General features: G+C 69.9%; 43 protein-coding genes, 3 tRNA genes, 1 other RNA gene and 4 pseudogenes. 25 read left to right on the top strand and 26 right to left on the bottom strand.

What is annotated here, in order from left to right; translation table 11 throughout:
• A partial coding sequence (locus tag M4D54_RS06765; RefSeq protein WP_259890765.1) for a hypothetical protein occupies positions 1–1,312 on the bottom strand: 1,312 nt, incomplete at its 3' end.
• Positions 1,313–1,393: 81 nt separating this feature from the next.
• Between M4D54_RS06765 and lipB the strand changes: the two genes are divergently transcribed.
• Genes lipB through M4D54_RS06750 form a run of 3 tightly spaced genes read left to right on the top strand, consistent with a single transcriptional unit; the run spans position 1,394 to position 3,965 of the window.
• On the top strand, positions 1,394–2,155 hold the full coding sequence (gene lipB / locus M4D54_RS06760) for a lipoyl(octanoyl) transferase LipB (RefSeq protein ID WP_193865872.1): 762 nt from the start codon (positions 1,394–1,396) through the stop codon (positions 2,153–2,155).
• Positions 2,152–3,171, top strand: a complete 1,020-nt coding sequence (lipA, locus tag M4D54_RS06755; RefSeq protein WP_259789130.1) for a lipoyl synthase — start codon at positions 2,152–2,154, stop codon at positions 3,169–3,171. Before lipB ends, lipA begins: the two co-directional genes overlap by 4 nt.
• A 32-nt stretch (positions 3,172–3,203) precedes the next feature.
• Positions 3,204–3,965: a DUF4191 domain-containing protein gene (locus M4D54_RS06750; protein ID WP_259890764.1), complete on the top strand. Its 762-nt coding sequence runs from the start codon at positions 3,204–3,206 to the stop codon at positions 3,963–3,965.
• A 310-nt stretch (positions 3,966–4,275) separates the two neighbouring features.
• Here M4D54_RS06750 and M4D54_RS06745 read toward each other — a convergent pair whose 3' ends face one another.
• Entirely contained in the window at positions 4,276–4,710 is a 435-nt protein-coding gene (locus M4D54_RS06745) for an RDD family protein (protein WP_259890763.1), read from the bottom strand.
• A 211-nt stretch (positions 4,711–4,921) separates the two neighbouring features.
• On the opposite strand from M4D54_RS06745, the gene glnA reads away from it, so the two are divergent.
• The 5 genes and pseudogenes from glnA to M4D54_RS06720 all read left to right on the top strand — a co-directional run.
• Positions 4,922–6,352 (top strand): type I glutamate--ammonia ligase, encoded by a 1,431-nt coding sequence (gene glnA, locus M4D54_RS06740; RefSeq protein ID WP_259890762.1) that lies wholly within the window; start codon positions 4,922–4,924, stop codon positions 6,350–6,352.
• A gap of 486 nt (positions 6,353–6,838) precedes the next feature.
• Positions 6,839–7,117, top strand: a pseudogene (locus tag M4D54_RS06735) (transposase); the annotation flags it as partial.
• A gap of 238 nt (positions 7,118–7,355) precedes the next feature.
• Positions 7,356–8,426, top strand: coding sequence for an IS110 family transposase (locus M4D54_RS06730; RefSeq protein ID WP_259890760.1), 1,071 nt, complete (start codon positions 7,356–7,358; stop codon positions 8,424–8,426).
• Between the two features lie 35 nt (positions 8,427–8,461).
• Positions 8,462–9,466, top strand: a pseudogene (locus M4D54_RS06725) (IS3 family transposase); the annotation flags it as partial.
• A 23-nt stretch (positions 9,467–9,489) separates the two neighbouring features.
• Positions 9,490–9,942: pseudogene (locus tag M4D54_RS06720) on the top strand (transposase); the annotation flags it as partial.
• A 208-nt stretch (positions 9,943–10,150) separates the two neighbouring features.
• Here M4D54_RS06720 and M4D54_RS06715 read toward each other — a convergent pair.
• From M4D54_RS06715 to M4D54_RS06700, 4 genes are all read right to left on the bottom strand, one after another.
• Positions 10,151–10,339 carry a hypothetical protein gene (locus M4D54_RS06715; RefSeq protein WP_259890759.1) on the bottom strand — a complete coding sequence of 63 codons (189 nt, stop codon included), beginning with the start codon at positions 10,337–10,339 and terminating at the stop codon, positions 10,151–10,153.
• 335 nt (positions 10,340–10,674) lie between these two features.
• Positions 10,675–11,568, bottom strand: a complete 894-nt coding sequence (locus tag M4D54_RS06710) for an arginase family protein (protein WP_259890758.1) — start codon at positions 11,566–11,568, stop codon at positions 10,675–10,677.
• The gene (locus M4D54_RS06705) at positions 11,565–12,116 is read right to left on the bottom strand and encodes an ABATE domain-containing protein (RefSeq protein ID WP_221844866.1); all 552 of its coding nucleotides are present in this window, start codon (positions 12,114–12,116) and stop codon (positions 11,565–11,567) included. Before M4D54_RS06705 ends, M4D54_RS06710 begins: the two co-directional genes overlap by 4 nt.
• A 187-nt stretch (positions 12,117–12,303) precedes the next feature.
• A complete protein-coding gene (locus M4D54_RS06700) occupies positions 12,304–12,855 on the bottom strand; it encodes a hypothetical protein (RefSeq protein WP_259890766.1) in 552 nt (183 codons plus the stop codon).
• On the opposite strand from M4D54_RS06700, the pseudogene M4D54_RS06695 reads away from it, so the two are divergent.
• From M4D54_RS06695 to M4D54_RS06685, 3 genes and pseudogenes are all read left to right on the top strand, one after another.
• Positions 12,824–13,165, top strand: a pseudogene (locus M4D54_RS06695) (integrase core domain-containing protein); the annotation flags it as partial. The gene M4D54_RS06700 and the pseudogene M4D54_RS06695 sit on opposite strands and share 32 nt — an antisense overlap.
• 395 nt (positions 13,166–13,560) lie before the next feature.
• Positions 13,561–14,346 (top strand): helix-turn-helix transcriptional regulator, encoded by a 786-nt coding sequence (locus tag M4D54_RS06690; protein ID WP_259890757.1) that lies wholly within the window; start codon positions 13,561–13,563, stop codon positions 14,344–14,346.
• Positions 14,347–14,499: 153 nt separating this feature from the next.
• Positions 14,500–15,300 (top strand): VOC family protein, encoded by an 801-nt coding sequence (locus M4D54_RS06685; RefSeq protein ID WP_259890756.1) that lies wholly within the window; start codon positions 14,500–14,502, stop codon positions 15,298–15,300.
• A 33-nt stretch (positions 15,301–15,333) separates the two neighbouring features.
• On the opposite strand, the gene M4D54_RS06680 is transcribed toward M4D54_RS06685, so the two are convergent.
• The 7 genes from M4D54_RS06680 to M4D54_RS06650 form a co-directional block, all read right to left on the bottom strand.
• The gene (locus M4D54_RS06680; RefSeq protein WP_259890755.1) at positions 15,334–16,923 is read right to left on the bottom strand and encodes an ABC transporter permease; all 1,590 of its coding nucleotides are present in this window, start codon (positions 16,921–16,923) and stop codon (positions 15,334–15,336) included.
• The gene (locus M4D54_RS06675) at positions 16,920–17,837 is read right to left on the bottom strand and encodes an ABC transporter ATP-binding protein (protein WP_259890754.1); all 918 of its coding nucleotides are present in this window, start codon (positions 17,835–17,837) and stop codon (positions 16,920–16,922) included. Before M4D54_RS06675 ends, M4D54_RS06680 begins: the two co-directional genes overlap by 4 nt.
• Positions 17,834–18,478, bottom strand: a complete 645-nt coding sequence (locus M4D54_RS06670; protein ID WP_259890753.1) for a TetR/AcrR family transcriptional regulator — start codon at positions 18,476–18,478, stop codon at positions 17,834–17,836. The genes M4D54_RS06675 and M4D54_RS06670 overlap by 4 nt, the downstream gene beginning before the upstream one ends.
• Positions 18,479–18,604: 126 nt before the next feature.
• Positions 18,605–19,522, bottom strand: coding sequence for a PD-(D/E)XK nuclease family protein (locus M4D54_RS06665; RefSeq protein ID WP_259890752.1), 918 nt, complete (start codon positions 19,520–19,522; stop codon positions 18,605–18,607).
• 99 nt (positions 19,523–19,621) lie between these two features.
• Positions 19,622–22,738, bottom strand: a complete 3,117-nt coding sequence (locus tag M4D54_RS06660) for a bifunctional [glutamine synthetase] adenylyltransferase/[glutamine synthetase]-adenylyl-L-tyrosine phosphorylase (protein ID WP_259890751.1) — start codon at positions 22,736–22,738, stop codon at positions 19,622–19,624.
• A 12-nt stretch (positions 22,739–22,750) separates the two neighbouring features.
• Positions 22,751–24,088 carry a glutamine synthetase family protein gene (locus M4D54_RS06655; protein WP_259789060.1) on the bottom strand — a complete coding sequence of 446 codons (1,338 nt, stop codon included), beginning with the start codon at positions 24,086–24,088 and terminating at the stop codon, positions 22,751–22,753.
• 113 nt (positions 24,089–24,201) lie between these two features.
• Positions 24,202–24,783, bottom strand: coding sequence for a hypothetical protein (locus M4D54_RS06650; protein WP_193865881.1), 582 nt, complete (start codon positions 24,781–24,783; stop codon positions 24,202–24,204).
• Positions 24,784–25,008: 225 nt separating this feature from the next.
• On the opposite strand from M4D54_RS06650, the gene panB reads away from it, so the two are divergent.
• Positions 25,009–25,836 carry a 3-methyl-2-oxobutanoate hydroxymethyltransferase gene (gene panB / locus M4D54_RS06645; protein ID WP_193865882.1) on the top strand — a complete coding sequence of 276 codons (828 nt, stop codon included), beginning with the start codon at positions 25,009–25,011 and terminating at the stop codon, positions 25,834–25,836.
• Between the two features lie 28 nt (positions 25,837–25,864).
• On the opposite strand, the gene M4D54_RS06640 is transcribed toward panB, so the two are convergent.
• Positions 25,865–26,089, bottom strand: a complete 225-nt coding sequence (locus tag M4D54_RS06640; protein ID WP_193865883.1) for an SPOR domain-containing protein — start codon at positions 26,087–26,089, stop codon at positions 25,865–25,867.
• 38 nt (positions 26,090–26,127) lie between these two features.
• Here M4D54_RS06640 and map point away from each other — a divergent pair, with 38 nt between their 5' ends.
• A complete protein-coding gene (map, locus tag M4D54_RS06635; RefSeq protein WP_193865884.1) occupies positions 26,128–27,015 on the top strand; it encodes a type I methionyl aminopeptidase in 888 nt (295 codons plus the stop codon).
• An 80-nt stretch (positions 27,016–27,095) separates the two neighbouring features.
• Positions 27,096–28,040 carry a polyphosphate--glucose phosphotransferase gene (gene ppgK / locus M4D54_RS06630; protein WP_311199683.1) on the top strand — a complete coding sequence of 315 codons (945 nt, stop codon included), beginning with the start codon at positions 27,096–27,098 and terminating at the stop codon, positions 28,038–28,040.
• A 144-nt stretch (positions 28,041–28,184) separates the two neighbouring features.
• On the opposite strand, the gene rnpB is transcribed toward ppgK, so the two are convergent.
• Positions 28,185–28,542: RNase P RNA component class A (gene rnpB / locus M4D54_RS06625), an RNA gene on the bottom strand.
• 107 nt (positions 28,543–28,649) lie between these two features.
• Between rnpB and M4D54_RS06620 the strand changes: the two genes are divergently transcribed.
• The gene (locus M4D54_RS06620; RefSeq protein WP_193865886.1) at positions 28,650–29,432 is read left to right on the top strand and encodes a YaaA family protein; all 783 of its coding nucleotides are present in this window, start codon (positions 28,650–28,652) and stop codon (positions 29,430–29,432) included.
• On the opposite strand, the gene M4D54_RS06615 is transcribed toward M4D54_RS06620, so the two are convergent.
• The 3 genes from M4D54_RS06615 to M4D54_RS06605 are packed head-to-tail and all read right to left on the bottom strand — an operon-like array spanning position 29,410 to position 32,065.
• Positions 29,410–30,309: a Nif3-like dinuclear metal center hexameric protein gene (locus M4D54_RS06615; RefSeq protein ID WP_259890750.1), complete on the bottom strand. Its 900-nt coding sequence runs from the start codon at positions 30,307–30,309 to the stop codon at positions 29,410–29,412. The two genes, M4D54_RS06620 and M4D54_RS06615, sit on opposite strands and share 23 nt — an antisense overlap.
• Complete coding sequence (gene sufU, locus M4D54_RS06610) at positions 30,306–30,779, bottom strand: Fe-S cluster assembly sulfur transfer protein SufU (RefSeq protein WP_193865887.1); 474 nt, start codon at positions 30,777–30,779, stop codon at positions 30,306–30,308. The genes M4D54_RS06615 and sufU overlap by 4 nt, the downstream gene beginning before the upstream one ends.
• Complete coding sequence (locus M4D54_RS06605) at positions 30,776–32,065, bottom strand: aminotransferase class V-fold PLP-dependent enzyme (protein WP_259890749.1); 1,290 nt, start codon at positions 32,063–32,065, stop codon at positions 30,776–30,778. The genes sufU and M4D54_RS06605 overlap by 4 nt, the downstream gene beginning before the upstream one ends.
• Positions 32,066–32,210: 145 nt before the next feature.
• Here M4D54_RS06605 and M4D54_RS06600 point away from each other — a divergent pair, with 145 nt between their 5' ends.
• Both M4D54_RS06600 and M4D54_RS06595 read left to right on the top strand, forming a co-directional pair.
• Positions 32,211–33,362 carry an MFS transporter gene (locus M4D54_RS06600; RefSeq protein ID WP_259890748.1) on the top strand — a complete coding sequence of 384 codons (1,152 nt, stop codon included), beginning with the start codon at positions 32,211–32,213 and terminating at the stop codon, positions 33,360–33,362.
• 52 nt (positions 33,363–33,414) lie between these two features.
• On the top strand, positions 33,415–33,642 hold the full coding sequence (locus M4D54_RS06595; RefSeq protein ID WP_193865890.1) for a hypothetical protein: 228 nt from the start codon (positions 33,415–33,417) through the stop codon (positions 33,640–33,642).
• Between the two features lie 130 nt (positions 33,643–33,772).
• On the opposite strand, the gene M4D54_RS06590 is transcribed toward M4D54_RS06595, so the two are convergent.
• Positions 33,773–33,849, bottom strand: a tRNA-Val gene (locus tag M4D54_RS06590).
• An 85-nt stretch (positions 33,850–33,934) separates the two neighbouring features.
• On the bottom strand, positions 33,935–34,351 hold the full coding sequence (locus M4D54_RS06585; protein ID WP_193865891.1) for a DUF3052 domain-containing protein: 417 nt from the start codon (positions 34,349–34,351) through the stop codon (positions 33,935–33,937).
• A 247-nt stretch (positions 34,352–34,598) separates the two neighbouring features.
• On the opposite strand from M4D54_RS06585, the gene aceE reads away from it, so the two are divergent.
• The 5 genes from aceE (at position 34,599) to M4D54_RS06560 (ending at position 41,120) form a co-directional block, all read left to right on the top strand.
• A complete protein-coding gene (gene aceE, locus M4D54_RS06580; protein WP_259890747.1) occupies positions 34,599–37,343 on the top strand; it encodes a pyruvate dehydrogenase (acetyl-transferring), homodimeric type in 2,745 nt (914 codons plus the stop codon).
• Positions 37,344–37,460: 117 nt separating this feature from the next.
• Positions 37,461–38,441 (top strand): ACP S-malonyltransferase, encoded by a 981-nt coding sequence (locus M4D54_RS06575; RefSeq protein ID WP_259890746.1) that lies wholly within the window; start codon positions 37,461–37,463, stop codon positions 38,439–38,441.
• A 1-nt stretch (position 38,442) separates the two neighbouring features.
• Positions 38,443–39,444, top strand: coding sequence for a beta-ketoacyl-ACP synthase III (locus M4D54_RS06570; protein WP_259789072.1), 1,002 nt, complete (start codon positions 38,443–38,445; stop codon positions 39,442–39,444).
• A 91-nt stretch (positions 39,445–39,535) separates the two neighbouring features.
• Positions 39,536–39,784 carry an acyl carrier protein gene (locus M4D54_RS06565; protein WP_017822459.1) on the top strand — a complete coding sequence of 83 codons (249 nt, stop codon included), beginning with the start codon at positions 39,536–39,538 and terminating at the stop codon, positions 39,782–39,784.
• A gap of 94 nt (positions 39,785–39,878) precedes the next feature.
• On the top strand, positions 39,879–41,120 hold the full coding sequence (locus tag M4D54_RS06560; RefSeq protein ID WP_193865895.1) for a beta-ketoacyl synthase: 1,242 nt from the start codon (positions 39,879–39,881) through the stop codon (positions 41,118–41,120).
• 9 nt (positions 41,121–41,129) lie between these two features.
• Here the strand turns inward: M4D54_RS06560 and M4D54_RS06555 are convergent, their stop codons facing one another.
• The 5 genes from M4D54_RS06555 to M4D54_RS06535 form a co-directional block, all read right to left on the bottom strand.
• Positions 41,130–41,621, bottom strand: coding sequence for a DUF3145 domain-containing protein (locus M4D54_RS06555; RefSeq protein ID WP_193865896.1), 492 nt, complete (start codon positions 41,619–41,621; stop codon positions 41,130–41,132).
• 83 nt (positions 41,622–41,704) lie between these two features.
• Positions 41,705–42,193: a peptide deformylase gene (locus tag M4D54_RS06550; RefSeq protein ID WP_193865897.1), complete on the bottom strand. Its 489-nt coding sequence runs from the start codon at positions 42,191–42,193 to the stop codon at positions 41,705–41,707.
• Positions 42,190–42,678, bottom strand: coding sequence for an OsmC family protein (locus M4D54_RS06545; RefSeq protein ID WP_193865898.1), 489 nt, complete (start codon positions 42,676–42,678; stop codon positions 42,190–42,192). Before M4D54_RS06545 ends, M4D54_RS06550 begins: the two co-directional genes overlap by 4 nt.
• A gap of 66 nt (positions 42,679–42,744) precedes the next feature.
• A tRNA-Asn gene (locus tag M4D54_RS06540) sits at positions 42,745–42,820 on the bottom strand.
• Positions 42,821–42,886: 66 nt separating this feature from the next.
• Positions 42,887–44,020: a LacI family DNA-binding transcriptional regulator gene (locus tag M4D54_RS06535; RefSeq protein WP_193865899.1), complete on the bottom strand. Its 1,134-nt coding sequence runs from the start codon at positions 44,018–44,020 to the stop codon at positions 42,887–42,889.
• A 207-nt stretch (positions 44,021–44,227) separates the two neighbouring features.
• On the opposite strand from M4D54_RS06535, the gene M4D54_RS06530 reads away from it, so the two are divergent.
• The gene (locus M4D54_RS06530) at positions 44,228–45,490 is read left to right on the top strand and encodes a glycosyl hydrolase (RefSeq protein ID WP_193865900.1); all 1,263 of its coding nucleotides are present in this window, start codon (positions 44,228–44,230) and stop codon (positions 45,488–45,490) included.
• Between the two features lie 46 nt (positions 45,491–45,536).
• A tRNA-Ile gene (locus M4D54_RS06525) sits at positions 45,537–45,610 on the top strand.
• 79 nt (positions 45,611–45,689) lie between these two features.
• On the opposite strand, the gene M4D54_RS06520 is transcribed toward M4D54_RS06525, so the two are convergent.
• A complete protein-coding gene (locus tag M4D54_RS06520) occupies positions 45,690–46,448 on the bottom strand; it encodes a thioredoxin domain-containing protein (RefSeq protein WP_193865901.1) in 759 nt (252 codons plus the stop codon).
• 356 nt (positions 46,449–46,804) lie between these two features.
• Between M4D54_RS06520 and M4D54_RS06515 the strand changes: the two genes are divergently transcribed.
• Entirely contained in the window at positions 46,805–47,026 is a 222-nt protein-coding gene (locus M4D54_RS06515) for a hypothetical protein (protein ID WP_193865902.1), read from the top strand.
• Positions 47,027–47,071: the final 45 nt, after the last annotated feature.

Below are 47,071 nucleotides of genomic sequence, written 5' to 3'. Positions count from 1 at the left end.
CGGGCACGGGGGTGGCCGCTTCGATCCACCAGGTGCTGCCGTCCCAGCGCAGCTGCAGGTGCACGGTGGCGCGCTCGGTGGCAGGGATGCTACGGGTGGTGCCGTCCTGGCCGACGGTGGTGAGCTCAGCGGTGGAGGTCTCGAGGCTGAGCACAGCGGTACCCTCCGAGGCGGAGTGCTCGACCAGGCCGGCGCCGTGGATGCGAGGCTCGCCCCCGCTGACGGTGACGGGCGCATACGCGGCGCGCACCGCGTCGTCCTGCTCCTGGGCGGGACTGCCCTGCGCAGCCACCGGCGTCTCGCTCTCGCCGGTGACGTAGAGGTGCCGCGCAGCCGCGAGCTCAGCGGCCAGGGCGCCCGGATCCTCGATTACCGGCCCGTTCCTGCGCGCGGGCGCATCCGGCGACCCGGGGGGAACGTTGTCGTCCTGCGACACCGGTGCTTCCGGATCGGGTGCGGCCGCGGCCGGCCCCCGATGCGCGCTCGGCGGCGGGGCCCCCGCATCGGGCCGCTGCAGAGCCCAGCCGCCGATGCCCAGCACCAGGCCCGCCAGGACCACGGTGGCCGTGGTGAGCAGCAGCTCGCCCCGCGGCCGGATCCGCATGCCGCCCTGGCGCCGGCGCGCCTGGATCCGGCGGGGAGCCGGCAGCGGATCGGGGGCGGGCGCTGCGCCCCCGGCCCCCTCAGCGAGGTCCGGTGGGTCCTGCGGATCGCGGACCGGTTGCGCGGAAATCAGCTGCGGTCCTGGACCGTGCTGGTCGATGCGGCGACGCAGGGTGCGGTCCTGGTCATGGAGCACGGAATCCACCCACATCCGGTCATCCAGCCGGGCCATGGAGGTGGGCTCCTCCCTCAGCCCGCTCAGGTCCCGCACGGTCACGCTGCCGTCCGCACGCGCAGCCAGGCCATCCCCCGGGCTCGCCCCCAGCACCCACCCCCGATCGTGCAGGGCAGTGACCAGCGCGTCGAGGTCCTCACGGGCCCGGGCCAGGTACTGGCGCTCCTGCGTTCCGGGGGCCGTCTCCAGGGCCCTGCGACGGCCCTGCGCTGCCCGCGGACCATCCGTGCTCCCGGGCCCGACGGGATTGCCGGCTTCGCGCAGATAGCCGTCGTCCTCGATCTCCAGCACCGCCGGCGCCGCGCGCACCCCGGCCACCTCGAGCGAGGCCAGCAGCTGCAGTTCGGCACGCACCAGCTGCGCCCCCAATCCGGTGAGCGCCCGCACCCGCACCACCTCGGCACCCCCCGCTGCGAGGAGCAGGTCCTCACGGTCCGCGGTGGCCACCAGGATGGTTCCCTCCGTCATGTCCATGCCCGCAGTGAAGCGCACAACGGCGGGTCCCGGCGCCGGTCATCCACAACGCGCAGGTAGCACCGGGCGTACCCTTGGCCTGTGCTCGATGTGATCCGTCTCGGCTTCAGCGAACCTCTTCCCGGCGGGGACCGCCACGAGGAGTTCTCCCTTCCTCCGGGCCCCGTGGAGTACATGGCCGCCTGGGACCTCCAGCGGCGCATCCACGCCCAGGTGGTCGCCGGCGATCGTCCGAACACGCTCCTGCTGCTCGAGCACCAGCCGGTGTACACCGCGGGCAAGCTCACCGCCCTGCACGAGCGCCCCAGGGACGGGGCGCCGGTGGTGGACATCGACCGGGGAGGGAAGATCACCTGGCACGGACCCCAGCAGCTCGTCGGGTACCCGATCGTGGCTCTGCCCGCGCCGATCGACGTGGTGGGCTTCGTGCGCGCCCTTGAGCGTTCACTGATCGAGGTGTGCGCGAGCGTCGGCGTCCAGGGCACCACGGTGGACGGGCGCAGCGGTGTCTGGATGCGGGACGGGGCCGGGGAGCGCAAGCTCGCCGCCATCGGCCTGCGCGTCTCGAAACGCGCCACGATGCACGGCTTCGCGCTGAACTGCGACAACGATCTCACCTGGTCGCGCAACGTGATCCCCTGCGGGATCGACGACGCGGGCGTGAGCACGCTCAGCCGGGAGGCGGGGCGGCGAATCCCCGTGGCCGCGGTGATCGACGCCGCCGAGGAGGCCATGCGCGCACTGGTGGCGCACCGCACCCTCGGCACCCCCGTCGCGGCCACTCGGACGCCGCCCCACCTCGATAGACTGCCAGGACTGTCGAGCAAGGAGGCATGCGCGTGACACTCGCTCCCGAAGGCCGTCGTCTTCTCCGTGTCGAAGCCCGCAACGCCGAGGTCCCGATCGAGCGCAAGCCGGGCTGGATCAAGACCCGCGCCGTGATGGGCCCGGAGTACAGCGCGATGAAGAAGCGCGTGCACGGCAAGGGCCTGCACACCGTGTGCGAGGAGGCAGGCTGTCCCAACATCTTCGAGTGCTGGGAGGACAGGGAGGCCACGTTCCTGATCGGCGGGGACACCTGCACGCGCCGCTGCGACTTCTGCGACATCGCCACCGGCAAGCCCAACCCCGTGGACCCGATGGAGCCGATGAAGGTGGCCCAGTCCGTCAAGGAGATGGGCCTGCGCTACTCCACCATCACCGGCGTGGCGCGCGATGACCTGCCCGACGGCGCCGCCGGGCTGTTCGCCGAGACCTGCCGCCAGATCCACGCGGTGAACCCCGGCACCGGGGTGGAGCTGCTGATCGATGACATCAAGGGCGATCCCGGCGCCCTGCAGCAGGTGTTCGACTCCCGGCCGGAGGTGTTCGCCCACAACCTGGAGACCGTGCCGCGGATCTTCAAGCGGATCCGCCCCGCATTCCGCTACGAGCGCTCCCTGGACGTGATCACCCAGGCCAAGGACGCCGGCATGATCACCAAGTCCAACCTGATCCTGGGCATGGGCGAGACCAGTGAGGAGATCCTCGACGCCCTGCACGCCCTGCACGAATCCGGCTGCGACATCATCACCATCACCCAGTACCTGCGGCCCTCCAAGCTTCACCACCCGATCGACCGCTGGGTCAAGCCCGAGGAGTTCCTCGAGCTTTCCGAGGCCGCCTACGAGATGGGCTTCCTGGGCGTGATGGCCGGCCCCATGGTGCGCTCCTCGTACCGCGCCGGCCGGCTGTGGGCCCAGGCCATGAAGAAGCTGGGCCGGCCCATCCCCGAGCAGCTCCAGCACCTCGACCAGCAGACCCCCGCCCATCAGGAGGCCGCGAGCGTCGTGGCCCGCAGCCAGGCAGCCGCGAGCTGACCACACGCACCCGGAAGGACCCCCAGACCCCCATGGCCCGCAAGAGCGAGACCACCTCGACCCGCGCGAAGGACGCCCCCGCGCGCGACAAGCGAAACCCCGACGGCACCAAGAAGCCCGGCCGGATCAAGCAGATGGTCGAGGTGTACAAGTACACCCAGGAGATCGACCGCACCACCGCCCCGCTGATGCTGGGCGCCCTGGCGATCGCGATCCTCCTGGGCGTGCTGATCAGCTGGCTGGTGTTCAACAGCCCGTGGTACGGCATCTTCATCGGCGTCGGCTTCGGTGTGCTGGCCGCGATGCTGATCCTGGCGCGCAAGGCGGAGCGCGCCGCCTTCGCCCGCATCAAGGGCCAGCCCGGTGCGGCGCTGGCGGCGATGCAGTCGATCCGACGCGGCTGGAACGTGTACGAGGAGCCCGTTCAGGTTGATCCGCGCAGCCAGAAGATGGTGTTCCGGGCGGCCGGTCGTGCCGGCATCGCCCTGGTGGCAGAGGACGAGACCGGCCCGTCGATGAAGCTGCTGGAGAAGGAGCGCCGCAGCATCCGCCGGGTGCTTCAGCACGAGGGCGTGCCGATCCACCAGATCATCGTGGGCGACGGCGAGGGCCAGGTGCCCCTGCACAAGCTCCCCACCCACATGACCCGCATGAAGCGCGTGCTCACCAAGGAGGAGTCCTCGCAGGTGAACAAGCGCCTGGCGGCGCTGCACCGCTCCATCCGCCAGTCCGTGCCCAAGGGTGTGGACCCGATGCGGGCCCGCCCCAACCGCAAGGCCATGCGCGGGCGCTGATCCTCTCTGCCACGGCCCCGTCGGCGCGTATCGCACGCGCTCGGCGGGGCCGTCGTCGTACCAGCGGCCGATGGGGGCGTCGTCGTGCCAGCGGTCGATGGGGCCTTGGTCGTGCCAGCGATCGAGGGGACTGTCGTCGTACCAGCAGCCCATGGCGCCCTCGTGCTGTCGGGGACGCCGGCCCACTGGCCCTGATGCCCCTCGACCTGGGCGGCGTTATGCGCTCGTTATCTTCGTGACCCAACCGTTATCGGCGGTCCGAGCGCTCCGGAGACGCCCCGTGGGGGCCGGCCGCTGGAGGCTCGTCGTCTCAGGCGCGCACCACTGCGGTGCCGGCCAGCACGTCGTGGAGCGGCTGCCGGTCGCGGTTCCACACCACCGCGGTGACGACGGTGAGCATCGCCAGGGTGCGGGCCAGCGCCCGCACCACCATCGGCCAGCGACGCGCCACCGGCAGCACCCTCAGTCCCAGCGCGAACTGCGCCGGGGTGGCCCCGAAAACGCTCAGGAACAGCACGTTCATCCCGGCGAACAGCAGCAGTGTGGCCAGCGGGTCGTACTGGAAGAAGACCATCGAGGTGACCACGCACAGGCCCCAGTCGATCAGCAGGGAGACGAACCGACGCCCCGTGCCGGCCACCGAGCCAGGGCCGGTCGCAGGCAGCCCCAGGGATGAGCCGGGCACATAGTCGGGATCCTGGGGGGTGCCCTCGATCCAGGCGCCGAGGTCGTTGCGGTCGATCACGGGATCACCCTATCGGGGGGCCCTGAACGCGCCCGTCGCGCTGCTGCCGGCCGTCGGGTGTCTGTTCCCGGGGGTTCCGCCGTCACCGCCCCTAGACTTGACGCACCCGGGCGAGGACCCGGGAGCGGCCCGTGCCACAGCGGGGCGCGGCGACCGCCCCACGGGGTTCGAGACACCAGAGGACGCACCGCACGGTGCAGATGGAGGAGATGTGTTCAGCAATCCCAGCGAGGTCGTGAAGTACATCGAGGAGGAGGACGTCGAGTTCCTCGACATCCGCTTCTGCGACCTTCCCGGCGTCATGCAGCACTTCAACATCCCGGCCAGCACCTTCACGGAGGAGGCGATCGCGCAGGGGCAGCTCTTCGACGGCTCCTCGATCCGGGGCTTCCAGGCGATCCACGAGTCCGACATGAAGCTCATCCCGGACCTGGAGACGGCCTACCTGGACCCGTACCGGGAGCGCAAGACGCTCATCATGAACTTCTCGATCGTGGATCCGTTCACGGACGAGCCCTACTCCCGCGACCCCCGCACCGTCGCGGCGAAGGCCGAGGAGTACCTGAAGTCCACCGGCATCGCTGACACCGCCTTCTTCGCCGCCGAGGCCGAGTTCTACATCTTCGACGACGTCCGATTCAAGACCGGCGTCAACTCCGGCTTCTACTCGATCGACTCCGACGAGGCGGTGTGGAACACCGATCGCGACGAGTCCGAGTACGGCGGCAACCAGGGCTACAAGACCCGTCTCAAGGGCGGCTACTTCCCGGTCCCGCCGAACGACCAGATGGCCGATCTGCGCGATGAGATCTGCACCGTGCTCGACGAGGTGGGTCTCTCGGTGGAGCGCGCGCACCACGAGGTGGGCACCGCCGGCCAGCAGGAGATCAACTACCGGTTCAACACGCTCCTGCAGGCCGCCGACGACGTCATGAAGTTCAAGTACATCGTGAAGAACACGGTGTGGGAGGCGGGGAAGACCGCCACCTTCATGCCCAAGCCCCTGTTCGGCGACAACGGTTCGGGCATGCACACCCACCAGTCCCTGTGGAAGGACGGCGAGCCGCTGTTCTACGACGAGCGCGGCTACGGCGGGCTCTCGGACATCGCCCGCTGGTACATCGGCGGCATCATCGAGCACGCACCCTCGCTGGTGGCGTTCACCAACCCCACCGTGAACTCGTTCAAGCGCCTGGTGCCCGGCTTCGAGGCTCCGGTGAACATGGTGTACTCGGCCCGCAATCGTTCGGCGGCGATCCGGATCCCCGTCACCGGCACCTCCCCCAAGGCCAAGCGCATCGAGTTCCGTGCTCCGGACCCCTCGGCCAACCCGTACCTCTCCTTCGCGGCGCAGCTGATGGCCGGGATCGACGGCATCCGCAACCGCATCGAGCCGCCGGAGCCGATCGACAAGGACCTGTACGAGCTGCCGCCGGAGGAGCACAAGCTCATCAAGCAGCTGCCGGAGTCCCTGGGTGCTGCGCTGGACGCCCTGGAGGCGGATCACGACTACCTCACCGAGGGCGATGTGTTCCCGGAGGACCTGATCGAGACCTGGATCGAGCTCAAGCGCACCACCGAGATCGATCCGTTCCGCTTCCGTCCCCACCCGCACGAGTTCGAGCTGTACTACGACATCTGAGTGATACTAGGCTAGTTTCTGCCTCTGACCTGGACTTTCATGGGTTATGAATCCTTGTCGGTTGCACGCGTGCAGTAGGCTCAAGTCATACGGAGTACGACCGAACTAGCGCACGGTTGTCGCATGACTTGGAGGGTCAGAGAGTAGCGGCAGCTCGACGTCGCGGACGTCGCTCCTTCGGGGCGGTACGGAAGCTTCCCAGCGGCAGGTACCAGGCGAGCTACCTGGACCCGTCAGGGACGCGCCGTACCGCCCCGGAGACGTTCACGGCGAAGATGGATGCCGACGCGTGGCTGGCGATGCAGCGAGCCGCATCGAGAGCGGGTCGTGGCGGGGCAGGGACGACCGCACAACGGTTGGAGAATTCGCAGACGAATGGGCCCAGGCGCTCCAGGTGCGGGACCGCACTCGTTACCACTACAAGGTGAATCTTGAATCGGCCCAGGTTTGATGCCGCTGCTGTTTGAGTCCGAGAGGATGGACAGCATGCCGAAGAAGATCGATCCCCAGCTGCGCGCGAGGTGCGTGCGGCTCGTCAGGGAGCACCTCCAGGAGTACCCCACCTTGACCGCCGCCGTCACCGCAGTGGCACGGCGGGAGGGCGTTTCGCGCGAGTCCGTGCGGCGCTGGCTGGCGCAGGCCGAGGTCGACGACGGGACCCGCCCCGGCATCACGAGCGAGGAGTCTGCCGAGGTCAAACGTCTGAAGGCCGAGAATAAGCGGTTGCGGGAGGACAATGAGATCCTGCGCCGCGCCTCGATTTTCTTCGCGTCAATGTCAAAGTGATCGTGCCCGATCGGGGTTCGCTCGTTTCTTCGCTGCCCCGGGTTACGAACGGCACTCGGTGGCTTCTCTCCGATGTGCGGCCTCGGTCGGGCGCCCTGTCGGCAGCGGGTGCGTGGCTTGATAGGAGCCTGCCTGCGAGTTTCGCGCTGAATTGAGGCGTGCCCGCCTCGCTGCCGACAGGGCGCCCGAATAGCCCGTCGACGTAGGAGGTCCCTGGATGGTCATGATCGGCACCGACTCGCACAAGCGCACCCACACGGTCGTGGCGCTCGACGAAGTCGGCAGAAGACTCGGCACCAAGACGGTCCGGACCAACGCCGAGGGCCACCTCGCGCTGGTCGAGTGGGCCACACAGTTCGCCGACCACGACGAGCACGGCGTCAGGTTCGCCTTGGAGGACTGCCGCCACCTCACCCGCCGGCTGGAATCCGACCTCTTGGCTGCGGGTCAACGCGTGCTGCGGGCGCCGACTCGGCTCATGGCCGGTGCTCGCCGCAGCAGCCGCGAACCTGGTAAGTCCGACCCGATCGACGCCGAGGCCGTAGCCCTGGCTGCGCTACGTCACCCCGACCTTCCCGTCGCTGAGCTGGACGGACCTGCGCGTGAGGTCAAGCTTCTGTCTGATCACCGTCATGACCTGGTGGTTCAGCGGTCCCGCATCGCTCAACAGGTTCGCTGGCACCTCCACGAGCTGGACCCGGACCTGATGATCCCCAGCCGCGGCCTGCGACGCCAGAAGGTCGTACGCGAGCTGCTGGCGGAACTGGAACGCTTCGACGACGTCGTGGCCAGGCTTGCCCGGCGACACCTGCTGCGCTGCCAGGAGCTGACTACACAGATCAACGACCTCGAGCGAGAGTTGCGGGACCTGGTTCGTCGGCTCGCTCCCTCGCTGCTTGAGATCCCCGGCTGCGGCGTGCTGTCCGCAGCCGTGATCGTCGGCGAGACAGCCGGAGTGCACCGCTTCCGCGACAAGGACGCCTACGCCCGCTTCACAGGCACAGCGCCGGTGCCGGGCTGGTCGGGATCCAGCGCGGGCAAGGTTCGGCTCAACCGAGGCGGCAATCGGTCCGTCAACTGCGCCCTGCACATGATCGCCGTGACCCAGACCCGCGGCGTCGGGCCGGGCCGGCCCTACCTCGACAAGCAGTTGGCCCGCGGCAAGGACCGCGTAGCCGCCCTGAGGCTGTTGCGCCGGCGCCTCTCCGATGTCGTCTTTGCGGCTCTTCGCGCCGACCTACGTGCAGCCCAGCAGCCCGCCGCGTCGCCTGTTCAACTCGCGGCTTGACATAGGAGCATCGGGGAGCTCGTCCCCCGCAAGCGGGAGGTGCCCCCACCCCGCAACCGCTGATCTGCGCGTTCATCGACGAGATGAGAGCCGAGGGCTATGCAGTCGAGCCGATCCTCCGCGTCCTGCGTCAGCAGGGCCTGACGATCGCTGCACGCACCTACCGGGCCTGGAAGAATCCGGCCAGCATCGCGGCCCGCACCGTCACAGACGCCCTGGTCGAGGACAAGATCCGCGACCTCGCCTGGACCATCAACCCCGCCACCGGGAACGTCCAGATGACGCCCGAGGGACTCTACGGACGTAGGAAGTGGGTCGCGCTGCTCCGCCGCCAGGAAGACCTGGCCGGCACCTCTCGCGGCGCGGTGGATCGCGCGATGCGGACCCTCGGACTCGAGGGCGTCCGGCGCGTCAAGAAGGTCCGCACCACGATCCCCGGCCCGGACGGGAAACGGGCCGGTGACCTGCTGAATCGGGACTTCACCGCCCCTGCTCCGAACCGGGTCTGGGTCACCGACTTCACCTACGTCCGCACCTGGGCAGGGTTCGTCTACGTCGCGTTCGTCGTCGACGTCTTCGCCCAGCGAATCGTGGGCTGGCACGCCTCCACCTCGAAGCAGGTCGACCTGGTCATGACCCCGCTGCGCATCGCGCTGTGGCACCGCGAGAGGGAAGGAAACCCGGTCTCACCAGGGAACTTGATCCATCACAGCGACGCTGGGACTCAGTACACCGCCATTCGACTGACCGAGCACCTCGCCCTCGAGGGCATCGCCCCGTCGATCGGGACCGTCGGCGACGCCTTGGACAACGCGCTGATGGAGACGATCAACGGGCTCTACAAGACCGAGTGCATCCGCACCACCGTCTTCCACACCGGCCCCTACCGGACCCTCGCGGACGTCGAGTTCGCGACCGCCGGCTGGGTCGACTGGTACAACAACCACCGCGTCCACGGCTCCCTCGGGATGCTCACCCCGATAGAGTTCGAGACGCTGCACAACGAGGCCCTCACCCGGGAACCCGAACCCGCAAAGTAGCGGCAGAGAACCTGGGCCGATTCAAGGACGTGTTCTCCGGCCGGATCGCCGGCTACTCGATCAGCGACCGGATGAAGGCCCGCCTCGCCGTGAACGCCCTGGAAAACGCAGTATCCCGGCGTGGCGACGTGGCTGGTTGCATCGTGCATTCGGACCGAGGATCCCAGTTTCAAGCGCGGAGCTTCGTGCACGCCCTGAACCGTCATCACCTCATCGGATCGATGGGGAAAGTCGGTGCTGCCGGGGACAACGCCGCGATGGAGTCCTTCTTCGCACTGCTCCAGAAGAACGTCCTGGACCGCAAGCGCTGGCGGACTCGAGAAGAGCTGCGGATCGCGATCATTCCCCCGCAAGCGGGAGGTGCCCCCACCTGGATCGAACGCACCTACCACCGACGCCGGAGGCAGGCCCGCCTGGGCCGATTGACCCCCATCGAATACGAGACCATCATGAACCCGGTCGCTCTCGCGGCCTGACACCCGAACTGTCACCTGAACGTGCGGCAGTCCCATCAGCACTCCACCGCGGAGAACGGTCGCCAGGTCTGTTGCGTCTCAGGTGCGGGTCCTCTGTCGACTGTGAATCGGAAGCACTGCGTCACCATCGTGGTTGCTCCGACGTGGGTGGCGTCGGGTGCTATCGCCTCGATGCGTACCCGTCCATAGACGCTCGTGGCGTCCTCAGCTATCGAGTCAACGGTGACGACGGCACGATCAGTCCCACGCGCCACGACGCGGCCTCCTTGTCGACAGCCCTGGCCACGTCCTCGGCACCCCGCTGTTCCACCTCGGTACGCCGACGCGTGCCGTCACTGTTGTGGGCCATCACCCACCAGGTCTCGAAGCCCAGCCCGTCCACGACCATCGCGACCACGTGCCGGGACTCTGCGTCGCGGCGCTCCCGACCTGTGTTGCGACGTGACTCGAGGCCGCCTGGTCGAACGCCTCACCGAGATCAGCGAACGCCGCCGACAACTACAAGCAACCGAGAACGCCCTGGCGGCCTGGCTCGGCAGCGAGTCCGCGACATCATGACGAGCCCAAGGGAACGCACGCAGGCGCCCCAATCGATCAACGTCTCCGGTCAGTACACCTGGCGGTCCCGCTCATGACGATCACCGTGCTCGACTCGGTCCGCCTCATGACCGGGATCCATCCTCGATACCCCTCCGCCCGACCACTGAGACCGTCCCTGTCCGCGATCACCGCTCACCCCGGCGTCACCGCCGTTGCGACCAGATCCACGACCCGTCCCAGTTGCGCGGGCAGGTCCCGGGCATGGCTGGGATTGATCTCACACACCGTGAGGGCGGCGAACGCGGGCAGGCGCCCGAAGCCGGCCACCAGTGCGGCGAGCGTGTCGATCCCGAGGCCCGAGCGCTGTCGCGTGTTCTCCGCGATCGGGAAGGCACGCTGGTCCAGAACGTCGGTGTCGACGTGGACGAGGACGCGGTCAAACGGCTCCGCCCACGCGGCCACGCGCTCGATGACCGCCGCCGGGTCTGCGACACAGTCGGCGAGCGGCGCAACGGCCAGGCCGAGATCGTCGAGCGTACGCCGCTCCGCCGGGGTCGCGTTGTCGGCGGCCACGTAGAAGAGCTGGTCGGGCTCCAGGAAGGGTGCACCCCCTCCGATCTCGACGAGCTCGGGGACGCAGCCCGGAAGGCCCAGCAGGTGGGCGGTGCCCATCCAGTCCAGGGCACCCTCGGCGCTCGCCGGCGTGTTGAGGTCGTGGTCGAGGTCGATGTACACAAGCCCGACCCGCCCCGCGGCCCGGGCCCCTGCGACGGTGCCGAGTTCGACGGTGCAGTCGCCGCCGAGGACCAGTGCGACGTCGCCGGGTTCGGCCACGGCCGTGGCCACCTCGGCGGCCACCGCACGGGCGACGCGCGCGACCACCCCGGGGTTGCGCGCCTCGGGGCTGTCGGGGTCCTCACCGAACACCTCGTGGACGACGTCACCGCGATCCTCCACGGCCACACCGGCGCGGCGAAGGGTGTCGACGAGTCCGGCTTCTCGGAGGGCACGTGGGGCCTCTTCCTGACCGGGGCCGTAGGCCGCCGCGCTGGACGCGGCGCCGATGATCGTGACGGTTCGGGTCATGTCGTGCTCCTTCGGCGATGGCGATGTCGGTCGACGCGGGCGCGGTTGCCGCAGCCGGGGCTGCACCACCGCTGGTTGGGACGTGAACGGTGGAAGAGCTGGCCGCAGCCCGGCGCGACGCACTCGGCGAGGTTCGCGAGGTCTTCGCGCGCCAGCAGGTCGACGACGGCGGCGGCCAGTACGCCGGCGAGCGCCGGCACCCCTGACCCCGCGTCCAAGCGACTGGCACCGATGTCGCCGGTCAGCAGGCGCGTCACGCCGCCCACGCGGACGGCTTCGTTGATCCGGCGTACGTCCGGCTCGGGGAGCGACTCGGCCCGCGCCGCCGCGCGCAGCAGGCGGCCCGCCGCGTCGCGCAGGGCGACGAGGCCGGTGAGATCGTCCGCATCGACACGCGCCTCCGGCAGCTCCACGGGCTCGGCGTCACGCCAGGCCTGAAGGGCGTCGACGTCGGTCAGCAGTTCCACCACCTCTCCGTCGACCACGAACACCGTGTTCGCGAAGTCGACGGCCAGGTGGTCGCCCAGCCAGCTCCACGTCGTCTTCACGCCCGCATCGTAACGCGCTAATGCATAGAGGGTCAAAACCCATTACACAGAGGGAGGTCGACCACATCACTTCGGCGGATCAACGCGTACGCGGGTCGCCGCCGAACTCATCACCCAGGTGGCCGCCGCCCTCGACCTCCGACGAGACGCCGGTTGCCTCTCGCCCAGTCGACTGCCGCCCCAGGCGTCAGTCGGCCACCGTGGTCACGTGGAACACGCCTTCACTCACCGTGCACGCCCGCGGAGTCCGTGCAGCAATCGAGACCGGCGCTGCGGTGGCCACGCGGTCGCGCGTGGGCAGCCATGGACGCCCTTCCGCGACCAGGATCAGCAGACCGTGATCGTCGCCCACGGCGGCGAATCCTTCCGCCGGCGGTTCGCCGAACCAGTCGACACCGGCCTCGCGCTGGAACCGTTCCCGGAACGCCGCCACGTCCGGCAGCGCCAGGCCGACCTCGCTGACGCAGGTGATCGGCCAGGTCGGGCATTCACCATCCCCACGGGCTCGTTCGACGAGGCGGTCGTCTGGCTGCGGGAGCGGGGAGCCCGGATCCTCGACCGCGACGGTCAGACGGAGTTCACCTTCGCGGCCAGCTGGGACGCGCATTCGGTCTACTTCGACGGGCCATCGGGTGCCGTGCTCGAGCTCATCGAGCGCCGCCGCCTCGCGCCCATGCCGAAGGAGGAACTTGGAACTGCGAGGTCGCGCACATCTACGGCGTCCGGCGGACCGCCGCACGCGGGGAGACCGCGGGTCGCAGTTTCGATCCCGGAAGTTCGTCCACGCCCTGAACCAGCATCACCTCATCGGATCCATGGGCCAAGTCGGTGCTGCCGGTGATAACGCGGCAATGGAATCCTTCTTCGCGCTACTCCAGAAGAACGTCCTGGACCGGCGCCGTTGGCGCACCCGTGAGGAACTCCGGATCGCGATCATTACCTGGATCGAACGGACCTACCACCGCCGCCCGCGTCAGGCCCGCCTGGGCCGATTGACCCCCATCGAATACGAGACCATCATGAACCCGACCGTCACCCTGGCGGCCTAAACCAAGCTGACACCTGATCGTGCATCAGTCCCAACTCTGGTGAAGCCAATAGAAGGCGCCGACTCCCCGGAGCCCGCCGCACCAATGCTATTGCACGTTAGTTGCACGGCTCGACCTTAAGCCTCTCCGACCTCGCAGTATGCGCTACTCAAGCAGACCTACGACATCTGAGCCGCTCGCACCCGGTGAGCGCCTGACCCGACCGGTCGCGCGCACTTCACGAGGGCCCGCCCCGCTCGTACGGCACGTCCGTCCACGAGCGCGGCGGGCCCTCGACGTGCAGCACGGCTGCAGCCATGTACAAGCCGGGCAGTGTGCGGCATGCTGTCCAGCGCAGACCGCGGAGGGCGAGGAGCACCCCGGAGGCAACGATGACGAGGGACCAGCAGGCTGCCATGGATCGACCTCCGCCCATGCACCGAGTGGCGGCCGCGCATCTGCCAGGGGCAACGGGTCCTCTGGACGGCCCGGCCCTGGCCTCCGTCCTCGAGCTGGCGCGGTCCGCGGCCCCCACCCTCACCGCGACGGATCTGGCCGATCAGGCGGGCTACAGCCCCTTCCACTTCTCGCGCCTGTTCACGGCACGGCTGGGGATCGGCCCGGGCCAGTACCTCACGGCGCTGCGGATCGATGCGGCCAAGCGGTTGCTGCTCGGCGACTCGGAGCCCGTCGTGGACGTGGCCACGGCGGTGGGGTTCGACTCCCTGTCCAGTTTCAGCAGGCGCTTCAGGGAGACGGTGGGCGTGCCCCCGGGCCAGCTGCGCCGACTCGCCGATCGGGTGGCCGACCGTGAGCCCGCGCCCTTCGCGCTTCCCGGTGCGGATGCGCGGGCCGTCCGGGTGCACCTGGACCTGCCGGCAGCGGTGGAGGAGCGTGGCGATGCCTTGGTGTGGGTGGGCTGGTACCCGCAGCCTGCTCCCATCGGTCTGCCGGCCGCCGGGATCCTGGTGCGCGGCGAGAGGAGGCTGAGTGTTCCTCTGTGCCCGGCAGCACCGTGGCTGCTCGGCTTCGCGATCCCCTCCCGTGCCGACGTCCTCTATCACCTCGCCCCCGAGCGTCCCGTCGTCGCCGCGCACCCGCTGCCGCTGCACGCCCCCGGCGACCTCACCCTGCACTTCAGCGACCGGGGTGGCCTCGGGGTGCCGCTGCTCTCGGCCCTGCCGAGCCTGTGCCGCGCATGAGCTCGGGCATGAGGTCGCGACCGTGCGATCCGCACCCGGTTCGGTTCCGGTGCAGCGCAGGATCGGACAAACATGCGGGCCGTGCCCCGTCTACGGTCGAGACCGACGGAACCCACGCACCGGGCATCCCGGTCCCGCTCCTCTGGAGGAACCATGTCACGACCCACCGGCACCACCACCTGGCTCGACCTCGGCTCCACCGATCTCAGGGCAGCCCAGGCCTTCTACACCGAGCTGTTCGGCTGGGAGTTCGAGAACGCGGGAGAGGAGTACCACCACTACCACACGGTCCGCAACGGCGGTGCCCTGGTGGCCGGGGCGATGGACGTCTCCGGCATGACCTGCCCGGACGGCCAGCCGCTGACCAGCGAGTGGAGCGTGTTCCTGGCGGTCGACGACATCGACGCCCGGGTCGAGCGCGCCCTCGCCGCCGGGGCTCACGTGATCGTGCCCGCCACCGATGCCGGGCAGGCCGGGCGCCACGCCGTGCTCCTGGATCCCGCCGGAAACACCGTCGGCCTGTGGCAGGCCGGTCAGACCGAGGGCTACGAGTTCACCGGCGCCACCGGCTCACCGGTGTGGTTCGAGGTGATGACGCACGACTTCGAGCCCGCCGCCCGTTTCTACACCGAGGTGCTGGATGCACAGCTGGTGCCGATGACGGAGGAGATGGAGGACGACTCCTTCCGCTACGTCACCAATGGTGCCCAGGACACGGCGACCTGGGGCCTGGGCGATGCCACGGGTGTGATGCCCGAGGGCGAGGGCGGATGGCGGATCTACTTCGCCGTCGAGGCGTGCGATGCCGCCGTCGAGCGCATCCGAGAGCTCGGCGGATCGTTGCTGGACGGTCCGATCGACTCGCCGTTCGGGCGGATCGCCACGGTCGCCGATCCCACCGGCGCCTCGTTCCAGATCTGCGCTATGAGCGAGAAGGCACCGGAGGCCGGCTGAGGGTCGGGGATCGCGTGTCGGGTGTCGGCGAGGTCAGCCGCCTGCCAGGTCCCGGCGGCGCAGGCCCCACAGGCCCACTGCCACCAGCACCACCGCCAGCAGGGACATCACCACCAGGGGCACCGCCTCGACCTGCGCGGAGGGCACCAGCGGCACGTGGTGCAGTGGGGACAGGCCCAGCAGCCAGTCCGGCAGGCCCAGCAGGCCGCCCAGGAACGCCACGACCGATGCCCAGATCACCACGATCCACGCCAGGGGTGCCAGGCGCGCTTCGATGCCGTACAGCGCGAAGGCGATCGCTCCGCACAGGGCGATCGCGGGCAGGTAGGCGAGGGACGCCAACGCCATCTCGGGCACCCAGGCGGCGTCCTCGGTCGCGGTCCAGATGCCCACGCCCACCCCGAGGCCGAGGATCCCCTGCATCGGGAAGCACCACGCGGCCAGCAGACCGAGCCACCCCAGGGCGGCCCTCTGCCGGGATCGACCGCCGAGGATCATCCCGCCGAGCCGGCCGGAGGTCTCCTCGGTGCGCAGGCGCATCACGCCGCTCACGATCAGGCCCACCGGGCCCAGGGTGAGGAAGGTGAGGATCACGGCGGCGAAGGAGCGCACCATGTCGTCCAGATCCAGTGGGATCCAGTCCTGCACCATGGGCATCTCTGAGATCATGTCCTCCAGCGAGGTGGCGAGCATCCCGAAGGCCACCGCGAACAGCAGCAGCCCGATCAGCCAGGCGGTGAAGGAGCCGCGCAGCAGCCGGTTCGCCAGGCCCTGCGGCCTCACCAGCCCCCGCGAGGCATCGGCACGTCCCGCAGAGGCGCTGCGCAGGCCTGCCCCGAGGTCCCGCCGGTGTGCCAGGGTCATGGCAGAGGCGAGCAGCAATGCTGCGACACCGAGGCTCAGTACGAGCGGCCACCAGCGCAGATCCACGTAGGCGCGGGTCTGCTGGGCCCAGGCCAGTGGCGAGAACCAGGACAACCAGGATCCCTGGCGATCGATCACGTCTCCGAGCCCGCGCACCATGAAGGCGACCGCGAGGGCTCCGAGTGCCATGCCGGAGGCGGTCCCGGCGTGCTCGGTGATCTGGGCGGCCACCGCGGCGATCGCGCCGAACAGCAGGCCGCTCAGGGCGGTCGCGGAACCGAGGGCGATCGAGTCGGGCACCGCTCCCCCGGTGAACAGCACCCCGGCGCTCGCGGCGGCACCGACGGCTGCACTCGCGGCGGCGACCACCACCAGGGCGGCGACGGCGGGGGCGTGGCGGCCGACGGGCAGGGATCGCACCATCTCCAACCGCCCGGACTCCTCCTCCGCGCGGGTCAGGCGCACCATCAGCAGGATGCCCATGATCGCGGCCGGCAGGTACAGGTACAGGGCCAGTTCGTTGGCGACCATCGCCCACAGGGTGTAGTGGTCCTGGTCGAACATGGGCCCTGTCATCATCACCGCTGCGGGGTTGTCCAGCAGCTGGGCTCGGGCCTGCAGTGCGGCGGAGTCCGGGTAGGCCTCCTTGATCGCGACCACCGAGGCCGGCACCAGCAGCAGGAAGGCGAGCACCCAGATCAGCATCTGCCGGCGCACCGTGCGTGCGTAGAGCCGCAGGAGGTACCCGGTGCCCTTCACGACGCATCCCCGTAGTGCCGCAGGAACAGGTCTTCCAGGGACGGTGGGGTGATGGTCAGTCCGCTCACTCCCATGCGGGTGAGCACCGGGAGCACCCCGGCCACGGCGGTGTCGTCCACGTCGAAGCGCAGCCGGGCACCGTCCACGTGGAGGTCGTGCACGCCATCGAGGTCTCGCAGGGGCGAGGGATCCGAGGTCAGGTTCGCGGCGACCGTGGAGCGGGTGAGGTGGCGCAGCTGCGCCAGGGTGCCGGTCTCCACGTCGCGGCCGGCGCGGATGATGGTGACGCGGTCGCACACCTTCTCCACCTCGGCCAGGATGTGGCTGGACAGCAACACGGTGCGGCCCTGGTCGCGCAGGGCCCGCACCTCCTGGGTGAAGATGGCTTCCATCAGGGGGTCCAGTCCGGAGGTGGGTTCGTCCATCAGGTAGAGGTCCACGTCCCGGGCAAGGGCAGCGACCAGGGACACCTTCTGCCGGTTGCCCTTGGAGTACGTGCGGCAGCGCTTGGTGGGATCGAGTTCGAACCGTTCCAGCAATTCTGCGCGGCGCCTGCGGGCGTCCCCTCCCGGGGCGGGACCCATCAGCACGTCGATGGCCTCCCCGCCGGTGAGGTTCGGCCACAGGTTGGTGTCCCCGGGAACGTAGGCGATGCGCCGGTGCACCACGACCGCGTCCGTCCAGGGGTCCATGCCGAGGATGCGGGCCTGGCCGGAGGTGGCCTGGAGCAGTCCCAGCAGGATCCGGATGGTGGTGGACTTCCCGGCTCCGTTGGGGCCCAGGAACCCGGTGACCTGTCCGGTGGGCGCGGTGAGGGTGAAGCCGTCCAGGGCCCGTGTGCGGCCGAAGGTCTTCACCAGGTCACGGATGGTGATGGCCGCATCGGCCGGTGCAGGGGTGTGATCCGTGGTCATGATGTCTCCTGCGGGTCGGAGCTCTGGGCCCGATAGGCCTCGAGCATCGAGGAATCGGTGAGCAGGGGCTCGGTGAACAGCTCGAGGTAGGGGTCGATGATCCGCGCGGAGTACTCCCCCATCCACCGGGGCAGCTCCTCGACGTCGAGGTGCTCCTTCTGGGCGGGCATCTGCAGCAGCAGTGCGCCGAGGGCCATCTCGGTAAGCAGGCGGGCCCGGGCCTCGGGGTCCCGGCTGGGACGGATCACCCCGGCCTTCTCCCCATCGGCCAGATACGCGACCGAATCAGCGACGAAGTCGGCCACCAGCTGGGCGGCCATGGGGCCACCGGCCTGGAGCCGGCGCAGCACGTAGCCCACGGCCGGGGCGTACTGCTCGGCCTGCGCCATCTGCGTGAGCATCTCCCCCGCGCCGCCGGTCATCACGGCGGTCTTGCTGGCGCGGGTGAGCTGGAGTACCTCGTGGTCGCACGCGGTCAGCAGGCCGTCACGGGAGCCGAAGTGGTGGATGATCAGGCCCGCGGTCACGCCCGCGTCGGCCGCGACGGTGCGCAGGCCCGCGTGCAGGCCGTCCATCGCGAAGCGACGCACGGCGGCCTGGAGGATGCGGGATCGGGCAGTCAGCTCCGTCGTTGAACCCATGTTCAATACTCTAAACACCTGTTCAATGCCAGGTCAAGAGGTGGCGCAACCACGGCGCGTCGGCCAGCAGGGAATGGCGTGGTCTCCCGCGAGGAAGGCCAGCCGGTGAGCGAGGGAGAGGGCCGCTCAGACCAGGCCGTCGAGCCCGTCCTTGGTGCGCAGCAGGGACAGCAGCAGTGACTTCGGGTCCTGCGCCTTCTGCAGGGCGCAGTCCTCGGGCTCGAAGGACCACGAGCGCCGCAGGGAGCGGAACACCTCGAACTCTGCGTCCCCGGTGCGCAGCGGCACCGCACTGTAGCCACCGCCCTCGGGCAGGTGCACGATGAACGCGCCGGTCAGCTCGGGCATCTCCCGGGTGGTGCCGTCGTCGTCCAGCAGCTGCTCGGCGCGCACCACGGCGACCCCCTGCAGCGCGTAGTCGCCGCGTACCTTCTTGGAGGTCTTGATGTCAGCGCTCAGGAGCGACCCGCCCACCTTGACGATGGCATCGGTGGTCCCCGCATAGCCGACGGTGTGGTTGACGACCGTCTGCTCGACCTCGATGAACTCCGGCTGGAAGTCCTCCAGGAACGCGCCGTACCCGTCCAGGCGCTGGTCGGCCCGCCCCAGCAGGGAGTCAAGGTCCCGCTCGGCGGCGAAGGCTCCGGAGGCCTCCCGCTGCTGGGCGGCGACCTCCGTCATCGTCGCGCGGGGCGGCCGGGAACCGCTGGTGCCCCACAGTTCGCACAGGGAGTGGACGAAGGTGCCGAAGTCGGCTGCGCTGCGGGTGTACTCCTCGGCCGCAGCGGCGATGCGCTTCTGGGTGCCCCACCTGTCGCGGGAGACCCGAGCGATCTCCGCTGGGGCGCGATCGGGGTTGCGGTCCAGCCAGGCATACATCTCCAACGCCCGCTTCGAGGCCATGGTGGCGTACCAGCCCTGCAGATGATCCTTGGCCCGCATCCCCGCCACCGTGGTGATCGAGGGGTACATCAGGGGCCCGTCGGGCTCGAGTCGGTACATGCGGCCGCGCGACGTGTCGGCGCTGAGCTTAGGGCTGGTCATGGCTCCTCGGGCGGACGAATGCATCAAACGGGCGGGCTCTCACCGCGCACAGGCGGCGGGGACGCGCCCCAGGGTACGCCGTGACCGGGGCGTTCCGGCTCAGATGCCGAACACGACGCGCTCGACGATGTGGCGCGCGCGACGGGTCTGACGCAGGTAGCGCTCCTCCAGCTCCGAGGCCGAGCCGGCGTCCCCGTCGATCAGGTGGGCCAGCGCCCGCAGCTCGATGCGGTCCGAGGGCAGCACCGCGCCCTCCCGGCCCTTCCACAGGAACAGTCCCCGGCGCACCTGCCAGGCCAGCGTCCACGCGTCAGCGAGCTCGCGCATCTCCCGGTCGGACAGCAGTCCTGTCTCCGAGGCGGCGCGCAGCACCCCCAGGGTGTCGGTGCGGCGCAGCTGCTCGTGTTCATCTGCGTGCTCGAGGGCGAGCACCTGGGCGGTCCACTCCACGTCGGTCATCCCGCCTCGGCCCAGCTTCAGGTGGCGGGAGGGATCCGCCCCGCGGGGGAGCCGTTCGGACTCGATCCGCGCCTTCATCCGGGAGATCTCCCGTCGCCGGGCGGGGTCGAGCCCGTCGGTCGGGTAGCGATGGCGATCCAGCTCCTCGGTGAGCTGTGCGGCCAGGGCTTCGGAGGCCACCACCGGGCGGGCACGCAGCAGGGCCTGCTTCTCCCAGGTGAGCGCGTCGCGCCGGTAGTACTCGGTCCAGCCCTCCAGGCTGCGCGCCAGCAGCCCGTTGCGCCCCTCGGGGCGCAGATCGGCGTTGACCTTCATGTCGGCGCCGGCTGCGGGGGCGTTGAGGATGTGCTGGACCTGGCTGGCGATCGCGACCGCGATCTGCCCTGTCTCCTCCCCCGCACCGCGATCCACCGCGATGAACTGCACGTCCGCATCGGAGGAGTAGCCCATTTCGCGGGCCCCGAAGCTGCCCATCGCCAGGATCGTCATCTCCACGCCCAGCGCTCGGGCCGGGTCCGAGCGCCGCTCACGCAGTTCGTGCGCAGTGCTCTCGTCGACCTCGCCCTCCCCGCCGGGGTCGCCCTCGACATCGAGCGGATCCGTGCTCTCTCCGATCACCTCGCGCTCCTTGGCCACGGCGTGGTACGCCACCAGCAGGCCTGCCTCGAGCACGGCCTCGGCCAGGTCGGTGAGCGCTCGGGCCACCTCCATCGGCTCGATCAGGCCCACCAGGTGTGCCAGTGCGATCCGCAGCAGCTCCCGCCGGCGCGTGCGGCGCAGCAGGTCCTGCGCCTCCTCCACCGACTGGACGCGGGTGATGACGGCCAGGAACTCCCGCCCCAGCACGTCCCGGTCCAGGGGCATGAGATCCTCGTCCCTTGCCAGCCAGCGCACGGCCTCGGGGATCTGCTCGAGCTGCTCGCCGACGAAGCGGCTGCCGGCCAGCACGCGCGTCAGTCGCTTGGCGGCCACACCGGAGTCGCGCAGCAGGCCCAGGTACCAGTGCGCCGAACCGATCTCGTCCGAGAGCCGCCGGAAGGCCAGCAGCCCCAGGTCCGGATCGATGCCGCTGGCGAACCACTCGAGCATCGCTGGCAGCAGCTGCCGCTGGATCGAGGCACGGCGCGAGATCCCCTCGGTGAGGGCCTCGATGTGGGCCAGGGCCCGGCCCGGGTCCCGGTAGCCGATGGCCGCCAGTCGGGCCTGCGCGTCCTCCGGGCTGAGCCGGATCTGCCCGTCGCTCAGCTGCGAGGCCGTCACCAGCAGGGGACGGTAGAAGATCTCCTCATGCAGCTGCCGCACCCGGCGCCGGGTGCGGTCGTAGCGCGCCGTGAACTCCTCGGCGCCGAGCCCCATCGTGCGTGCCAGGCGCCTGACATCACCCTCGGAGGTGGGCATCACCTGGGTGCGACGAAGTCGGTGCAGCTGCATGCGGTGCTCGATGCTGCGCAGGAAGCGGTAGGCCTCGTCCAGTTCGGCGACGTGGCCGCGGGAGATGTAGCCTCCCTCGCCGAGACGCGCCAGTGCCTCCAGGGTCGAGCGGGCGTGGATGTCGTCATCCGTGCGGCCGTGGACCATCTGCAGCAGCTGGACCGTGAACTCGACGTCCCGCAGCCCTCCCGGGCCCAGCTTGATGTTCCGCTCGACCTCGGAGCGGGGGATGTGGGCGACCACGCGGCGGCGCATCGCCCGGGTGTCCTCCACGAAGCCGTCCCGCTGCGAGGCCTTCCACACCCAGGGCGCCACCATGGAGGCGAAGTCCTCCCCCAGTGCACGGTCGCCGGCGGCGGGCCTGGCCTTGAGCAGAGCCTGGAACTCCCAGGACTCCGCCCACTTGTCGTAGTAGCGGCGGTAGGAGTCCAGGGTGCGCACCAGGGGGCCGTCCTTGCCCTCGGGCCGCAGGTTGGCGTCCACCTGCCACAGGGTGCCCTCGGCGGTGCGGTCCGAGCACACCCGCGCCAGTTCGCGGGCCAGCGCGGAGCCGATGCGCACCAGCTCGTCCTCGTCCACGTCCTGATCGGCATCCGCGGCGGGGGCGATCACGTGCATGACGTCGACGTCCGAGATGTAGTTGAGCTCCCGTGCGCCCGTCTTGCCCATGGCGATCACCGTCCAGCGCACCGCCCGGTGCCCGTCGACGGCGGCCCGTGCCACCGCGACCCCGGCATCGAGCGCGGCATCGGCGAGGTCCGCGAGCGCTCGGGACACGGCAGGCTGCACCTGTGTGGCATCCTCCGCGCTGACATCGGCGGCCGCGATCTGCACCAGTCGCGCGTGGTAGGCGACGCGCAGGGCGTCCCGGGCCTCCCTCCCGGTCGCTCCCGCCACCGGGACGTCATCGCTCGGATCCGCCTGGACAGCGCGCAGCAGGTCCTCCCGCACCGATCCCACCGGGACCGCCAGGGCGTCCTGCCTCTCCTGCAGGAAGGCGAGCTGCTCGGGGTGCCGCGCCAGGAAGTCCCCCAGGGCGATCGAGGTGCCCAGCAGCGTCACCAGGCGCGTTCCGGGGCTGCCCGGCTCCCCCACCTGGCCGAGGAACTGCTGCATGAGCTCGTGGTGTCCTGACTTCTGTGCGGCCTCGGCCAGCCTGAGAAGTCCCAGTACGGCGTCGTCGCCGTCCGCCGTGGCGCCGATGGTCCCCGCCGCTCCCTCCGCGAGGCCCGACAGCGCGGGTTCGGACAGGAAGCGCTGCACCCGATCGGTGCGGCTGAATCCCAGTCGCGCCAGGGCGCCGGTGGTGGTGGGCGGCTCACTCATCGCTGCACCCGCTCAGATCCGGCCGAAGGTGGAGGCCAGCTCGTACTCGGTGACCTGCTCCCGGTAGCGGTGCCACTCGTTGCGCTTGTCCCGCAGGAAGAACTCGAAGACCTGCTCACCGAGGGTGCGCGCCATCAGCTCCGAGGACTCGAAGCTCTCCAGCGCCCGGAACAGGTCCGTCGGCAGCGGCTCGATCCCCATGGAGCGGCGCTCGTTCTCCGTCAGCTCCCACACCGCGTCCTCCGCACCCTCGGGCAGCTCGTACTTGCCCTCGATGCCGGCCATTCCCGCGGCCAGCAGCACCGCGAAGGCGAGGTAGGGATTGGTGGCGGAGTCGGCGCCGCGGAACTCCACCCGGGAGCTGGTGCCCTTGGTGGGCTTGTGGAAGGGGACGCGCACCAGGGCGGAGCGGTTGTTGTGCCCCCAGCACACGTAGCTCGGGGCCTCCTGCGCGCCCCACAGCCTCTTGTACGAGTTCACCCACTGGTTGGTGACCGCGCAGTACTCCGGGGCGTGCTTCAGCAGCCCCGCGATGAACTGCCGTCCCATGCGTGAGAGGCCGTACTCGGCACCGGGCTCGTGGAAGGCATTCTTGCCGCCCTGGAACAGCGACAGGTGGGTGTGCATCCCCGAGCCGGGCTGGTCGATCATCGGCTTGGGCATGAAGGTGGCCACCTGTCCCATGGACAGGGCCACCTCCTTGACCACGGTGCGCAGGGTGACGATGTTGTCGGCGGTGGTCAGCGCGTCGGCATAGCGCAGGTCGATCTCGTTCTGCCCCGGCCCGTTCTCGTGGTGGGAGAACTCGACCTGGATGTTCATGGCCTCCAGGTTCTGGATCGCCGTGCGGCGGAAGTCCTGGCCCTGACCGCGGTGGACGTGGTCGAAGTAGCCGGCATTGTCGATGGGGCGCAGCTGGCTGCCCGGCTCGTAGGGCTCCTGGAACAGGTAGAACTCGATCTCGGGGTGCGCGTAGAGTTCCAGGCCCTGTTGCTCGGCGGAGCTCAGGGCCTCCTTCAGCACGCGACGCGGGTCCGAGGCGGCCGGCTCGCCGTCGGGCGTGAGCACGTCGCACATCATGCGCGCGGATGCATCGGAGTCACCCCGCCAGGCCAGCACCTCGAAGGTGCCCGGATCCGGGCGCAGGATCATGTCGGACTCGTAGCTGCGGGTGAGGCCCTCGATGGTGGAGCCGTCGATGCCGATGCCCTCGGTGAACGCGGTCTCCAGATCCGCCGGGGAGATCGCGATGGACTTCAGGGTGCCGGCGATGTCGCAGAACCACAGGCGGATGAAGCGCACATCCCGCTCGGCGACCTGGCGGATGACGTCGTCGTGGAAATGTTCCATGTCGCCAGTGTGCCGCACCGGGCCGGGACGCCGCTCGGATCCCGGCCCGGCGCGGACGCGGAGCTGCGGCAGGGCGCGTCAGGTTCGCTGGGGAACACGCTCCCCAGCGAGCCTCACAGCTCGATGTGGAAGTACCACTGCCCGTCGGTGTGCTCGACCATGGGCAGCGGGAAGGGCTCCCCGCCCATGATCACCGTGACGGCGCCGTCAGCGTTCTCCTCGGCCTGCAGCATCGCCGGCTCGACGGCGTCGAAGGTGCCCGGCTGGATCGAGCCGTTCGCACCGATCTCCGCCTCGAGGCTGTCGGCGCACTGCTGGAGTGTCTCACCGGCGGGCGGTTCCCCGGTGGTCGGATCGAGGGTGAAACCGCAGGCAGCCTCGTAGTCGCCGTCGTCGACGACCTGGAGGAACTCGACGAAGCGCTCCTTGGCGCCGTCCAGGTTCGCCTCGCCCGCGGTGTCTCCACCACCGTCGCTGGCAGCCGAGTCCTTGGAGGACTCCTCCGTCGTCTCCTCCCCGGTGGTCTCCACCTCGGCGGGCTGCTCCTGCTGCGCAGGCTGCTCCTCGGTGGTCGGCGCAGCAGGATCCTCATCGCCGCTGCAGGCCACAGCCCCCACGGCAAGGGCCAGGCCGCCCAGCCCGACGGCAGTGCCTCGGATCGCACGCTGTGCGACGCTGCGGATGGTTCCACGCATGGTGCTCGACATCGGTCAGTCCCTCCCTCTGTACCGGGGCTCGCCCTCGCGGCCCCGTCGCCAGACTGCCACAGTCACGGGGTCCCGCATCGTCGCCGCCGCGCATCGGCCCCCGCCGACGGGGCTCGGGCACCGTGCTGGACGTAGGCTGGAGGTCCCCCGGCGCCGCGAACCGGCGACGCGCAGGGCCAGCAGATCAGTCCTCCGATCCCCCAGGAGCTCCCCATGACCACCGCTTCCGGCAGCGGAACCGTCGGCCCCGCGAAAGTGCGCATCCGTCACCTGCAGGACGCCAAGGGGCGCGGCAGGCCCTTCACCATGCTCACCTCGTATGACCAGTTCACGGCGCGGGTGTTCGAAGCGGCAGGGATCGATGTGCTGCTGGTGGGTGACTCCGTGGGCACCACCGTGCTGGGCCACGAGTCCACCACCGCCACCACGCACCAGGACATGGTCACGTTCACCGGCGCCGTGGCGCGCAGCGTGCATCGCCCCCTGATCGTCGCCGACCTCGCCTTCGGCACCTACCAGACGGGACCGGCCGATGCCGTGCGGCACGGCGTGGATCTGGTCCGCGCGGGCGCGGAGATGGTCAAGCTCGAGGGCGGGCAGGCCTTCACCGAGCACGTGCGGGCACTGGTGGACTGCGGGATCCCTGTGATGGGGCACCTCGGCTTCACCCCGCAGTCGGTCAACGCGCTCTCGGGTCACCGGGTTCAGGGGCGCGATCAGGCCGCTGCGGACAGCCTCGCCGAGGACGCCCTGGCCCTGCAGGAGGCGGGCGCTTCGGCGATCGTGCTCGAGCTCGTGCCCGCTGCCGTCTCCGCCCGGATCACCGAGGTGCTCGCCGTGCCCACGATCGGCATCGGTGCCGGGCCGGACTGCGACGGCCAGGTCCTGGTGTGGCAGGACATGGCGGGGCTGTCGGGCTTCGAGGGACGCTTCGTGAAGAGGTTCGCGAACCTGCGGGCGGAGCTGCAGCGTGCAGCGGCGGAGTACCGCGAGGAGGTCACCTCCCGCTCGTACCCCGCCGCGGAGCACTCGTTCGAGTGAGGGGCGCACACCCCGCTGGACAGAGGCGTCAGCGCGCCTCCGGGCTCACGCCCTCGTCAGGGGGCTCGCCCCACTCCTCCCACTTCTCGTCCTCGTCCTCCCACTTCTCGTTGCGCGCGGCGGCGCTGTCGAGAGCGCGCTGCGCCTCCTCACGGGAGGCGTAGGGGCCCATCAGCTCGCTGCCGTGCGACTGCCGCCCCTCCTCCACGGTGCCGTTGGTGAGGTTGTAGTAGTACTCGGCGGATCCGGCCACGGCGGACTCCTCTCCTCGTCGGTGAGAGACTTGCACCCATGACTGTAGAGCAGGGTTGGATCCGTCCCGAAGGCCGCGCCCCACTGATGCCCGGCACCATCGGCCCCCGTCGAGCCGTTCCGGCACACATCGAGAGGCCGGAGTACGTCGACAAGGACGAGGCAGTCTCGGACTCCGGCCCGAAGGTGCAGAGCGCCGATGTGATCGAGCGGATGCGAGAGGCGTCCCGGATCGCCGCCCTCGCGCTGCAGGCCGCCGGCGAAGCCGCCTCCCCCGGGGTCACCACCGACGCGATCGACGCTGTCGTGCACGACGTGCTCGTCACGGAGGGTGCCTACCCCTCGACGCTGGGCTACCTGGGCTTCCAGAAGTCCTGCTGCACCAGTCTCAACGAGGTGATCTGCCACGGCATCCCTGACTCCACCGTGATGCAGGACGGGGACATCCTCAACGTGGACGTCACCGCCTACATCCACGGCGTGCACGGCGACACCAACGCCACCTTCCTGGTGGGAGACGTGGATCCGCGCATCGAGGAGCTCGTCGAGCGCAGCCACGAGGCGATGATGCGCGGCATCCGGGCGGCGAAGATCGGCCGGCAGGTCAACGTGATCGGACGGGTGATCGAGAAGTACGTGGGCCGCTTCGGCTACGAGTCGGTGCGTGACTTCACGGGCCACGGCGTGGCCGAGGGCTTCCACAACGGCCTGGTGATCCCCCACTACGACTCCGCGCCCATGTTCGACGACGAGATCGCCGAGGGCATGACCTTCACGGTGGAGCCCATGGTGACCATCGGTGCGCAGGAGTGGGAGCAGTGGGACGACGGCTGGACCGTGGTGACCAAGGACCGCTCCTTCACCGCCCAGTTCGAGCACACCCTGGTGATGACGGCCGAGGGTCCGGAACTGCTGACCGTGGTGTGAGCTTCTGCCACACTGGGGCGATCGCACGTTCGGCACGGCCGCGCATCTCGCAGGCTCGTGCACCGCATCGAGGAGAGAACATGAGCAGCACGACGGCCTTCGGCATCGATATCGGCGGCAGCGGGATCAAGGGCGCGCCCGTGGACCTGAAGGCTGGTGAGCTGGCCACGGACCGCCTGCGGATCCCCACCCCGCAGCCGTCCACACCGGATGCCGTAGCCGAGACGGTGCGCGAGCTGATCGAGTCCTTCGACATCGCCGCGGGGGTGCCGGTGGGCGTGACCTTCCCCGCCGTGATCCAGCACGGTGTGGCCAAGACGGCCGCCAACGTGGACCACTCCTGGATCGGCACGGACGTGGACGCCCTGTTCACGGAGCGAACCGGCCATGACGTGTTCGTGGTCAACGATGCCGACGCGGCGGGCATCGCCGAGATGGAGTTCGGTGCCGGCAGGGATGCCAAGGGTGTGGTGCTGATGACCACGCTGGGCACCGGGGTGGGCACGGCGCTGTTCGTGGACGGTCATCTGGTGCCCAACACCGAGCTGGGCCACATCCCCCTCCACGGTGATTCCGCGGAGAAGTACATGGCCGAGTCGGTGCGGGAGCGCGAGGAGCTGGACTGGTCGCAGTGGGCTGAGCGCCTTCAGGAGTACTACTCGCTGATCGAGTTCCTGTTCAACCCCGACCTGATCATCGTCGGCGGCGGGGTCTCCAAGCATCACAAGAAGTACCTGCCCGAGCTCGACCTGCGGGCCCCTATCGTGCCGGCCGAGCTGCGCAACGAGGCCGGCATCATCGGTGCCGCCGTCCTGGCGCGCCACGCGGAGGACGAGACCCGTGCTGCCGCCGGCGGGAACGGCCGGAAGAAGTCCGGTCTCGCTGCTGACAAGGCCCAGGCGAAGCTCGAGAAGTCCGCGAAGAAGGGCGACAAGAAGGCCGACAAGAAGGCCAGGAAGAACGACAAGAAGGCGGAGAAGAAAACGGAGAAGAACTCCGCCAAGAAATCCACCTCGAAGGACTGACACCGCACGCCCGTCATCCACGACGGACCTCGGCCCAGCCGCGCTCCTTCGACGTGCGTCCAAAAGCCGCGGTGTGGACGAGCAGCGATGGCGGGAGAACCGCAGCCGGACTGCGCCCGCATCGAACGCACGGGATACCGGGAGCGGACCAGTCGGCCTGTAAGCCGGGTTCTGTGATCGGCAGTCATCCATCTCGGATCGCCGTTGCCGACGACCTCCAGCGGTCTACCCGGGAACTCGGGCCGGCGCCCTCAGCGTTCCCTGTCTGACCTTGCTCCCGGTGGGGTTTGCCGTGCCGTCCTCGTCACCGAGGCCGCGGTGGTCTCTTACACCACCCTTTCACCCTTACCGCAACCGCCGAGGCGGCTGCGGCGGTCTGCTCTCTGTGGCACTGTCCCGCGGATCGCTCCGGGTGGGCGTTACCCACCACCGTGCCGGTTGGAGCCCGGACTTTCCTCGGCCCCGGTGCGTGCACCGGGGACGCGACTGCCCGGCCGACTGGTCCGCGCACGATTCTACGCGGGTCCTGCTCCTGCGCCCTCCTGGACGTGCGGCAGCTCTCCACCGCCGGTCCCTCCATGGCCGTGCGTTGCCATCCACAATGGTGGGGTGCTGATCCTGCTGCCTCCCTCGGAGACCAAGACCCGGCCCGACCCCGGCGTCGCCGCCGGCGCGCTCGATCTGGGGGCACTCGCCTTCCCGGAGCTCACCGAGCAGCGCGCGACCATGCTTCGCGCGGTCCAGCGCACCGCCGCCAGCAGGGACGCGGCGACCAAGCTGGGCGTCCCGGCCTCCGCCCCAGAGCTGGTGGAGCGGATGGTCGCTCTCGAGGACGAGCCGGTGGGCCCGCCGTTGACCGTCTACTCCGGCGTGCTGTTCGACCAGCTGGACCCCTCCATCGAGATCCCGGCTGATAGGCGGGTCCTGGTGCAGAGCTCCCTGCTGGGGGTGGTCGATGCCGCCACGGACCGGATCCCGGCCTATCGGCTCTCCGCTGGCTCCACCGTGGCGCGGCTGGGGAAGGCCGCCACATGGTGGGCCCGCCACCTGCGCCCCCTCGGTTCCGGGCTGCTCGGCGAGGAGGCCGAGGGCCCCTCCCCCGTGGTGATCGACTCCCGCTCCGGTGCATACCGCACGATGATGCCGATGCGCTCCACCCCCAAGGTGACGGTGCTGGAGGTGTCCCCGGTGCAGGAGCGCAGCGGCACCCGCAAGGTGGTCTCGCACGACGCGAAGCGCTATCGAGGCTGGGTGACCCGTGTGCTGCTCGACGCCGCCGCGCCGGCCTCGACGCCCGACGAGGTGGTCGATCAGCTCCGGGCGGGCTTCGGCGGCACGCTGGGGGTCGAACTGGAAGGGGACCGTCTGGCTATCGTGGACAGGGTGAGCTGACCTGCCCGCTCCAGGGGTCCGTGCTCTGCTCGCTGATCAGCACCTCGATGCCGGGCAGGGTCTCGTTCAGCAGCTCGCGGGCCAGCGGCAGCCACAGGGCCTCACTCGCGGCGTGGGCCACGTCGATCAGCGCCGGCACGGCCGACGGGTCTGCGGCGTCCTCGATGTGCTCGAGCGCCGGGTGATGGCGCAGGTCCGAGGTGATGTACACGTCGGCCCCCGAACCGGTGGCGGCCTCCAGGAACGAGTCCCCCGCCCCGGGGCACACAGCGATCGTGCGCACCTCCCGATCGGCAGGGCCGGTGTGCGCGATGCCGCGCGCGGTGGCAGGCACGATCCCGGCGAGGCGTGCAGCGAGCTCTCCTACCGTGATCGGGGAGGGCACCTGGCCGACGGCTCCGAGCCCGAACAGCTCCGATCCGTGGTCGGCAGCGGCCGCCTCGCCGCTCTCCTTCCCGGGGACCAGGGGGCGGGCATCCTGCAGGTCGAGTGCACGGACCCAGGCGCCGACGGTGCCGAGCGTGGACCGGTCCACGTTGGTGTGCCCGCACCACAGTCCGATGCCGGCACGGATCAGGGATGTCACCACCTGCCCCTTGCCGTCGTCGGCCGGCAGGAAGCTAGCGCCCCGAAGCAGCAGGGGATGGTGGGTGACCAGTAGCTGTGCCTCGCGGTCGATGGCTTCGCGGGCCACCGCGACGGTGGGATCGACGGCCAGCAGCACCCTGCTCACCTCGGCATCGCGCTCTCCCAGCACCAGGCCCACGCGGTCCCAGGCCTCCGCCCACCGCAGCGGGTAGGCGGCCTCGAGCACCCCGATCACGTCAGCCAGCACGGACGGCCGGTGAGCGCTCGGATCGTGCACGGGCAGGTTCACCGCTCCCCCATCGCCTGCGTCTCGACCAGGGCCGCCTGGTACGCCTTCCAGGCCATCAGCACGCACTTGATGCGGGCCGGGAACTTCGCGGCCCCCATCAGGGCGACGGCATCTCCGATCAGCTCCTCGTCGGCCTCCACGGTGCCGCGCGAGCTCATAACTGTCTCCAGGTGCTCGATCACCGGGAGCGCCTCCTCGGTGGTGCGGCCGATCAGCAGGTCGCTCATGATCGAGGCGGAGGCCCGGCTCATGGCGCAGCCGATCGCCTCGTAGGAGATGTCGCGGATCCGCAGGCTGCCCCCCGCGCGGTCATCGCGATCCAGGTGCAGCCGCAGGGTGATCTCGTCACCGCAGGTGGGGTTCACGTGGTGCACCTCGGCGTCGAACGGCTCGCGCAGGCCCGCGTTCTGGGGCCGCTTGTCGTGCTCGATCACGAGCTCGGTGTAGAGGGAATCGAGAGGGTTGGTCACCGGGATGCCGCCTGGAAGTAGTCGATGGCACGGGCCACGCCGTCGACGAACGCGTCGACCTCGGCCTCGGTGGTGTGGACGGAGAAGCTGGCGCGGGTGGAGCCGGTGACGCCGTAGCGGCGGTGCAGCGGCCAGGCGCAGTGGTGGCCCACGCGCACCTGGATTCCCAAGGAGTCCAGCACCTGGCCCACGTCGTGGGGGTGCACGCCGTCGATCACGAAGGCGACCGCGCCGCTGCGCTGCGGGGACGCTCCGGGTCCCAGCACCCGCACGGCGTCGATCCCCGACAGGCCCTCGAGGGCCCGGGTGGTCAGCGCCTGTTCGTGGGCGGCGATCTGCTCCATCCCCAGCGCGCTGAGGTAGTCGCAGGCGGCGCCCAGGCCCACGGTCTGGGAGACCGGCGGGGTGCCGGCCTCGAAGCGTGCCGGGGGCGCGGCGTACGTGGAGCGGTCCATGGTGACCGTCTCGATCATGGAGCCGCCGGTGAGGTACGGCGGCATCGCCGCGAGGTGCTCGTAGCGGCCCCACAGCACGCCCACCCCCGTGGGACCGAGCATCTTGTGACCGGACAGAGCTGCGAAGTCCACCCCGAGCTCGGACACGTCGAAGGGCATGTGCGGCGCTGACTGCGCGGCATCCAGCACCGTCAGGGCGCCGACGGCACGGGCCGCCTCGGCGAGCTCCCGGACGGGGTTCACCGTGCCCAGCACGTTGGACTGGTGGGTCAGCGCCAGCACCTTCGTGCGCTCGGTGAGCAGGGAGGGCAGACCGGTGAGGTCCAGCGTGAACTCGTCGGTCAGGGGGATCCAGCGCAGGGTGGCGCCGGTGCGGCGGGCGAGCTCCTGCCAGGGCACCAGGTTGGCGTGGTGCTCCATCTCCGTCACCAGGATCTCGTCACCGGGGCTCACGCGCAGCTGCGCAGGGGTGGTGTCGTCGCCGTCGCCGAGGGAGCGGGCCACCAGGTTCAGCGCCTCGGTGGCGCCGCGGGTGATCACCACCTCCTCGCTGCGGGGCGCGCCGATGGAGCGGCCGATCGTGGTGCGGGCATGCTCGAAGGCGTCGGTGGCGGCCTCGGCCATCCGGTGGGCGCCGCGCTTGACGGCGGCGTTGTCGTGGGTGAGGAAGTCGACCTCGGCGTCGATCACGGGGCGGGGTCGCTGCGAGGTGGCGCCGGAGTCGAGGTACACCATGGCGGTGTCCGCATCGAGGCGGCGGTCCAGGATCGGGAAGTCCCTCCGGATGGACTCGAGATCGAACGGTCGGGTCGGATGGAACGGTGCCGTCATACCGGGCTGGCCTCCACGGGTGGTCGGTGTGCCGCCGCCCCTCGCTCCGGCCCAGGGGCAGGAATGTCACACCCCCGCCGGGCGCGCCGATGCGGCGTGTCCCTCCAGTATAGGAAGGTCCTTCCCTACGACCTCGGGAGCCGCCGTGCGCACCTGGATGCGCGTGCAGTTCTTCCTCTTCTTCTTCAGCTGGGTCACCTTCCTGTCCTACTGGGGTGTCATCTTCGATGCCCGCGGTTTCGACGGCGCAGAGATCGGGCTGTCGATCACCATCTCGCTGGTCACCCGCGCGATCGCGGTGGTCACCCTGTTCCCGCTGGCGAACCGGCTGTGGCCCATCGGCACCATCACGCGATGGCTGCCTTGGCTGTGCTTCGCGCTGGGCCTGGGTTTCCTTCCGCACACCGGCCTGACCGGTCTGTTGGTGCTCTCGGCCGCCTTCGGCGTGCTGTACCCCACGCTGATGCCGCTGCTGGAGACCACCGCGGCCCTGGGGGCGCAGCGGGGAGCACTGGTGTACGGGCCGGTGCGGCTGTGGGGATCGTTCGGGTTCGTCGCCGGCGCCGGTGTGAACGGGCTGGTGGCCCGACAGCTGGGCAACGGGGCGCTGCTGCCGGTGTTCCTGCTCGCGCTGCTGGCTCTAGCGCTGACCGCGCTGTCCCGGATCGGGGACGAGGTGGTGGCGGCGCAGAGGTCCGGTTCGATCGGGGCGTGGGGCCCGCTGTTCGGGCACCGGGTGTTCATGCTGGCCCTGGGGATCTGCGTGCTGGTGCAGAGCTCTCACGCGGCGTACTACGCCTTCGGAGCGCTGCATCTGGAGAGGCTGCAGGTGGATCCGCTGGTGATCGCCCTGTTCCTGATGCTGGCGCCGCTGTCGGAGATGCTGGTGTTCCGTCTCACCGCCGGGGTGGCCGACAGGTGGCCCCTGGCTGTGCTGATGCTGATCGCGACCGTCGGTGCACTGGTGCGGTGGGGCGTGTGGGTGCTGGATCCAACAGTGCCGATGCTGCTGGCCTCGCAGCTGCTGCACGGTCTCACCTTCGGCATGATGCAGGTGGGCTTCATCCAGACGATGCGTCGACACGTCGCCCCTGACCTGATGGTCCCCGCGCAAGGGCTGTACTCCGCGCTGGGCACCGGGGCGGGCACGGCGGTGATGACGGCGATCGCCGGGCACTTCTTCGACATCTCCCCGGTGCTGACCTTCACCGCGATGGTGCTGTGCGTGGTGCCCGCCCTGCCCGCTGCGATCCTGCTGGCACGGGCCGAACAGCGCCTCCCCGCGACCCCGGCATGAGAGCCTGGGGCACGCGCCCTGCCCCGTCGACGCCCCACCCAGGAGTGACCCCATGGACACGATCATCCTCATCCTGTTCGGCCTCACCATCGCTGCGGCACTGGTGGTCACCCTGGTGACCGTGCTGCGGAGCAGGCGCAGCGGCGGGTGGGGCGGTTCGGATCAGGCCGAGCGCACCCCGCAGCAGAAGGAGCGCGACAGCCGCACGATGATGATCTGGGGCTGCCTGGCGCTCGCGGTGCCCGCTGTCCTGGTCCTCGCCTACACCCTCACCCGGTGATCCGGCCGCCTCTGATCCCGTCTTCGCGAGCGTCGTGCCCCTCCGGCGACTGGAGTGAGAGGTCAAGTGCACAACAACCGCATTCGGCCCCCGCCACGAACGGGGCGAGGGCCGACATACGTTTCATACCTGGTGGGTCGTGAGGGGCTCGAACCCCCGACCTTCTGGGTGTAAACCAGACGCTCTGACCAGCTGAGCTAACGACCCCGGGCGGGCGCCCTCCTGGGGCGCCCTCAGATCCTACCGGTGCTACCGGTGTGAGACGGCGGGTCGGTGTGCGAGGCAGGGCCTCTCAGTTGCGCGATGCCAGGCGCGTCCCGGTCCAGTCCTTGGCCAGGCTCATCGAGCTCATCACGCGCAGCCCCGCGGTCTCCGCGGCCTCCTGCACCTCTGCGGGGCTCACGTGGCCGTCACGCCCGGCCTTGGGGCTCAGCAGCCAGATCGGCGCGCCCGCGTCGAGAGTGGTGAGGGAGTCCACGAGGGCGTCGGTGAGGTCGCCGTCCTCCTCGCGCCACCACAGCACCACGGCGTCGACGATCTCCTGGCAGTCCTCGTCCTCCAGCTCGGCACCGATGAGGTCCTCCATCGCATCGCGCAGCTCGAGGTCGACGTCGTCGTCGTACCCGATCTCCTGCACGAGCTGACCGGTCGTGAATCCCAGCACTTCCGCAGGGGTGCGCTGCTGGCGGGGGTCGGCCGACGATGACAAGAACGGGCTCCTTCGAGGTGACGGTGCAGTAACACGACTGGTCACACCGCAGTGCTCCCATCGCGCGGCCAATCCTATGACAGTTGCACCGGGGGTGTTGCGGGTGTCACCACATCGGAGCGAACCCTCACCCCTCAGGCCTCGGTTCCCGGTTGTAGTCTGGACCGAACCGAGGCCGACGGCGCGGGGCTCAGCGGTGTTCGCCCGCCCCGTGACCTGATCCGCACTTCTGAGAGAGAAGGACAGTGTGAGCTCGCACATCACCCCCCGCCCGATCGGAATCAACCTGCCCAGCCACGCGCAGGACCCTGACCCCGAGGAGACGCGGGAGTGGCTCGACTCGTTCGACGGGCTGGTGGAGGCTCGCGGTGAGGACCGCGCCTCCGAGGTGATCCAGAACGTCATCCAGCACGCCCGACGCTCGGACCTGCACCTGCCGGACTCCCTCACCACCGACTACATCAACACGATCCCTGCCGATGAGCAGCCGGAGTACCCCGGCGACCCTGAGCTCGAGAAGGAGATCCGCAACGCTATCCGCTGGAACGCCGCGATGCTGGTGCACCGCGCGCAGCGCCCAGGCGTCTCGGTCGGCGGTCACCTCTCCAGCTATGCCTCGATCGCGAACATGTACGAGGTCGGCTTCAACCACTTCTTCCGCGGTCGCGACCACGAGGGCGGCGGAGACCACGTCTTCTTCCAGGGCCACGCCTCCCCCGGCATCTACGCCCGCGCCTACATGCTGGGCCGGCTCTCCCAGGAGCAGCTGGACGGCTTCCGCCAGGAGGTCTCCAGCGAGCACGGCATGCCCTCCTACCCGCACCCCCGGGCGATGCAGGACTTCTGGGAGTTCCCCACTGTGTCCATGGGCATCGGCCCCGTGGCCGCGATCGAGCAGGCCTCCTTCGACCGCTACCTGCACAACCGCGGCCTGAAGGACACCAGCCAGCAGCACACCTGGGCGTTCCTGGGCGACGGCGAGATGGACGAGGTGGAGTCCCGCGGCGCCCTGCACATCGCGGCCAAGGAGCACCTGGACAACCTCACCTTCGTGGTCAACTGCAACCTGCAGCGCCTGGACGGCCCGGTGCGCGGCAACGGCAAGATCATCCAGGAGCTGGAGAGCCAGTTCCGCGGTGCCGGTTGGAACGTCATCAAGGTGATCTGGGGCACTGGCTGGGATCCGCTGCTGGCCGCCTCCGAGGACGGCGCCCTCATCGACCTGATGAACGCCACCCCGGACGGCGACTTCCAGACCTACCGTGCGGAGTCCGGCGGGTTCATCCGCGACAACTTCTTCGGTCGCGATCCGCGCACCAAGGCGCTGGTCGAGGACATGTCCGACGAGGACATCTGGTGGAAGCTGAACCGCGGCGGCCACGACACCAAGAAGATCTACGCCGCCTTCAAGGCCGCCACGGAGCACAAGGGCCAGCCCACCGTGATCCTGGTGCACACGATCAAGGGCTACCGCCTGGGCAAGAACTTCGCTGGCCGCAACGCGACCCACCAGATGAAGAAGTTCACGCTGGATGACCTCAAGGCCCTGCGCGACACCCTGCGCATCCCGGTCAGCGACGAGCAGCTCGAGTCGGGCAGCGTGTACGACGCACCGCTGTACATGCCGGACGAGGACTCGCCGGCGATGAAGTACTTCAAGAGCCATCGCGCCCAGCTGGGCGGCCCCGTTCCCAGCCGGAGGACGGAGCACAAGGCCATCGAGCTTCCCGGCGACAAGGCCTACGAGGTCGTCAAGCGCGGTTCGGGCAAGCAGGAGATCGCCACCACGATGGCGCTGGTGCGGCTGCTGAAGGACCTGATGCGCGACAAGGAGAGCGGCAAGCGCTGGGTGCCGATCATCCCCGACGAGGCCCGCACCTTCGGGATGGACTCGCTGTTCCCGACCGCGAAGATCTACAACCCGGATGGTCAGAACTACCTCTCGGTGGATCGCGACCTGCTGCTGGCCTACAAGGAGGCCACCTCCGGCCAGATCAAGCACATGGGCATCAACGAGATCAGCTCCACCGCCGCGTTCACCGCGGCCGGGACCTCGTACGCCACCCATGATCTGCCGATGATCCCGTTCTACATCTTCTACTCGATGTTCGGGTTCCAGCGCACCGGTGACTTCTTCTGGGCCGCCGGTGACCAGATGGCCAAGGGCTTCGTGATCGGCGCGACCGCCGGCAAGACCACCCTGGCCGGTGAGGGCCTGCAGCACATGGACGGCCATTCGCCGATCCTGGCCTACACCAACCCCGGCACCGTGATCTACGACCCGGCCTACGGCTACGAGATCGGGCACATCATCCGCGACGGCCTGCAGCGCATGTACGGCGAGGACGATCGCCTGCAGGAGGTCTTCTACTACCTCACCGTCTACAACGAGCCCATCGTGCAGCCCAAGGAGCCGGAGGGCCTGGACGTCGAGGGCCTGCTGAAGGGCATGTACGTACTGGAGGCCGCCGAGCAGGGCGACGGCCCCGAGGTGCAGCTGATGGCCTCGGGCGTGGGCGTGCCGTGGGCGCGCCACGCACGTGAGCTGCTGGCCGAGGACTGGGGCGTGCGCGCCAGCGTGTGGTCGGTGACCTCCTGGACCGAGATGCGCAAGGAGGCCCTGGAGGCCGAGAAGCACAACCTCCTCAACCCCGAGGATGAGCGCACCCCGTGGATCACCCAGCGCCTGGAGGGCGTCGAGGGGCCGTTCGTCGCCTCCAGCGACTTCGACTTCCTGGTGCCCGACATGATCCGCGAGTGGATCCCCGGCCAGTACGGCGTGCTCGGTGCCGACGGCTGGGGCTTCTCCGACACCCGTCCGGCTGCCCGCCGCTACCTGAAGATCGACGCCCATTCCATGGTGGTCAAGGCCCTGCAGCTGCTGGCTCGCAAGGGCAAGGTCGATGCCTCCACCGTGCGCAAGGCGATCGACAAGTACGACCTGGGCAACGTCAACGCCGGCGAGTCCGGCTCCTTCGGCGGCGAGTCCTGACAGGAACCGGGCCGTCCCCTGCACGCACGGGGCGGCCCGGTACTGTTCTCGCCCACCCGCAGATACTGCCCGCCGACTTCTCCCCACCACATCACGTCACCACCACGGAGGTCCCCCGTGCTCGCGATCGTCTGCCCCGGCCAGGGCGCCCAGAAGCCCGGCTTCCTCGCCCCCTGGCTGGAGGTCGCCGGTGTCCGTGACAGCCTGGTCGCCATGTCCGAGGCCTCCGGTGTGGATCTCATCCACCACGGCACCGAGTCCGATGCGGAGACCATCCGTGACACCGCCGTGGCCCAGCCGTTGCTGGTGGCCGCCGGCATCATCGCGCTCGACCCCCTGGTGGGCGCAGCCGGATCCGGCGCCGGCCCGCAGGCCGACCTTCTCGCCGGGCACAGCGTCGGCGAGATCACTGCTGCGGCGCTGTCCGGCGTGCTCCACCGCGAGGATGCGATGCGCCTGGTCGCTGTCCGCTCACGCGCGATGGCTGCGGCGGCGGCTGCCGAGCCCACCTCCATGGCGGCCGTCGTCGGCGGCACCCGCGAGGAGGTACTGGCCGCGATCCAGGAGCACGGCCTGACCCCGGCGAACATCAATTCCGCCGCTCAGGTGGTCGCCGCCGGCGCCAAGGAGCGCATCGACGCACTGTCAGCGACGCCTCCCGCGAAGGCCCGGGTCATCCCGCTGCAGGTCGCCGGGGCTTTCCACACCTCGTACATGGCTCCTGCGCGTCAGGAGCTCGAGGCCCTGGTCGCCCAGCTCACCGCCTCCGACCCGCACCCGCAGTGCCCGCTGGTCTCCAACGCTTCCGGGGAGGTCGTCACCGAGGGCGGCCGTTACCTGGAGCTGATCGTGAACCAGGTGGCCGCCCCGGTGGACTGGGAGGCCTGCATGCGCGTGTTCGCCGACCGCGGCGTGACCGGCATCCTCGAGGTCGCTCCGGCCGGTACCCTCACCGGACTGGCCAAGCGCGAGCTGAAGGGCGTGGCCCTGATGAACCTCAACACCCCGGAGAACCTCGATGCGGCCGGGGACTTCGTCCGCGAGCACGGGTCGGCCGCCGACCGCATCGACGCCGTCGATCACGACGAGGAGAACTGACATGGCCGTCACCCTGCGCCCCCACCCCACCGTCCCCGGCTCCCGGGTGCTCGCCTACGGCGCGGCCCGCGGCGACGTGAGCGTCCCCAACGACGACCTCGTGGGCCCCATCGACTCCTCCGACGAGTGGATCCGCCAGCGCACCGGCATCATCACCCGCACCCGGGCCAGCGAGGGGGTTGGGGTCAAGGACCTCTCGCTGACCGCCGCCCGTGAGGCGATCGAGACCTCCGGCATCGAGCTGGACACGCTGGATGCCATCATCGTCTCCACCATCTCGTTCCCCTACCCCACGCCGTCGCTGGCCACCCTGCTGGCCGGCGAGCTGGGTCGGCCCGACGTGATCGCCTACGACATCTCCGCCGCCTGCGCCGGGTTCTGCTACGGCATCGGGCAGGCCGATGCGCTGATCCGCTCCGGGGGTGCCCGCAACGTGCTGGTGATCGGGGCGGAGAAGCTCTCCGACTTCGTCTCCCCCACCGACCGCTCCATCTCGTTCCTGCTGGGCGACGGGGCCGGTGCGGCCGTCGTCGGCCCGAGTGACGAGCCGCTGATCGGTCCCACTGTGTGGGGCAGCGACGGCGACAACTGGAACACCATCCGCATGACCGGTTCGCTGGTGGACTTCCGCGACGGGAAGGTGGAGTGGCCCACCCTCGAGCAGGACGGCCGCACCGTGTTCCGCTGGGCCGTGTGGCACACCGCGAAGAAGATCCGCGAGATGCTCGAGGCCTCCGGCCTGCGCATCGAGGACGTCGACGCGTTCGTCCCCCACCAGGCCAACATGCGCATCATCGACGAGCTGGCCAAGCAGCTCGGCCTGCCCGAGGACGTCGTCATCGGGCGGGACATCGCCGAGACGGGCAACACCTCGGCCGCATCCATCCCGCTGGCCACCCACCGCCTCATCCAGGAGGGTGCGGTCTCCAGCGGGGACGTACTGGTGCAGTTCGGCTTCGGAGCCGGGCTCGCCTATGCGGGGCAGGTCCTGATCCTGCCCTGAGACACGACATGCGCCTGCACGAGCACGTCACAGGGCCCGGTCGCAGGTAGTCTGTCCCCGCCACACAATCCACGAATCCAAGGAGAACCCCATGGCACACACCGAGAACGAGATCCTCGAGGGCCTCGCCGAGATCGTCAACGAGGAGACGGGTGTCGCCACGGAGGACGTCAAGCTCGACAAGTCCTTCACCGACGACCTGGACATCGACTCCATCTCCATGATGACCATCGTGGTCAACGCCGAGGAGAAGTTCGACGTCCGCATCCCCGACGAAGAGGTCAAGAACCTCGTGACCGTCGGCGATGCCGTGAAGTACATCGCGGGCGCACAGGCCTGACACCGCACGACGCCCGGGACCGCTCGCGTCCCGGGCGTCGTCATTCCCTTCGTTCCCTGCCCGGCCGTTCCCGACCGTTCCCCCGGAGGTCCCCATGTCTGCTCCCCGCACCCGTGTCGCCGTGACCGGCCTGGGCACCGTCAACCCGCTCGGCGGTGACACCGCCTCGACCTGGGAGGCCGCCCTCGCCGGCACCTCCACCGCCCGTACGCTCGAGAACGACTGGACCGAGCGGTACGGACTGAGCGTCGACTTCGCCTGCCGAGTCCCGATCGACCCCCTCGACCACCTGGCGCGCCCCGAGGCGAAGAAGCTGGACCCCTCCGGGCAGTTCTCGATGATCGCTGCTCGTGAGGCATGGGCCGACGCCGGCTCCCCCGAGGTAGACCCGGCCCGCCTGGGCGTGGTGGTCGGCACCGGCATCGGCGGGGTGTGGACGATCCTCGACCAGTGGGACCTGGTGCAGGAGAAGGGCGCCCGCCGCGTGAACCCGTTCACCATCCCGATGCTGATGGCGAACTCCTCTGCCGCCCACATCGAACTCGAGCTGGGCGCCCAGGCCGGTGCCCACACCCCCGTCTCCGCCTGCGCCTCGGGTGCCGAGGCCGTGGCGGTGGGCCTGGACATGATCCGCGCTGGCAGGGCCGACGTGGTCGTGGTGGGCGGCACCGAGGCATGCGTCCACCCGCTGCCCCTGGCCGCCTTCGCCAACCTCCGCGCGCTGTCCACTCGCACCGATGACCCGCAGAGCGCCTCCCGGCCCTACGATCGCGACCGCGATGGGTTCGTGCTGGGCGAGGGTGCCGCCATCATGGTGCTGGAGACGGAGGAGCACGCCCGCGCCCGCGGTGCCCGCGTGTACGCGTACGTCTCCGGCCGCGGCATGGCCTCGGACGCCCACCACATCTCGGCCCCCTCGCAGGAGGGCCAGGCCCGCGCGATCCGCGAGGCCGTGACGGACGCCGGTGTCACCGCGCAGGACGTGGTGCACGTCAACGCGCACGGCACCTCCACGCCCCTGGGAGACATCGGCGAGCTGCACGCCGTCGCCGCAGCGCTGGACGGCGTGACCGACCAGCTGGTGGTGACCTCGACCAAGTCCATGACCGGGCATCTGCTGGGAGGCGCCGGCGCGCTGGAGTCGCTGTTCTCAGTGCTCTCGGTGCACCACCGCACCTCCCCGCCCACCATCAACATCGAGAACCTCGACCCCGAGGTGCCGCTGCGCATCGCGCAGAACGAAGCGGTGGGCCTTCCCGAGGGCGACATCGCGGTGCTGAACAACGCCTTCGGCTTCGGCGGCCACGACGTGGCCGTGGTGGTCACCAGCGCCTGATCTCGCTGCTCAGCTCACCCGGTGCAGCCAGCGCATCGGAACGCCCTCGCCGGCGTGCCGGTAGATCTCCAGGTCCTCGTCCCACGGCTCGCCGAGAGCCACGCCCAGCTCCCGCTGCAGGGCAGGGGCGTCGCCGCCGGCGCGCTCGATGCATCCGCGCACATGATCCTCCGTCAGCACCAGGTTTCCGGCGCGGTCGGTGACACCGTGGTGGATGCCGAGCTCGGGGGTGTGGCTCCAGCGGGAGCCATCGGTGACGGTGGTGGGGTCCTGGGTGACCTCGAAGCGCAGTTCGTGCAGCCCCCGCAGGGCGCTCACGAGGGAGGCTCCGGTATCGACGTGACCGCGCCAGGTGAACTCAGCGCGCAGCTGGCCGCGCCGTGCGGGCTGGTCCTCCCAGCGAATGCGCACGGGCATGCCGAGCACTCCGCCCGCGGCCCATTCGATGTGCGGTGCGAGGGCGCGCGGAGCGGAGTGGATGTATACGACACCCTGGGTCATCTCGTTCCTTCCGGTCTCCGATGCGTCTTCCCCAACGAATCGGTGCCGCCGTGGACGAGATGTCCTGCAGGTGTGGGCCGAGCTTAGAGCCTTTCCCTGATCTGGCGCAACGCCTGCTTCTTCACGGAGCGCTCCAGGCCGTCGATGTAGAGGGCGCCGTCGAGGTGACCCACCTCGTGCTGGATCAGCCGGGCGGTGATCCCATCGCCCGCCAGTTCGATCTCATTGCCGTCCACGTCCTTGCCCACGCAGCGGGCGTAGGCGGCTCGGGTGCGCGGGAACCACAGCTCGGGCACCGAGAGGCAGCCCTCGTCGCCGTCCTGGGTCTCATCCGAGAGCTCCACGATGACGGGGTTCAGGATGCAGCCGATCCCATGGTCCTCGAGGTTCCAGGAGAATGCGCGCAGGCTCACGCCGATCTGGTTGGCGGCGACGCCGGCTCGGCCCTCGTCGTCCACAGTGTCGATGAGGTCCGTGACCAGTCCGCGCACACCGTCGGTGATCTCGCCGATCGGGTCGCAGGGGGTGCGCAGCACGGGGTCGCCGACGATGCGGATGGGACGGATGCTCATCGCTGCTCCTGCCCGGCCGCATTCCCCTCGACCTGCGGGTTGCCGGAGATCTTGTGGGTCACCTCGACACCGGGGACGATGGTGCGCTCCACGGTGCAGGCAGCGGCCACGGCGCGCTCGAACACGGTGACCACCCGGGTGATCTCCTCGGCGCTGAGCCCGGAGAGGTCCAGCTGGACCTCCTCGTCGATCCGAAGATAGCGGTCCTGCTCCTCGTCGGCGGTGCCGTGGGCCCACAGACGCATGGCGAAGTCCTCGCCGAGGCGGCGCCCCAGGGGGATGTCGGCGCTCATGCCGGCACAGCCGATGAGGGCGATCTTCAGCAGCTCTCCGGGCGAGATCTCACCCTCCCCCATGCCGATCGGGATCTCCACACCCCGCTGATTGCACCCCACCAGGGAGCGCTCGCTCACGCGATCGGCCCAGACGCTGCCGGGGCCGTAGGCGTCGGGGCACTCGAAGCTGTCGTCCGGGACGGTGGGCATGGGGTCTCCTCGAGGGGCAGTGGATACGACTCAGCCCCGACCGAGGCCGGGGCTGAGAGGTGATGCTGGCTCCCGCGACTGGACTTGAACCAGTAACCGTTCGATTAACAGTCGAATGCTCTGCCGATTGAGCTACGCGGGATCGACCTGGACGACTCTAGCAAAACTCCGGAGCCCGGCGCACGTCTAAACGGCGGGGAGGGGCCGTCTATGACGCATCTAACCCTGCGGCCAGATCGGCTCCCGTGGTGCCACCCAGGGACGGGTCCGTGGAGGCCCGAACGGCGAGCTGCGGCTCGATCACGCGGGCTTCCGCGGAGGTGCCGGGATCCCCGGTGGCGGCGGTCCGTCGCCCTGCGGCGGCGTCGATCACCTCGAGCATGCGCGTGGCCGCAGCCCGCCCGTACTCGACTGCGGAGCGACGGATGGCGGTGATGGGCGGGGTGTGCCCGCGCGTGAGCGGGGAGTCCTCGTAGCTGACCACCGCGACCCCCTCGGGGATGGGGACCTCACAGCTGCGCAGCACCGCAGCGCCGGCCAGCGCCATCTCGTCGCTGTCGAAGACGATCGCGGTGGGAGGTGCGGGAAGGCGCAGCACCTCGGCCGTGGCGCGGGCGGCGCCGGCCGCGCCGAAGCCGGCGTCCTGCTGCACACACTCCAGTCCGAGCTCCTCTCCCAGGCGACGGAAGGTGGTGTTGCGCTGCATCGTGTGCAGGAACTCCGCTGTGCCGGCGACGCGCGCGATGCGCGTGTGGCCCAGCTCGGCCAGGTGCTCCACGATCAGCCGTGTGGCCTCGGCGTCATCGACATAGACCGAGGGCAGGGATCCGTGGTGCCCGGGGCCTCCCACCACCAGGGCCGGCTGGCCCAGCTCCTCCAGAGCGCCGATGCGCGGGTCCTGAAGGCGCAGGTCCACCAGCACCACGCCGTCCACCCGGCGCTGTCCGAACCAGCGGCGGTAGGTGTCGATCTCCGCCTCGGTGGATTCCACGATCTTCATCTGCAGGGAGTAGTCCGCGGCGCTGAGCACCTCCTGCAGCCCTGCCACGAACGCCCCGAAGAAGGCCTCGGCGCCCAGCACCTCGGCGGGGCGCGCCAGCACCATCCCGACCGTCTTGACCGGGGCACCGGCAAGGGCCCGGGCGGCGTGGGACGGCTCCCACCGCAGCTCGCGGGCGATCTCGAGGATCCGCTCACGGGTAGCATCGGAGACGCCGGGACGGCCGTTGACGGCCAGGGAGACGGCAGCGGAGGTCACCCCGGCGCGGCGGGCGATGTCTGCGATGGTGACGCGCTTGCCGCGACCTGTCCCGCGGGGCTGCTCGGGCCTGGAGCTGGTCATCACGGGGCCTTCCCCATAGAAGCACGTGGTCGCGGAGCCCCCAGAGGCACAGGCCCGCGCACCACTCCTACTAAAGCGCTATAGTACCAGGCGGGGATGGACGGGAGGTGCATTCCCGGGCGTCGGTGGCCGGCTCGTCGATCATCGGTGGTTCCGGCGCCGCACCGATCTTCCCCGATGTGACCGAGCTACCCGAGAAGGACAACGATGTCTTCCGATCCCTCCGCCGCCTCCGTGGCCCCGGCACGCCCCCGCTTCGGGGTCAACTACACGCCGCGCATCGGCTGGTTCCACGCCTGGCACGATCTGGACCTGGACGCCGTGGGCGAGGATCTGCGGGCGATCTCGGAGCTGGGCCTGGACCATGTGCGGATCTTCCCGCTGTGGCCGCTGCTGCAGCCCAACCGCACCCTGATCCGCCCCCGCGCCCTGGACGACGTGCGGGCCGTGGTGGACGTGGCGGCCTCCGTGGACCTGGACGTGGTGGTGGACGTCGTGCAGGGGCACCTCTCGAGCTTCGACTTCGTGCCCAGCTGGCTGCTGACCTGGCACCGCCGCAACATGTTCACCGACCCCGAGGTGGTGGGGTCCATCGCAGCACTGGTGCGAGAGCTGGGTGCACGACTGGACGGGGCGCCCAACCTGCTGGGACTCAGCCTGGGCAACGAGATCAACCAGTTCTCCGCCTCCAACCACCCGGACCCCAATCACCTTGAGGTGGCGCAGGCCGAGGCCTGGACCCGCACCATGCTCGATGCCGCGCGCACCGCTGTTCCCGGTGGCCTGCACACCGTCTCCAACTACGACGCGGCCTGGTTCATGGACGACCACGCCTTCACTCCCGACCAGTCCGCCTCACTGGGCGACGCCACCGTGGTGCACAGCTGGATCTTCGACGGCACCGGGCAGCGCTACGGCGCCCGGTCCTACGAGGTCGAGCACCGCGCGGAGTACTACCTGGAGCTGGCTCGCGGCTTCTCCCCCGCGCCGGATCGGCCGCTGTGGTTGCAGGAGGTGGGCGCTCCGCGGAGCATCCTGGGCGAGCAGGACGTGGCCTGGTTCGTCCAGCGCACCGTGGAGACGGCGATGGACTGCCCGGATCTGTACGGCATCACGTGGTGGTGCTCCCACGACGTCTCCACCGAGCTGGCCGATTTCCCGCCGCTGGAGCACACCCTGGGCCTGATCGACAGCCACGGACGCATCAAGGAGTCCGGGGCCGCGCTGAGCGAGGCGGTCGCGGCTGCGCGACACGCACCGCTGCCTGACCCGCGCGGCAGGGCGATCGAGCTGCACGTGGGGCCCGACCCCCTGCTGCAGCGCAGCGCCGCAGCCCCCGGCGGCTCGGTGTTCGAGGAGTGGATGGAGGCTTCCCGGGCCGGGGAACGGCCGACGATCACAGTGGTGCGCGACCACGCCCCGGCGCGTGCGGGCGACACCCGCACCGGCGGGGCGGCCGCGACGCGCTGATAGCGGCTGCGGCCTGATAGATTCATGCGCGCCCTGGACAGGGCACGGCCCAGTAGCTCAGCCGGTCAGAGCAGCGGACTCATAATCCGTCGGTCGCGGGTTCAAGCCCCGCCTGGGCTACTTGACATTGCCGCTGGCCTGCACCGTCATTCCAGCCCCTGGAGATCGGGTGCAGGCCACGTCGTGTTCATCCGGCTGCTCAGGACCGGAGCACGTTCTCCACGGCGCCGGGCTGGGTCCAGTCGCCCTCCCAGATCTCGCCGTCGATGATCAGTGTGGGGGTGCCCACTTCGAGCTCCTGGGCGGCGGGCTCCACCACCTCGAGCGTCCACGGCACGTAGACGCGGTCGCGGATCTGCTGCAGGCAGGTCTCGTCGCCGCCCACGCCCTGGGCGATCCGCGCGATCTCCTCGATGTCGGCCTCGGGCTCGTCCGGGGACTCCGGCTGGGCCGCGTACATGGCCTCCTCGAAGTCCAGCAGCAGCGCCGGGTCCTGGGCGTACACGGCGGCAGCGGCACCGGCGGTGTCCTGGGAGTAGGTCGAGTCGCGGCCCAGATCGAGCATGGGGCGCGGATGGATGCGCAGCACCAGCTCCTCCGACTCCACCAGGTCGCGCAGCAGGGTCCCGAAGGTCTCCATGAAGCCGCGGCACGGCGGGCACCGGAAGTCCAGCAGCAGGTCCACCATCTTCCCGCTGCTGGCCCCGGCCAGTTCCAGGTAGGGCACGGAGCGGTCGATGTCGCGACCCGCCGCAGCGCCCCCGCCGTCGGAGGCGCCCCCTCCGTCGGACGCGGATCCGCCGTCGCCCGTGGACGCTCCGTCTTCGCCGGTGGCGGTCCCGCCGTCGTTCTCCCCGGGCTCATCGGCGCTGCCGCCGCAGGCGGCCAGGGTGAAGGTGAGGACGGCGCCGCCGCCCAGCAGAAGGGAACGACGTGATGGGGTGGGGAGAGCACTCATGGGCACGATGATGCACCCCCTAAGCGGCCCGCAGCGGGCCGAAGTGCCCGCCTACCCACGCCGGCATCCTGTACCCCGGGGAGGTCTCGATGCGGGCCTGGTCTCACGCGCTGCTCGCACCCGGGGGCCGCGCCTGATACGTCTGTGAGACCCCCGACTCATCCGAACTGTCGATGCGCGAGCAGGCGATGCTTCGACCATCGACACCGGATCATCGACCATGGCACCGGTGCGGAGCTGCCCGGTGCTCGTAGCGTGGGGCATGGCGGCGACGGGCCGCCCACGCACGATCAGGAGCAGCCATGTCGCAGTCGTACTCTCCCCCTCCTTCGGGACCGAATGGCCCCGGGGCGGCCGTGCCTCAGCCCACGGGGGCATCGCGAGCCGGTCGCACCCCGGCACCGACACTCATCAACGGTGCCACCACCCACGGACTGCTGGGCGAGCAGCGCATGAGGCACCCGTGGGAGATCCCCCTGCTCGTGGTGGGAAGCCTGATCACCACAGGTGCCTATCTGCTGTGGCTGGCCCTGGTCATCATGAGCGTGGTCAACGCCATCCGCGGGAACGGCCCCTGAAGCGCCCTGGGTTTCGTTCCGAGTCTCAGCAAGGAGAATCGGAGG

This window comes from Brachybacterium sp. p3-SID1565 (assembly GCF_025143785.1).
Classification (GTDB): domain Bacteria; phylum Actinomycetota; class Actinomycetes; order Actinomycetales; family Dermabacteraceae; genus Brachybacterium; species Brachybacterium epidermidis.
Note: the sequence above shows the minus strand (reverse complement) of the source record. Positions and strands in the feature narration are given on the sequence as shown.

Coding starts and splice junctions, on each gene's coding strand:
- M4D54_RS06675 (WP_259890754.1), bottom strand. CDS start 17,837: ATGACCACGGATCACACCCCTGCACCGGCCGATGCGGCCATCACCATC.
- panB (WP_193865882.1), top strand. CDS start 25,009: ATGACCACCGCTTCCGGCAGCGGAACCGTCGGCCCCGCGAAAGTGCGC.
- M4D54_RS06655 (WP_259789060.1), bottom strand. CDS start 24,088: ATGGAACATTTCCACGACGACGTCATCCGCCAGGTCGCCGAGCGGGAT.
- M4D54_RS06665 (WP_259890752.1), bottom strand. CDS start 19,522: ATGACCAGCCCTAAGCTCAGCGCCGACACGTCGCGCGGCCGCATGTAC.
- M4D54_RS06555 (WP_193865896.1), bottom strand. CDS start 41,621: ATGACCCAGGGTGTCGTATACATCCACTCCGCTCCGCGCGCCCTCGCA.
- M4D54_RS06535 (WP_193865899.1), bottom strand. CDS start 44,020: ATGACCAGCTCCAGGCCCGAGCAGCCCCGCGGGACAGGTCGCGGCAAG.
- M4D54_RS06545 (WP_193865898.1), bottom strand. CDS start 42,678: ATGCCCACCGTCCCGGACGACAGCTTCGAGTGCCCCGACGCCTACGGC.
- map (WP_193865884.1), top strand. CDS start 26,128: ATGACTGTAGAGCAGGGTTGGATCCGTCCCGAAGGCCGCGCCCCACTG.
- M4D54_RS06650 (WP_193865881.1), bottom strand. CDS start 24,783: ATGCGTGGAACCATCCGCAGCGTCGCACAGCGTGCGATCCGAGGCACT.
- M4D54_RS06750 (WP_259890764.1), top strand. CDS start 3,204: ATGGCCCGCAAGAGCGAGACCACCTCGACCCGCGCGAAGGACGCCCCC.
- M4D54_RS06565 (WP_017822459.1), top strand. CDS start 39,536: ATGGCACACACCGAGAACGAGATCCTCGAGGGCCTCGCCGAGATCGTC.
- M4D54_RS06595 (WP_193865890.1), top strand. CDS start 33,415: ATGGACACGATCATCCTCATCCTGTTCGGCCTCACCATCGCTGCGGCA.
- M4D54_RS06730 (WP_259890760.1), top strand. CDS start 7,356: ATGGTCATGATCGGCACCGACTCGCACAAGCGCACCCACACGGTCGTG.
- M4D54_RS06530 (WP_193865900.1), top strand. CDS start 44,228: ATGTCTTCCGATCCCTCCGCCGCCTCCGTGGCCCCGGCACGCCCCCGC.
- M4D54_RS06690 (WP_259890757.1), top strand. CDS start 13,561: ATGGATCGACCTCCGCCCATGCACCGAGTGGCGGCCGCGCATCTGCCA.
- M4D54_RS06520 (WP_193865901.1), bottom strand. CDS start 46,448: ATGAGTGCTCTCCCCACCCCATCACGTCGTTCCCTTCTGCTGGGCGGC.
- M4D54_RS06660 (WP_259890751.1), bottom strand. CDS start 22,738: ATGAGTGAGCCGCCCACCACCACCGGCGCCCTGGCGCGACTGGGATTC.
- ppgK (WP_311199683.1), top strand. CDS start 27,096: ATGAGCAGCACGACGGCCTTCGGCATCGATATCGGCGGCAGCGGGATC.
- M4D54_RS06550 (WP_193865897.1), bottom strand. CDS start 42,193: ATGAGCATCCGTCCCATCCGCATCGTCGGCGACCCCGTGCTGCGCACC.
- M4D54_RS06670 (WP_259890753.1), bottom strand. CDS start 18,478: ATGGGTTCAACGACGGAGCTGACTGCCCGATCCCGCATCCTCCAGGCC.
- M4D54_RS06570 (WP_259789072.1), top strand. CDS start 38,443: ATGGCCGTCACCCTGCGCCCCCACCCCACCGTCCCCGGCTCCCGGGTG.
- M4D54_RS06560 (WP_193865895.1), top strand. CDS start 39,879: ATGTCTGCTCCCCGCACCCGTGTCGCCGTGACCGGCCTGGGCACCGTC.
- M4D54_RS06605 (WP_259890749.1), bottom strand. CDS start 32,065: ATGACGGCACCGTTCCATCCGACCCGACCGTTCGATCTCGAGTCCATC.
- M4D54_RS06685 (WP_259890756.1), top strand. CDS start 14,500: ATGTCACGACCCACCGGCACCACCACCTGGCTCGACCTCGGCTCCACC.
- M4D54_RS06710 (WP_259890758.1), bottom strand. CDS start 11,568: ATGACCCGAACCGTCACGATCATCGGCGCCGCGTCCAGCGCGGCGGCC.